The sequence below is a fragment of the Roseivivax halotolerans genome (genome assembly GCF_900115815.1).
Taxonomy (GTDB): Bacteria; Pseudomonadota; Alphaproteobacteria; order Rhodobacterales; family Rhodobacteraceae; genus Roseivivax; species Roseivivax halotolerans.
Genome location: NZ_FOXV01000001.1, coordinates 333,109 through 388,498, shown reverse-complemented (window position 1 = coordinate 388,498; position 55,390 = coordinate 333,109). Strand labels below are relative to the sequence as shown.

General features: G+C 63.9%; 57 protein-coding genes (2 of these 57 running past the window's edge). 29 read left to right on the top strand and 28 right to left on the bottom strand.

Translation table 11 applies throughout. From position 1 onward, the window contains the following. From BM171_RS01930 to BM171_RS01915, 4 genes are all read left to right on the top strand, one after another. A protein-coding gene (locus tag BM171_RS01930; protein ID WP_093009093.1) for an ABC transporter ATP-binding protein crosses the window boundary here: on the top strand, positions 1-24 show its 3' portion. 1,839 nt of this gene lie to the left of the window's left edge; only the last 24 of its 1,863 coding nucleotides appear in the window; its start codon lies off the left edge, out of view; its stop codon occupies positions 22-24. Positions 25-63: 39 nt separating this feature from the next. Then, complete coding sequence (locus BM171_RS01925) at positions 64-1,290, top strand: class I SAM-dependent RNA methyltransferase (protein ID WP_093009092.1); 1,227 nt, start codon at positions 64-66, stop codon at positions 1,288-1,290. Next, entirely contained in the window at positions 1,287-2,081 is a 795-nt protein-coding gene (locus BM171_RS01920; protein WP_093009091.1) for an ion transporter, read from the top strand. Before BM171_RS01925 ends, BM171_RS01920 begins: the two co-directional genes overlap by 4 nt. A gap of 82 nt (positions 2,082-2,163) precedes the next feature. Further along, positions 2,164-2,643, top strand: coding sequence for a L,D-transpeptidase family protein (locus BM171_RS01915; protein ID WP_093009090.1), 480 nt, complete (start codon positions 2,164-2,166; stop codon positions 2,641-2,643). A 71-nt stretch (positions 2,644-2,714) separates the two neighbouring features. Here BM171_RS01915 and dalA read toward each other — a convergent pair whose 3' ends face one another. Next, on the bottom strand, positions 2,715-3,299 hold the full coding sequence (gene dalA / locus BM171_RS01910) for a divisome-associated lipoprotein DalA (protein WP_093009089.1): 585 nt from the start codon (positions 3,297-3,299) through the stop codon (positions 2,715-2,717). Between the two features lie 168 nt (positions 3,300-3,467). Here dalA and BM171_RS01905 point away from each other — a divergent pair, with 168 nt between their 5' ends. Next, on the top strand, positions 3,468-4,073 hold the full coding sequence (locus BM171_RS01905) for a L,D-transpeptidase (protein ID WP_093009088.1): 606 nt from the start codon (positions 3,468-3,470) through the stop codon (positions 4,071-4,073). A 142-nt stretch (positions 4,074-4,215) separates the two neighbouring features. Continuing rightward, positions 4,216-4,410, top strand: coding sequence for a ferrochelatase (locus tag BM171_RS01900; RefSeq protein WP_093009280.1), 195 nt, complete (start codon positions 4,216-4,218; stop codon positions 4,408-4,410). 75 nt (positions 4,411-4,485) lie between these two features. Here the strand turns inward: BM171_RS01900 and hemH are convergent, their stop codons facing one another. Next, a complete protein-coding gene (gene hemH / locus BM171_RS01895) occupies positions 4,486-5,571 on the bottom strand; it encodes a ferrochelatase (RefSeq protein WP_093009087.1) in 1,086 nt (361 codons plus the stop codon). Positions 5,572-5,636: 65 nt separating this feature from the next. Next, positions 5,637-6,458 (bottom strand): methyltransferase domain-containing protein, encoded by an 822-nt coding sequence (locus tag BM171_RS01890; protein ID WP_093009086.1) that lies wholly within the window; start codon positions 6,456-6,458, stop codon positions 5,637-5,639. Between the two features lie 14 nt (positions 6,459-6,472). Between BM171_RS01890 and BM171_RS01885 the strand changes: the two genes are divergently transcribed. The 4 genes from BM171_RS01885 to BM171_RS01870 are packed head-to-tail and all read left to right on the top strand — an operon-like array spanning position 6,473 to position 8,743. Further along, the gene (locus BM171_RS01885; protein WP_093009279.1) at positions 6,473-7,201 is read left to right on the top strand and encodes a ComF family protein; all 729 of its coding nucleotides are present in this window, start codon (positions 6,473-6,475) and stop codon (positions 7,199-7,201) included. Positions 7,202-7,230: 29 nt separating this feature from the next. Beyond that, positions 7,231-7,488 carry a glutaredoxin 3 gene (gene grxC, locus BM171_RS01880; RefSeq protein ID WP_093009085.1) on the top strand — a complete coding sequence of 86 codons (258 nt, stop codon included), beginning with the start codon at positions 7,231-7,233 and terminating at the stop codon, positions 7,486-7,488. Next, positions 7,485-8,315: a carbon-nitrogen hydrolase family protein gene (locus BM171_RS01875; protein ID WP_093009084.1), complete on the top strand. Its 831-nt coding sequence runs from the start codon at positions 7,485-7,487 to the stop codon at positions 8,313-8,315. The genes grxC and BM171_RS01875 overlap by 4 nt, the downstream gene beginning before the upstream one ends. Next, on the top strand, positions 8,312-8,743 hold the full coding sequence (locus BM171_RS01870; protein ID WP_093009083.1) for a MarR family winged helix-turn-helix transcriptional regulator: 432 nt from the start codon (positions 8,312-8,314) through the stop codon (positions 8,741-8,743). The genes BM171_RS01875 and BM171_RS01870 overlap by 4 nt, the downstream gene beginning before the upstream one ends. Here the strand turns inward: BM171_RS01870 and ubiG are convergent. Beyond that, positions 8,740-9,498: a bifunctional 2-polyprenyl-6-hydroxyphenol methylase/3-demethylubiquinol 3-O-methyltransferase UbiG gene (ubiG, locus tag BM171_RS01865; protein ID WP_093009082.1), complete on the bottom strand. Its 759-nt coding sequence runs from the start codon at positions 9,496-9,498 to the stop codon at positions 8,740-8,742. The genes BM171_RS01870 and ubiG overlap by 4 nt on opposite strands. A 49-nt stretch (positions 9,499-9,547) precedes the next feature. Between ubiG and pip the strand changes: the two genes are divergently transcribed. Further along, positions 9,548-10,516, top strand: a complete 969-nt coding sequence (gene pip / locus BM171_RS01860) for a prolyl aminopeptidase (protein ID WP_093009081.1) — start codon at positions 9,548-9,550, stop codon at positions 10,514-10,516. Between the two features lie 43 nt (positions 10,517-10,559). Further along, complete coding sequence (locus BM171_RS01855; protein ID WP_093009080.1) at positions 10,560-11,954, top strand: ABC transporter substrate-binding protein; 1,395 nt, start codon at positions 10,560-10,562, stop codon at positions 11,952-11,954. Between the two features lie 88 nt (positions 11,955-12,042). On the opposite strand, the gene hslU is transcribed toward BM171_RS01855, so the two are convergent. Next, positions 12,043-13,356: an ATP-dependent protease ATPase subunit HslU gene (gene hslU / locus BM171_RS01850; protein ID WP_093009079.1), complete on the bottom strand. Its 1,314-nt coding sequence runs from the start codon at positions 13,354-13,356 to the stop codon at positions 12,043-12,045. A 21-nt stretch (positions 13,357-13,377) separates the two neighbouring features. After that, complete coding sequence (gene hslV / locus BM171_RS01845; protein ID WP_093009078.1) at positions 13,378-13,935, bottom strand: ATP-dependent protease subunit HslV; 558 nt, start codon at positions 13,933-13,935, stop codon at positions 13,378-13,380. A 182-nt stretch (positions 13,936-14,117) separates the two neighbouring features. On the opposite strand from hslV, the gene BM171_RS01840 reads away from it, so the two are divergent. Continuing rightward, the gene (locus BM171_RS01840) at positions 14,118-15,005 is read left to right on the top strand and encodes a phosphotransferase (RefSeq protein ID WP_245760153.1); all 888 of its coding nucleotides are present in this window, start codon (positions 14,118-14,120) and stop codon (positions 15,003-15,005) included. Positions 15,006-15,065: 60 nt separating this feature from the next. Here the strand turns inward: BM171_RS01840 and trxA are convergent, their stop codons facing one another. The 8 genes from trxA to regB all read right to left on the bottom strand — a co-directional run bounded on the left by trxA (position 15,066) and on the right by regB (position 26,580). Then, positions 15,066-15,386 carry a thioredoxin gene (gene trxA / locus BM171_RS01835; RefSeq protein WP_093009077.1) on the bottom strand — a complete coding sequence of 107 codons (321 nt, stop codon included), beginning with the start codon at positions 15,384-15,386 and terminating at the stop codon, positions 15,066-15,068. Positions 15,387-15,428: 42 nt separating this feature from the next. Next, positions 15,429-18,812, bottom strand: coding sequence for a double-strand break repair helicase AddA (gene addA / locus BM171_RS01830; RefSeq protein WP_245760152.1), 3,384 nt, complete (start codon positions 18,810-18,812; stop codon positions 15,429-15,431). Further along, on the bottom strand, positions 18,812-21,772 hold the full coding sequence (addB, locus tag BM171_RS01825) for a double-strand break repair protein AddB (protein WP_093009076.1): 2,961 nt from the start codon (positions 21,770-21,772) through the stop codon (positions 18,812-18,814). Before addB ends, addA begins: the two co-directional genes overlap by 1 nt. Then, positions 21,769-22,437 (bottom strand): nucleotidyltransferase family protein, encoded by a 669-nt coding sequence (locus BM171_RS01820; protein WP_093009075.1) that lies wholly within the window; start codon positions 22,435-22,437, stop codon positions 21,769-21,771. The genes addB and BM171_RS01820 overlap by 4 nt, the downstream gene beginning before the upstream one ends. Beyond that, positions 22,419-23,390 (bottom strand): aminoglycoside phosphotransferase family protein, encoded by a 972-nt coding sequence (locus BM171_RS01815; RefSeq protein ID WP_175497475.1) that lies wholly within the window; start codon positions 23,388-23,390, stop codon positions 22,419-22,421. Before BM171_RS01815 ends, BM171_RS01820 begins: the two co-directional genes overlap by 19 nt. Before the next feature lie 2 nt (positions 23,391-23,392). Next, entirely contained in the window at positions 23,393-23,866 is a 474-nt protein-coding gene (gene tsaE / locus BM171_RS01810) for a tRNA (adenosine(37)-N6)-threonylcarbamoyltransferase complex ATPase subunit type 1 TsaE (protein ID WP_093009073.1), read from the bottom strand. Between the two features lie 58 nt (positions 23,867-23,924). Beyond that, entirely contained in the window at positions 23,925-25,028 is a 1,104-nt protein-coding gene (locus BM171_RS01805; RefSeq protein ID WP_175497470.1) for a PAS-domain containing protein, read from the bottom strand. Positions 25,029-25,197: 169 nt separating this feature from the next. Next, entirely contained in the window at positions 25,198-26,580 is a 1,383-nt protein-coding gene (regB, locus tag BM171_RS01800) for a sensor histidine kinase RegB (RefSeq protein ID WP_093009071.1), read from the bottom strand. An 80-nt stretch (positions 26,581-26,660) separates the two neighbouring features. Between regB and BM171_RS01795 the strand changes: the two genes are divergently transcribed. Beyond that, positions 26,661-27,281: an SCO family protein gene (locus tag BM171_RS01795; protein WP_093009070.1), complete on the top strand. Its 621-nt coding sequence runs from the start codon at positions 26,661-26,663 to the stop codon at positions 27,279-27,281. 84 nt (positions 27,282-27,365) lie between these two features. Next, positions 27,366-27,905: an ActR/PrrA/RegA family redox response regulator transcription factor gene (locus BM171_RS01790; RefSeq protein WP_093009069.1), complete on the top strand. Its 540-nt coding sequence runs from the start codon at positions 27,366-27,368 to the stop codon at positions 27,903-27,905. Here the strand turns inward: BM171_RS01790 and trhO are convergent. Further along, positions 27,902-28,813 (bottom strand): oxygen-dependent tRNA uridine(34) hydroxylase TrhO, encoded by a 912-nt coding sequence (trhO, locus tag BM171_RS01785; protein WP_093009068.1) that lies wholly within the window; start codon positions 28,811-28,813, stop codon positions 27,902-27,904. The genes BM171_RS01790 and trhO overlap by 4 nt on opposite strands. A gap of 104 nt (positions 28,814-28,917) precedes the next feature. Here trhO and pncA point away from each other — a divergent pair, with 104 nt between their 5' ends. From pncA to BM171_RS01760, 5 genes are all read left to right on the top strand, one after another. After that, positions 28,918-29,514: a bifunctional nicotinamidase/pyrazinamidase gene (gene pncA / locus BM171_RS01780; RefSeq protein WP_093009067.1), complete on the top strand. Its 597-nt coding sequence runs from the start codon at positions 28,918-28,920 to the stop codon at positions 29,512-29,514. A gap of 60 nt (positions 29,515-29,574) precedes the next feature. Further along, a complete protein-coding gene (gene pncB, locus BM171_RS01775; protein ID WP_093009066.1) occupies positions 29,575-30,867 on the top strand; it encodes a nicotinate phosphoribosyltransferase in 1,293 nt (430 codons plus the stop codon). 79 nt (positions 30,868-30,946) lie between these two features. Beyond that, on the top strand, positions 30,947-32,032 hold the full coding sequence (gene hisC, locus BM171_RS01770) for a histidinol-phosphate transaminase (protein ID WP_093009065.1): 1,086 nt from the start codon (positions 30,947-30,949) through the stop codon (positions 32,030-32,032). Further along, entirely contained in the window at positions 32,029-32,961 is a 933-nt protein-coding gene (locus BM171_RS01765; RefSeq protein ID WP_093009064.1) for a prephenate/arogenate dehydrogenase family protein, read from the top strand. Before hisC ends, BM171_RS01765 begins: the two co-directional genes overlap by 4 nt. Beyond that, entirely contained in the window at positions 32,958-33,851 is an 894-nt protein-coding gene (locus BM171_RS01760) for an extensin-like domain-containing protein (protein ID WP_093009063.1), read from the top strand. The genes BM171_RS01765 and BM171_RS01760 overlap by 4 nt, the downstream gene beginning before the upstream one ends. A gap of 57 nt (positions 33,852-33,908) precedes the next feature. Here the strand turns inward: BM171_RS01760 and BM171_RS01755 are convergent, their stop codons facing one another. The 4 genes from BM171_RS01755 to BM171_RS01740 form a co-directional block, all read right to left on the bottom strand. Then, positions 33,909-34,838 carry a sterol desaturase family protein gene (locus BM171_RS01755; protein ID WP_093009062.1) on the bottom strand — a complete coding sequence of 310 codons (930 nt, stop codon included), beginning with the start codon at positions 34,836-34,838 and terminating at the stop codon, positions 33,909-33,911. Further along, positions 34,835-35,227, bottom strand: a complete 393-nt coding sequence (locus tag BM171_RS01750) for a hypothetical protein (protein WP_093009061.1) — start codon at positions 35,225-35,227, stop codon at positions 34,835-34,837. The genes BM171_RS01755 and BM171_RS01750 overlap by 4 nt, the downstream gene beginning before the upstream one ends. Positions 35,228-35,290: 63 nt before the next feature. After that, positions 35,291-35,659 carry a hypothetical protein gene (locus tag BM171_RS01745; protein WP_093009060.1) on the bottom strand — a complete coding sequence of 123 codons (369 nt, stop codon included), beginning with the start codon at positions 35,657-35,659 and terminating at the stop codon, positions 35,291-35,293. Positions 35,660-35,768: 109 nt separating this feature from the next. Next, a complete protein-coding gene (locus BM171_RS01740; RefSeq protein ID WP_093009059.1) occupies positions 35,769-36,323 on the bottom strand; it encodes a TlpA family protein disulfide reductase in 555 nt (184 codons plus the stop codon). Positions 36,324-36,348: 25 nt separating this feature from the next. Here BM171_RS01740 and argH point away from each other — a divergent pair, with 25 nt between their 5' ends. From argH to BM171_RS01715, 6 genes are all read left to right on the top strand, one after another. Beyond that, positions 36,349-37,740 carry an argininosuccinate lyase gene (gene argH, locus BM171_RS01735; protein ID WP_093009058.1) on the top strand — a complete coding sequence of 464 codons (1,392 nt, stop codon included), beginning with the start codon at positions 36,349-36,351 and terminating at the stop codon, positions 37,738-37,740. Next, positions 37,737-37,877, top strand: coding sequence for an argininosuccinate lyase (locus tag BM171_RS18665; RefSeq protein ID WP_139218656.1), 141 nt, complete (start codon positions 37,737-37,739; stop codon positions 37,875-37,877). Before argH ends, BM171_RS18665 begins: the two co-directional genes overlap by 4 nt. Further along, positions 37,874-38,080, top strand: a complete 207-nt coding sequence (locus BM171_RS01730) for a hypothetical protein (RefSeq protein WP_093009057.1) — start codon at positions 37,874-37,876, stop codon at positions 38,078-38,080. Before BM171_RS18665 ends, BM171_RS01730 begins: the two co-directional genes overlap by 4 nt. Beyond that, complete coding sequence (locus BM171_RS01725) at positions 38,080-38,397, top strand: DUF2834 domain-containing protein (RefSeq protein WP_093009056.1); 318 nt, start codon at positions 38,080-38,082, stop codon at positions 38,395-38,397. The genes BM171_RS01730 and BM171_RS01725 overlap by 1 nt, the downstream gene beginning before the upstream one ends. A gap of 124 nt (positions 38,398-38,521) precedes the next feature. Continuing rightward, positions 38,522-39,787 carry a diaminopimelate decarboxylase gene (gene lysA / locus BM171_RS01720; RefSeq protein ID WP_093009276.1) on the top strand — a complete coding sequence of 422 codons (1,266 nt, stop codon included), beginning with the start codon at positions 38,522-38,524 and terminating at the stop codon, positions 39,785-39,787. A gap of 42 nt (positions 39,788-39,829) precedes the next feature. After that, the gene (locus tag BM171_RS01715; RefSeq protein WP_093009055.1) at positions 39,830-42,469 is read left to right on the top strand and encodes a TIGR02302 family protein; all 2,640 of its coding nucleotides are present in this window, start codon (positions 39,830-39,832) and stop codon (positions 42,467-42,469) included. Positions 42,470-42,472: 3 nt separating this feature from the next. Here the strand turns inward: BM171_RS01715 and arfB are convergent, their stop codons facing one another. From arfB to BM171_RS01685, 6 genes are all read right to left on the bottom strand, one after another. After that, positions 42,473-42,892, bottom strand: a complete 420-nt coding sequence (gene arfB, locus BM171_RS01710; protein ID WP_093009054.1) for an alternative ribosome rescue aminoacyl-tRNA hydrolase ArfB — start codon at positions 42,890-42,892, stop codon at positions 42,473-42,475. 261 nt (positions 42,893-43,153) lie between these two features. Further along, entirely contained in the window at positions 43,154-43,783 is a 630-nt protein-coding gene (locus BM171_RS01705; RefSeq protein ID WP_093009053.1) for a queuosine precursor transporter, read from the bottom strand. 94 nt (positions 43,784-43,877) lie between these two features. After that, positions 43,878-44,756, bottom strand: a complete 879-nt coding sequence (locus tag BM171_RS01700) for an esterase-like activity of phytase family protein (RefSeq protein WP_093009052.1) — start codon at positions 44,754-44,756, stop codon at positions 43,878-43,880. Beyond that, positions 44,729-45,661: a penicillin-insensitive murein endopeptidase gene (gene mepA / locus BM171_RS01695; RefSeq protein WP_093009051.1), complete on the bottom strand. Its 933-nt coding sequence runs from the start codon at positions 45,659-45,661 to the stop codon at positions 44,729-44,731. The genes BM171_RS01700 and mepA overlap by 28 nt, the downstream gene beginning before the upstream one ends. Then, positions 45,658-47,022, bottom strand: coding sequence for an MFS transporter (locus BM171_RS01690; RefSeq protein WP_093009050.1), 1,365 nt, complete (start codon positions 47,020-47,022; stop codon positions 45,658-45,660). The genes mepA and BM171_RS01690 overlap by 4 nt, the downstream gene beginning before the upstream one ends. A 75-nt stretch (positions 47,023-47,097) precedes the next feature. Then, entirely contained in the window at positions 47,098-47,634 is a 537-nt protein-coding gene (locus BM171_RS01685; RefSeq protein ID WP_093009049.1) for an acyl-CoA thioesterase, read from the bottom strand. Positions 47,635-47,763: 129 nt separating this feature from the next. On the opposite strand from BM171_RS01685, the gene BM171_RS01680 reads away from it, so the two are divergent. From BM171_RS01680 to yaaA, 3 genes are all read left to right on the top strand, one after another. Beyond that, positions 47,764-48,057, top strand: coding sequence for a YggT family protein (locus BM171_RS01680; RefSeq protein WP_093009048.1), 294 nt, complete (start codon positions 47,764-47,766; stop codon positions 48,055-48,057). A 115-nt stretch (positions 48,058-48,172) separates the two neighbouring features. Beyond that, a complete protein-coding gene (gene recQ / locus BM171_RS01675; protein ID WP_093009047.1) occupies positions 48,173-50,227 on the top strand; it encodes a DNA helicase RecQ in 2,055 nt (684 codons plus the stop codon). Between the two features lie 64 nt (positions 50,228-50,291). Next, positions 50,292-51,077 carry a peroxide stress protein YaaA gene (gene yaaA / locus BM171_RS01670; RefSeq protein WP_093009046.1) on the top strand — a complete coding sequence of 262 codons (786 nt, stop codon included), beginning with the start codon at positions 50,292-50,294 and terminating at the stop codon, positions 51,075-51,077. On the opposite strand, the gene BM171_RS01665 is transcribed toward yaaA, so the two are convergent. From BM171_RS01665 to BM171_RS01655, 3 genes are all read right to left on the bottom strand, one after another. Next, the gene (locus tag BM171_RS01665; RefSeq protein ID WP_093009045.1) at positions 51,002-53,596 is read right to left on the bottom strand and encodes a PAS-domain containing protein; all 2,595 of its coding nucleotides are present in this window, start codon (positions 53,594-53,596) and stop codon (positions 51,002-51,004) included. The two genes, yaaA and BM171_RS01665, sit on opposite strands and share 76 nt — an antisense overlap. 91 nt (positions 53,597-53,687) lie before the next feature. Beyond that, the gene (locus BM171_RS01660; RefSeq protein WP_093009044.1) at positions 53,688-54,866 is read right to left on the bottom strand and encodes an acetyl-CoA C-acyltransferase family protein; all 1,179 of its coding nucleotides are present in this window, start codon (positions 54,864-54,866) and stop codon (positions 53,688-53,690) included. 69 nt (positions 54,867-54,935) lie between these two features. Further along, a protein-coding gene (locus BM171_RS01655) for a cupin (RefSeq protein ID WP_139218655.1) crosses the window boundary here: on the bottom strand, positions 54,936-55,390 show its 3' portion. 97 nt of this gene lie beyond the right edge of the window; 455 of the gene's 552 nt are visible here — the last part of the coding sequence; its start codon lies beyond the right edge, outside the window — the gene reads right to left on this strand; its stop codon occupies positions 54,936-54,938.

Below are 55,390 nucleotides of genomic sequence, written 5' to 3'. Positions count from 1 at the left end.
GAAGCGCGCGAGGCCGCCGAGTAGGTCTCGACCTCGGCGCGATTTCCCGGCATGAGGCCGGGCATGGAAACTCTTGTGATCGAACGCCTCGGCCATCTCGGTGACGGCATCGCGCCGGGCCCCGTCTTCGTGCCCGGTGCGCTTCCCGGAGAAGAGATCGCCGGTGAGATCCAAGACGGCGTCGTCGCTGCTCCGAAGATCGTCACGCCATCGCCTTTGCGCGTCGCACCGCCCTGTCCGCATGCCAAGCGCTGCGGCGGGTGCCAGCTGCAACATGCCGGGGAAAATTTCGTCGAGGAGTGGAAAGTGGACGTTGTGCGGCAGGCTCTCACCGCACAAGGGATTGATGCGCCGTTCCGTCCTATCCTGACGTCGCCCCCGCAAAGCCGCCGGCGCGCGACGTTCTCTGCGCGGCGCACGAAAAAGGGCGCGCTCGCCGGATTTCACGTGAAACGGTCGGACGTGATCGTGCCAGTGCCGGAATGCCTGGTCGTGCATCCCGATCTCGCCGCCGCGCTCCCGCTGGTCGAAGAGCTCGCGATCTTCGGTGGTAGCCGCAAGGGCGAGCTCTCCGTGCTTGTCACGCGCACCGAAAGCGGGCTCGACGTGACGGTGAGGGACGGCAAACCCATCGATGCCGTATCGCGGGCAGAGCTTGCGGACATCGCCCGCGCGCATGACCTCGCGCGGCTGAGCTGGGGTGCGGACGAAACGCTGGAGCGTCGTCCACCGATCGTTATCTTCGGCAAGGCGCGCGTCACACCGCCGCCGGGCGCGTTCCTTCAGGCGACGCCCGAGGGGCAGGCAGCGCTGACGGATGCCGTTCTGGAGATCGCCGCAGGAGCCAAGAAAGGCGTCGACCTGTTCGCTGGATGTGGCACCTTCGCTCTCCCACTTGCAAAGGACACCGCGATGCATGCCGTCGAAGGCGATCCTGCAATGAGCGCTGCGGCCGATCGCGCCTGGCGGCATACTCAGGGATTGCGGTCGCTCACCACGGAAACACGCGATCTTTTCCGCAACCCGCTTCTGGCACAAGACCTCGCCGCCTACGATTTCGCCGTGATAGACCCGCCGCGCGCCGGGGCCGAAGCGCAAATCCGCGAGATCGCGGAGGCCCGTGTGCCCGTCATCGCCCATGTCTCCTGCAACCCGGTGACCTTCGCGCGGGATGCTGCCAAATTGATCGAGGCGGGGTATCATCTCGACTGGGTGCAGGTGGTGGATCAATTCCGCTGGTCCACCCATATCGAGCTCGTCGCCGCCTTCAGACTGGACAAGAAAAAATGACCTTGCGCGCCCGCCTCGCTGACATTCTCGACCGGGACATCACGCGGAACACGATCACCGCTGTCATCATCTTCAACGCGATCCTTCTGGGGCTCGAGACGTCGGATCGCGCGATGGCCGTCGCGGGCACGCTGATCTTCGCGCTCGATCAGGCATGCCTTGCGATCTTCGTGGCCGAGCTGTCCGCCAAGATCTTCGTGCAGCGCAAAGCCTTCTTCCGCGATGGCTGGAACATCTTCGATTTCGTCATCGTCGGCGCGGCACTGGTTCCGGGCTCCCAGACGGTCTCGGTGCTGCGTGCGCTTCGGATATTGCGGGTTCTGCGGGTCGTGTCGGTCATGCCGCGTCTGCGCCGCGTGGTGGAGGGGTTCCTGACCGCACTGCCGGGCATGGCCTCGGTGTTCCTCCTGATGGCGCTCATTTTCTATATCGGCGCGGTCATGGCGACGAAGCTGTTCGGCGATGCGTTTCCCGAATGGTTTGGTTCACTTGGGCACTCTGCCTATTCGCTCTTCCAGATCATGACGCTCGAGAGCTGGTCGATGGGGATCGTGCGCCCGGTGATGGAAGTGTATCCCTATGCATGGGTCTTCTTCGTGCCCTTCATCCTCGTGACGACCTTTGCCGTGGTGAACCTCGTGGTCGGCCTCATCGTGAATTCGATGCAGGACGCCCATGCCGAAGAGGCGAACGCCGCCACGGACAGCTATCGCGATCAGGTCCTTGCCCGGCTCGAAGCGATCGAAAAGAGGCTGGAGGCCAAGGACTCACCTCCGCGTGACCGCATGTGAAAGCCATCTAGGCCGAAAGCTCGAAACAGGGTATCTTTCGCGAAAAAGCGAGAGCAGGACAGTGAACATCATCAGGATAACCATGCTGTGCCTTTTGGCCCTCGGGCTTTCGGCATGTGGCAGCAAGTTCAGAACCTATAACGGACCGGAGGTCACGCAGGTCATCGTCGACAAGAGCGATCGGCGCATGTACCTGCTGCACCACAGCGAGGTCCTGAAAAGCTACGATATCGGGCTCGGTTTCGCGCCCGAGGGGCACAAGCAGTTCGAAGGCGACGGCAAGACGCCGGAAGGCCTCTACTTCATCGACAGGCGCAATCCGAACTCCAAGTTCCACCTGTCGATCGGGATAGACTACCCCAACGAGCGCGATATCGCGGAGGCGCTCGCGATGGGCAAAAGCCCGGGCGGAGACATCTTCATTCATGGCGGCCCGCCCAAGGGCTCGAAAGCAGATCCGCGTTCCGATTGGACCTGGGGCTGCATCGCGGTCACGAACCGCGAGATGGAGCATATCTACGCGATGGTCGATGACGGCACGCCAATCTTGATCCAGCCGTGAGCGAATGACGTACCGCACGTGAAAAAGGGCCCCGCGGGGCCCTTTGTCGTTGAGAGCTGCAGCGCAGCGGCTCAGTCCAGAGCGGTGTAGGCCATGCCCTTCGAGCTCAGGACCGGCTGCTGACCGCCCGATGACGGTGCGCCAGTGTTCAGGGTCCACCAGATCTTCCCGTTGTTCTCCTGGAACCATGCAAACCCCATTTCGCGTGCGTCGGGCGCCATAATCACGCCGCGCGTCGCAGGGTCTTCCATCCAGGCGGCAAGGGTTTGCAGCTCGGTTTCGTAAGTTTCCGAGATGACCTCGCCCTTCAACTCGCCCGTGTAGCCGACGCGGCGGACGCGATCGACCGGCGAGGACCCATCGGACCCGAAATGCCACGGCCGGTTCTGGACCGACATGTCGCGCGCGTGGGTCGCGGCGGCCGCGGTCAGCTGAGAGTTGTATTGCAGCGCGGGATGTCCCGCTTCCGCACGCAGCGCATTGACCGAGTCCAGCATGCGGATTTCGATACGGCTCTCATCGCCGAAACCGATTCGGTAAACCGACGGCAAAGGCAGGCCATCGGGCCCCAATTGCGGCTCGGACGGTGGTGGTGTGGTCGCACAACCCGCCAGAACGACGGCCAGAGCGGCGAAAATTAGCGAAACCCGGAACATGGCGTCTGTCCTGTTCTATTCATTTTATCTGAATTGCCTTATCTTTTCGTGCGTTGCTGTTCAAACCCACATCGGCGTGACTGTGCCGACCCACGCGGGTTTGATTTGCGACTGAGGCATCCACGCCATATCCGCTACTTGGATGTCGCTCGTGACGGAGATGAGACGATGACGAAAAAGAACATGCCCAAAATCAACCGCCGTGCCTTCCTGGCCGGCACCGCAGCGACCGCATTCGCAGCCCCCGCTTTTGCACAAAGCGTCACGGGGTCCGGAACAACTGAAGTCGAGCGTGACCTTTCGAGTGCCGTGCGCCGCAACACGTCGAGCTTCCGCACCCTCGACTGGCAGCCCTATTTCTCGAACCTGAACAACGGCGCGATCCTCGTGGATATCCAGAGCCGCGCACTGCATTACTGGTCCGAGGATCGGTCGATCTACAAGCTCTACCCGACTTCGGTGCCGCTGACCGAGGATCTGACGCGCCGCGGCCGCACCAGCGTTACGCTGAAAGATCCCGAGCCCGATTGGCGTCCGACGCCGTCGATGAAGGAGCGTAATCCCGAATGGCCGGACTACGTGCCGCCGGGCCCCGACAACCCGCTGGGAACCCGCGCACTGCACCTCAGCTGGACGTATTACCGGATCCACGGAACGCACGATACGCGCAAGATCGGGCGCCGATCGTCGAATGGCTGCATCGGTCTGTACAACGAGCATATCGAGGAACTTTACCAGCTGGCGAATGTAGGCACGCAGGTGTTGCTTATTTGACGACATATCGGCGAGAGGCCTGTTCTGGTGGCTAACTTGCATTTGCAAATGCAAAAGGAAGCTGCTTAGAACAGGTTACGAGGTTAAGTCTTGGGCGCCTGTGCGGGTTCTTTCCGTTCAGGCAATTATCTGGAGGATAATGATGAAAAAACTCGCTCTCGCCGCCGCTATCGCCGCTGCCGGTACGTCCGCAATGGCTGGCTCCTATGCAAAAGACGACGTCATGATGGAACCCGTCGTTGTCGTCGAAGAAACCGAACAGCAGTCGTCCTCGGCAGCGATCATCGTTCCGCTGATCCTGCTCGCGCTCGTCGCAGCTGCAGTTTCCGCAGACTGATTTCGGTTCATCCGAACCAGCGAAAAAGGCGGTGCCGAGGCACCGCCTTTTTTGTGTCGTGCCTGTCCGCGCCGGTTAGGCTGAGACGGTGTGCGGCTCAGTCATCCATCCAGCCAGATTTTCTTCGATCACTGAGCACAGCGCCTTGATATGCGCGTCGTCGTCGTTGAGGCAGGGAATATAGGTGAAATGTTCGCCGCCAGCCTCTTCGAAGCTCTCCTTGATCTCTTCGTTGATCTCTTCGAGCGTCTCGATGCAATCCGCTGAAAAGGCGGGGGCGCAGACAGCGATGTTTTTCTTGCCGTCCTCTTCCGCAAGGCGCGCAACTTCCTCCACGGTATAGGGCTTCAGCCATTCCTCCGGGCCGAACCGCGACTGGAAGGTCGTGGTGATCTCGGTGTCATCCCAGCCAAGCCGCTCTTTCAGAAGGCGCGTCGTCTTCTGGCACTGGCAATGATAGGGATCGCCTTCCAGCAGATAGCGCTTGGGCACTCCGTGATACGAGCAGACAAGGATGTCGGGCCGCGTCTCCATTTTGGCATAGGCCCGTTCGATCGATTGCGCGAGCGCCTCGATATAGAGGGGATGCTCGAAATAGGGGTCCACCGTACGCACGGTCGGCTGCCATTTCTCATCCATCAATGCGCGGAAGAACTGGTCGTTCGCGGTTGCAGACGTCGCACCCGCGTAGTGCGGGTAGAGCGGGAAGAACAGGATCTTCCGGCAGCCGGCGTCGACCATCTCGCGAACCTTGGACTTCGTCGAGGGGTTGCCATAGCGCATGCAGAAATCGACCATGACCCGGTCGCCATGCGCTGCCTGCATCTCGGCCGCGACCTTGGCGGTCTGATCCTTGGTGATCGTCATCAGCGGGCTCTCGCCCTTGTCCTCGTTCCAGATCGACTTGTAAGCCTCACCGCTCGAGAACGGGCGCTTCGTCAGGATGACGAGTTGCAGAAGCGGCTGCCAAAGCCATGGCGAGTAGTCGATCACCCGACGATCCGAGAGAAACTCGTTCAGGTAGCGGCGCATCGACCAGTAATCGTAATTGTCCGGCGTGCCGAGATTGGCGAGCAGGATACCCACCTTTTCGGCAGGGATTTTGGGGTGATCGGTCGGTGCGTGGGGGGGTCGTACCGCGGACTTCGTGGCATCCAGCATGGAGTGAGGGCCCCTGTCTCTATTCCCGTTGAATTTCGTCGTAACTAACCTCTGAGCCGCGCGCGTCAATCTCTGAGCTTGGTCTCATCGGTGCCGAGTGCGTCGGCAAGCCGCGCTGTCGCCGAACCCGGACGCAGCGGTTTCGGCTGACTCGCATCCGGCGCCCAGCCTGTCAGCGTCACCAACTCGAACGTGGAGAGGATGCGGCCATCGGCGCCACCATGCGCCTCGGCATAGATCTCCGCAGCGCGCATGAGGACTTGTCGGCGTGTAAAGCGGCGGAGGCGGTCGTGAAGCGCGTTGGTCTCGCCCATCTTCCGCAGATCTTGCATCAGGTGCAGAGGCGATCCGTAGCTGACTTGCAGCGGCACCGCGTCCGCCACGGGCATCGCCAAGCCTGCGCGTTGCAAGAGCGCACCGAGGTCACGGATATCGGCCATCGGAGCGACGCGCGGCGACAATCCTCCGGTTTCCTCGATCTCCGCCTGTCCTAGCGCCTGACGCAACTCGGCGAGGGTTCGGCCGCCGAACGCCACGCCGAGGAACAGACCGTCGGGCTTCAGCGCGCGGCGGCACTGGATGATCTGGCCAACAGGATCATCCGCCCAATGCAGCGCAAGCCCGTGGATCACGAGATCATGGGCGTCTTCCTCGAGGTCGAGAATGTCTCCATCTGCGACAATTCGCGCGTCCGGCCAGCGCGCCGCCCAGACCTCGGGATAGGGCGTGACGATGGCAGTCGACGTAAAGCTCCTGTTAACCGCCATCAGGCGATCCTGCACATCGTCCGCCGCCGCCTCATGCAGGAAAAGCGCAGGCTCGGGCGCGGCGCGGGCGCGGTGCAGGTTGAGTGCGGTGCGATCTGTGAGCGTCGGAGTCTCGGCCATGTGAAGGAGATATGATGCCTGTCGCCGCCGTGCAAACCGTGCTCGATCTCGTCTTTCCGCCGCGCTGCCTGAGTTGCGGCGGCTTCACCGGCGAGGATGGGGGGCTCTGCGGCCCGTGCTGGCGCGACACGCCGTTCATCACCGGCCTGGTATGCAAGATGTGCGGCGTGCCTTTGCCCGGACGAGACGCCGAGGAAGCGATCTGCGACGATTGTCTGCGGATCGCCCGGCCTTGGACCATGGGCCGGGCCGCTCTGCTCTATACCGGCGTTGCTCGCGACATGGTGTTGAAGCTCAAGCACGGGGATCGCCACGACATCATCGCGCCTGCTGCGCGCTGGATGCTGCGTAGCGCTGCGCCTCTGATCTCGCCGGACACCTGCGTTGTGCCGGTTCCTTTGCACACCTGGCGGCTCATTCGCAGGCGGTTCAATCAATCGGCTCTTTTGGCGCAGGAGTTGGGGCGCCAGGGCGGGATGGCCGTCGTTCCGGATGCGCTGCGCCGGATACGCGCCACGCCGAGCCTCGATGGCCGGACGCGGGAAGAGCGGTTCGCAGCGCTCGATGGCGCGATCGTCGGAGCGCGCAATCGCGCGTCGCGAATCGCCGGCCGGGACGTGCTTCTGGTCGACGACGTCATGACCTCCGGCGCAACCTTCGCCGCCGCCACAGAGGCACTACATGCCGTGGGCGCACAGCGGGTCTGCGTGCTCGCGCTGGCACGCGTTGCAAAAAATGCCTAAATCTTCGACAAACGCCGAAGGAGGCACCTATGGCCAATGTCGAGATCTACACATCGCCCCTGTGCGGGTTCTGCCACGCTGCAAAGCGTCTTCTTGCTCAGAAGAACGTCACCTTTTCCGAGATTGACGTTATGGCGCACCCGGACCGCAAGCCGGAGATGATCCAGCGCGCCAATGGCGGCCGTACCGTGCCGCAGATCTTCGTAGGCGACACTCATGTCGGCGGGTGCGATGAGCTGTATGCGCTCGACAGGGCGGGGAAGCTCGATCCGCTTCTGGCGAAGTGAAAGCTGCGCTGCTCCAGCTCACCTCGTCGGATGATCCGGCGGAGAACCTCGAAACCGTGCAGGAGCTTGTATCCCGCGCCGCAAGCAGCGGCGCGGATTTCGTTCTGACACCCGAAGTCACGAACTGCGTTTCGGCAAGCCGCACGCGTCAGAATGAAGTCCTGCGCAGAGAAGCCGAGGATATCACGCTGCCAGCCCTGTGCGAGACCGCGGCACATCACGGAATCTGGCTCTTGATCGGCTCGCTCGCGCTAAAATCCGAGCCGCCCGAAGAGCGTTTCGTCAACCGTTCCTTCCTGATCGATCCCAACGGGGCGATCGTCGCGCGATACGACAAGATGCATATGTTCGATGTGCAGGTCAGCGACGAAGAGACGTATCGCGAAAGTGCCGGCTACGCGCCCGGAGATCGCGCCGTGCTGGCTGAGACGCCGTTCGGCAAGATCGGCCTGACGATCTGCTACGATCTGCGCTTCGCATATCTCTACCGCCGTCTCGCGCAAGCCGGGGCGCGCCTCCTGACCGTTCCCTCCGCCTTCTCCACCGCGACGGGGCCTCTCCACTGGGAGCCGCTTCTGCGCGCGCGTGCGATCGAGACGGGGTCTTACGTTCTGGCTCCTGCCCAAGTCGGCACTCACAGTGCGTCTCGCGGCAAGACAAGAAAGACCTACGGACATTCCATGGTCGTCAGCCCGTGGGGTGAAGTTTTGATCGATGCCGACGATACGCCCGGCGTCCACATGGTCGAAATCGACCCTGATACGGCAGAGGATGCGCGTAAGAAGGTCCCGTCGCTGACCCATGATCGGGCGTTCGTCGGCCCATGAGCGACGATGACGGCCTCTCGCTCGCGCTATTCTCGGAGCTTTTGACCGCCGATCAACTGCTGCGCGCGCGGATCGCCAAGGTTCTGCCCGACCGCATGGAGCTGTCGCACTTCCTCGTGCTCAATCACCTTGCGCGCGGGGTCGAGAAAACGCCGGTCCAGCTCTCGCGCATGTTTCACGTCACACGCGGCGCGATGACCAATACGCTCGGCCGTCTCGAAGCGCACGGATATGTGCATATCCGCCCCGACTGGGACGATGCGCGGCGAAAGCTCGTATCGATCAGCCCGTCGGGCGTCGCGGCCCGCGACAAGGCCCTTGAGGCCATAATGCCCCTCGTCGGCGAAATCGTCGGCGATATGGGCTCCGATCGTATTCGCGCGGCGCTGCCCGTCTTGCGCGAGCTCAGGATTCGGCTCGAGACCTAGCGCTCCTCGGGTACCAGCGCGGTCATCGCGTAATTCACCGCGAGGTCGGTCGGCGACAGCGACCAGGACCAGCGGATCGGATCGAAGACCATGCCCTTTCGATCCACGACGTCGAGCCCGGCGCCCGTCATCATACGCTCAAGCTCTTCGGGCGTGACGAAGCGCGCCCAATCGTGCGTTCCGCGCGGAAGCCACCGCATGACCCATTCCGCGCCGATGATCGCCGCTCCGAAAGCCTTCGTCGTGCGATTCAGCGTCGACATCATCACGAGACCGCCGGGCCGCGCCAGCTTGGCCGCGGTGGCGACGAACCCGGCGGGGTCCGCGACATGTTCGATGACCTCGAAGGCGATCACGGCGTCGAAGATCTCATTGTTCTCGACAAGGGCTTCGGCGCTGGTGTGCCGGTAGTCGATCCTGAGGCCCTGCGCGGCAGCGTGAGCTTCGGCCACCGGAATGTTGCCGCCCGCCGCGTCGATTCCCGTCACCTCCGCTCCGAGGCGCGCGAAAGGCTCTGCCAGCAATCCGCCGCCGCAGCCTATATCGAGGAGCCGCAGGCCCTCGAATGGCCGGCTCCGAGACAGATCGCGCCCGAACTCCACGGCGATCTGCGCGCACAGGTAATCGAGCCGGCACGGGTTCATCTCGTGCAAGGGGCGGAACTTGCCGTTCGGATCCCACCATTCGGCGGCCATCGCCTCGAACTTGGCCACTTCCCCGGCATCTACATTTCTGGTTGTGGCTGGCTCGGTCATCGGCAGATTCTCATGGTCATCCCGGCACTGTCTCTCATATAGGAAGGACATGGACAAAGACCTGGGTCAAAAGCGCGCCGTTCAGTTCCTCTACCCGCCGACCGATCCGTTCGATCAACGGATGCTGCAGGTCTCCGGGGGTCATTCGATCTACATGGAGCAATGTGGACGCCCGGACGGCGTTCCTGTCATCGTGTTGCATGGCGGTCCGGGCGGCGGCTGCTCGCCCGCGATGCGGCGGTACTTCGACCCCTCGGTCTACCGGATCATTCTCTTCGATCAGCGCGGCTGCGGGCGCTCGCGGCCCCATGCCAGCGTCAAGGACAACACGACTTGGGATCTCGTCTCAGATATCGAGACGATCCGCGCCGAGCTCGGCATCGATCGCTTCGTCGTCTTCGGCGGCTCCTGGGGCGCGACCCTGGCGCTGATCTACGCGATCAGCCATCCACAGGCGGTGAGCCATCTTGTCCTGCGCGGCGTTTTCATGATGACCGAGGCGGAGCTCGACTGGTTCTATGGGGGCGGTGCCGCGCAGTTCTGGCCGGAAACCTGGGCCCGTTTCGCCGAGCTTATCCCCGAGGATGAACGCAGCGACATGATCGCGGCATATCATCGGCGTCTCTTCTGCGGTGATCTCAGGATCGAGACGCAATATGCCCGCGCCTGGTCATCCTGGGAGAATGCGCTCGCCTCGATCCATTCCAACGGCAATGGCGGAGAAGCGCCCGGCGATTACGCACGTGCCTTTGCGCGGCTCGAGAACCATTATTTCACCAATCGCGGCTTCCTCTCCGAGGATGGCTGGATCCTGAAGAACGTGGACCGGATTCAGCACATTCCCGGCATCATCGTGCAGGGACGCTATGACATGATCTGTCCGCCCGCCCGCGCCTTCGAATTGTCGCGCGCCTGGCGGGGCGCGGATCTGCGGATGATCCGCAATGCTGGCCACGCCTTGTCCGAACCGGGTGTCAGCGCCGAACTCGTTAAGGCGATGGATGAATTGACCCGCTAGGGTCTTCCGGCGCATGCTGCCTGCCTGACCGCGCGGGGAAGCGATGAGACGCTACAATCGACGCAGACTTCTGACCTCCGGTGCCGCTGCAGGTGTGCTCGCCGCGGCGGGCCTGCCCCTTGGCGCGAGCTCGGCCCAGGCCGGCGGGCGCTTCGTGGCTGGCCTTTCGGGCGCAAGCGCGACCGACACGTGGGACAGCCGCTCTTACAAGGGTCATTTCATGATGGCGGCGGGTCACGGTGCGGTCTTCGATTGCCTGACCGAGATCGCGGCGGATGGCAGTCTCACCGGCGAGCTTGCGACCGATTGGGAAGCGTCCCCCGACGCGACGACCTGGGTCTTCAATCTTCGCCGCGGCGTTGCCTTCCACGATGGCGGCGCATTCACCGCGGCGGATGTTCTGGCCTCCTTCGCTCTGCACAGTGGTGGATCGGGCTCGCCCGCCGAGCCACTCCTCGCGTCTGTGATCGCGATGACAGCGACCGGGCCGCACCAGGTCCGTTTCGAGCTCGCAGAAGGCAACGCGGATTTCCCCTATCTTCTCTCCGATCCCCGGCTGGTGATCTATCCGTCGGACCGCATGCACCGCGCCATGACCGGGGGGATCGGAACGGGGCTCTATCGTGTTGCACATTTCAAACCGGGGGTCCGTTTCGTGGGGCGGCGGGTGTCCGACCACTACAAGGACGGTCGCGCAGGATGGTTCGAGGAAATCGTCTTTGTCGCGATGCATGACGCGCAGGCGCGTGTACAAGCGCTGCAGAGCGGTGGCGTGGACGCGATAGATGAGATTGGGCCGGATGCCGGGCGCGCTCTCGATCCGGCGCTTCTTGTTCAGGAGGTAATGGGAAACCGTCACCTCTGGGTCGCGCCGCACCCGGACATGGAGGTGCGCTCCGCCACGCATCTTCGCAGCGCGCTGAAATTCGGCCTTGATCGCTTCAGCCTACTGAGGGATCTCGCAGGGGGCCACGGCCAGCCAGCGTCGGACAGCCCGATCGGCCCCGCCAACCAGTATCGAGTTGGCTTGCCTCCGGTCCTGCACGATCCAGATCGCGCCGCGTATCATCTGCGAAAAGCCGGACTCGATCCGTCCGCGCTCGATCTCTGGCAGCCGCATCTGAAGTCCCGATATTCCTCGGGCCGCGTGACGGAAGATTGGATGCTCACGAGCCTTCTGGGCACCTTGCCGGAGACGCAGACGAAAACGCATCTGCTGCGCCTGACCGCCGCTGCGCGGTCAGCCCTCGATCCCGCACGCCGCCGCGACCTCTATGCCGAGATCCAGCATTCTCTGAGAGAGAAAGATAGCACCACCATTCCGTTTTTCGCGAACTGGATACAGGCCCACGGTCCGCGCGTCGCGACCCCGCACCAGATCGGGAACGTCTGGACGATGGATAATGCCCGCATGGCAGAACGCTGGTGGAGCGCCTGAGAGCGCTCAAGCGGCGCATCCTTTTTCTCTTTGGATTGGTGAAAATACCGGCGGGGGGTCCGGGGGGCAGCCAGCCCCCCGGCGGCTGTCACAACACGTAACGGCTGAGGTCGGTCGAACGGCTCAGGTCGCCCAGATGCGCCTCGACAAAGTCGGCATCCACGATTACAGCCTCGCCCGATTTGTCGGGCGCCGTGAAGGACAGCTCTTCGAAGACCCGCTCCATGATCGTGTAGAGACGCCGCGCGCCGATATTCTCGATCGACTGGTTCACCTCGGCGGCGATCCGGGCAAGGGCCGCAATCCCCTCTTCGGTGAAGGTGACAGTCACTTCTTCGGTCGCCATGAGACCGGTATATTGCCGGGTGAGCGCGTTGTCCGTCTCGGTCAGGATCCGCACGAAATCCTCTTCGGTGAGCGGCCGCAGGTTCACGCGGATCGGCAAGCGGCCTTGCAGTTCAGGCAGAAGGTCCGAGGGTTTCGCGATGTGAAACGCGCCCGATGCGATGAACAGAATGTGGTCCGTCTTCACCGGTCCGTGCTTGGTCGAGACGGTCGTGCCCTCGATCAGTGGCAGCAGATCCCGCTGCACGCCCTCGCGGCTGACATCGCCACCCTTGGCATCGGACTTGGCGCAGACCTTGTCGATCTCGTCGAGAAAAACGATGCCGTTCTGCTCTACGGCGCGGATCGCTTCGCGCTTGACCTGTTCGTCATCGAGAAGCTTGTCCGCCTCCTCCCCGATCAGGATCGTATAGCTTTCCGCCACCGACAGCCGCTTGCGCGTCGTGCGCCCGCCAAACGCCTTGCCGAAGATATCGCCAAGGTTCATGCCGCCGCCGCCCATGCCCATACCGGGCTGGCCGGGGATCTCCATCATCGGGAAGGGCGAGGACGTATCCGCGACGTCAAGCTCGATCATCGTGTCGTCGAGCTCGCCGGCGCGCAGTTTCTCGCGGAACCGTTCACGGGTGCCCTCCCGCGCATCCTCGCCGGCGATTGCGGCGATCACGCGGTCTTCGGCGGCCTCATGCGCTGCGGCTTTAACGTCTTCGCGCATGTAGTCGCGCGTCATCGCGATCGAGGCATCGACGAGATCGCGCACGATCTGTTCCACGTCGCGGCCGACATATCCGACCTCGGTGAACTTCGTCGCCTCCACCTTCACGAAGGGCGCGCGGGCCAGCTTGGCGAGGCGGCGCGAGATCTCGGTCTTGCCGACGCCGGTCGGCCCGATCATCAGGATGTTCTTGGGATAGACCTCTTCACGCAGATCTTCGGGCAGCTGCTTGCGACGCCAGCGGTTTCGCAGGGCCACGGCCACGGCACGTTTGGCGTCTTTCTGCCCGATGATGAAGCGATCGAGCTCCGAGACGATTTCGCGGGGGGTCAGGTCGGTCATGATGTCCTTTCCGGGGGCGGCTCAGCCGCCGATTTTCTCAACGGTCAGGTTGCCGTTGGTATAGACGCAGATGTCGCTCGCGATCTCCATCGCGCGGCGGGCGATCTCTTCGGCGGAGCGTTCGGTTTCCATGAGCCCGCGTGCCGCGGCGAGCGCGAAATTCCCGCCCGAGCCGATCGCCGCGATATCGTGTTCCGGCTCCAGCACGTCGCCCGCGCCGGTGATGACGTAAAGATCCTTGCCGTCGGTGACGATCAGCATCGCTTCGAGTTTTTGCAGGTACTTGTCGGTCCGCCAATCCTTGGCGAGTTCGACACTCGCCCGCTGCAACTGCCCCGGCGTCGCTTCGAGCTTGGCTTCGAGCCGCTCGAGAAGCGTGAAGGCATCCGCGGTCGAGCCGGCAAATCCCGCGACCACGTCGTATCCGCCGGGCGACAGCCGCCGCACTTTGCGCGCCGAACCTTTGATGACGGTCTGTCCCAGGCTGACTTGCCCGTCGCCCGCGACGACGACTTCGCCGCCCTTGCGGACCCCGATGATCGTCGTGCCGTGCCAACCGGGAAATGTCTCGTCGGCCATGTCTCACTCCTTTGTCGGTCTGCCGCCATATGGGGGCTGGACAGAACCGGCGCAAGCGGCGCGTATGGAGCCGCACGGAAGCAAGTGCAGGGGGAAAGGTGCGGCAGGACGCTCTGAAGATCTTTGGGTCGGTCTGGTCGCGACTGGCCGAAGAGGCCGGTTTAGAGACGGAGGGATGGTCCGTGCGTCGACTTTCCGCCCGGGAGGATGCGCGCGTGTCGCGCGATCTCTTCCGGCTCTCGCGGGGCGGTCATGATATCGTGCTGAAGCAGCAGATGCGCCCGCGGGACCCCGAAGGCTTCATGGCGGCGATGGCGGCCCATCTCGATGTGAACGCACATTTCCCGGACGATCCGATGGCCGCTGTGCCGACCTTGCTGGCGGCCGATACCGAGACACAAACCTGCCTCATGAGCTTTGCCGAAGGGCGAACGCTGTCAGATTGCCTCGAACGCGCAAATCCCGCCGATCAGGGCACGCATCTTGAGCGCGCAGGGCTCTGGCTCGATCGGTTTCATCGCGCGCGGCTTGGCACGGTGAGGATCTTCCAGCCGAAGTTCACCTATCGATACCTCGACACTATTCTGGCCGAAGAAGCCGCTGGACAGCGTCCCATCGCAGAGGCGCAGAGGTTTCGGAAGGCGGCATCTCGGTTCAAGGACATGCGCCCGCGTTTCGAAGGTCAGGAAACGGTGGCCGCCAAGCTTCACGGCGATCTGCACATGCGTAATCTCCTTTTAGGAGATCGCGTCTGGGGGCTGGATTTTCACGAAGCCGGCGCGTCTCCCGTCGGGCATGACATCGCGCGCCTGCTCGTCGATGTCGCCACGCTGCGAGCCGATCATTCGGCCATCGTGCCAAGGGAAGTGCTGCCTCTCTCACTCCTATCGGCGTTCTTCCGCGGGTACACGCTGGTGCAAGAGACAGATCCCTCGGTGCAGATGCTTCTGAGGCATCGGGTGTTGGCAGAGTGGTGGGGCCTTCCAGCCGAGCAGCGTCTTCGCAGCGCCGCGCAATCCCGGCGGTTCGATCGGCTGATGTCGCTCGTCAGCCGCGTTTTCGAGGTTTGATACGAAAAGCCCCGCGCCGTTCCGGGCGCGGGGCGATCATTCGCTCGGCATTTCAACCGATCAGATCGACTCGTCGATCCAGCCTTTGAGGGCGGCTTTCGGAGCGGCGCCCGCGCGGTTGGACACAACCTGGCCGTCCTTGAAGATGAAGAGCGCCGGAATGCCGCGCACGCCCATCGCCGCCGCGGTATTCGGGTTCGAATCCACATCGACCTTCGCGACCTTGATCTTGCCGTCATATTCGGCGCTCAGCTCCTCGAGAGCCGGACCGATCTGTTTGCAGGGACCGCACCATTCGGCCCAGAAGTCGACGACTACGGGCACGTCGGAATTCTTCACTTCCTGGTCGAAAGTATCGTCTGTAACGGCAACTGTGGCCATGGCATCTACTCCATCGAAATTACGGGATGTCTTGGAGCAAACCTATGGAGCAGCCTCGGCAGAATCAAGCGGGGCCGCGCGTGCGAGTGCCGCGTCCGTGAGCGCGGCGGGCAAGCTCATGATCTGCGCCGTTGCGGTCCAGAGGATCGCGGTCTCGACGTTCCGTCCGGGATAGATCGCGCTCAGCATGGCGCGGTAGGCGCCCATCTGTCTCAGAAGGCCTTCGGGAACTGCGTCTGCCGTGGCAGGCACCTGCCTGTTCGTCTTGAAATCGACCGCAAGAACGCGTTCCGGCGTAATGATCAGCCGGTCGATGATGCCGTGCATCGGGCCCAGACGAGGTAGATCGGCGGTCAGCGGTACTTCGGCCAGCGCGCCGTACGAAAAGATGTCGGACAGTTCCGGTGCCGTGAGGACGGACAGTGCCTCACCTGCGAGCTCGGCTCGGTCATTTTCCGGCACCCGCATCCCGGCCAGCGTTCGGTTCGCCGCCAACGGCCGGTCGGTCTCGGGCAGGTCGGGCAAAACCTCGAGCAGTGCGTGAATCCGCGTGCCGCGTGCTTTCGCGATCTCCGTCTCATCCCCGTCGCCGGGAAGCGCCTTGGCCCCTCCGAGATACGAAGGGGAAAGAAGCGCGCGCTGGACCAGCGGCACGGCGGCGTCGCGGCGGAAGTGATCGGGCAGAGATAGAGCCTGTTCTTCGGAGACTGAAGCCTCTTCAGCCGGAACGTCAGGCAGCGCTCCGAGGCGCAACCCTTCGCCATCACGCGACGCGAAGGGGAGGGCTCCGGCCCGCTCCAGACCCCTTTGCATCTGCCCGTACCACGACTCGTCTGGCGTCTTGCCGATATCGCTTGCCGCTGCAACGACGAGCCATGCCTCAGCCCGCGTCATCGCGACGTAGAGGAGCCGGTCGCGCTCTGCCTTGTCGCGCGCCTTGGCGATCTCCAGCGCCTCGCTTTGAGCCTCGGGCATCTCCTCGCTTTTGGCCTTCCAGACGACGCTGTCGGGACCAAGGTCCAGCAAGGCGCCCTTGTGTTCGGCCTTCGCCTTGGCGCAATCGGGCAGGATCACGACCGGCGCCTCCAGGCCCTTAGCTCCGTGGACCGTCATGACACGGATCGCGCGCCCCGCGGCTTCGGGGCTGCGTTTGATCTCCAGATCGTCTGTTTGCATCCAGCCGAGAAACCCGGTGAGCGAGGGCACCGCGCCGCTCTCATAGGCGAGGGCCTGTGCCAGCAGCGCGTCGATCCCGTCCTCAGCCTCTATGCCAAGCCGGCCGATCAGCTTCGCCCGGCCGTTATGGCGCGTCAGGATCCGTTCGATCATGTCGTAGGGGCGCAGGAAATCGGCCTGACGACGCAAGTCGTTCAGGATCGCGAGCGTCTGGGAGTAATCGGGCTCGCGCTTTCGCAGTTGTTCCCAAAGGCTTTCGCCCTTCCGCTTGTGGGCGAGCGAGAACAGATCCTGTTCGCCCAACCCAAATAATGGAGAGCGCAGGGCGACCGCGAGGGACAGGTTGTCTTCTTGCGTGGCGAGGAAAGACAAGAGCGCGCCGATATCCTTCACAGCCCGCTCCGCCATGACCTTGAGCCGGTCTGCGCCCGCAACCGGCAGTCCCTCGGCCTTACAGGCGCGGATGATCTCGGCGAAAAGCGTGCCCCGCCGCCGCACGAGGATCAGAACATCGCCCGCATGCATGGCGCGGGGTGCGGACTGGCCGAGTTGCAGGGGCTGCTTGCGCTCGATCGCTTCGCGAATGAACCGCGCGATCCGCTTGGCAAGCACAACGGTCGCATCGGTGGGTGCGGGCCGGTCGACCGGCTCGTACCAAACGTCGTCTTCGTCTTTCTCGGGCTTGGGGACAACGGGCCAGAGATCGACCTGTCCGGGCATTTCGGCATGAAACGGCAGATGCCGTCCGCCGGGGGCAAAGCCGGACCCGTCCGCATCGTCGAATGTCGCATCGACCGCCTGCAGGATCGGACCCGCCGAGCGGAAGGAATAGGCGAGCGACCGAATTTCGAGAGGTGTGCCCGCATCATTCAGCCGCGCGTCGAAGGCGGCGCGCATCCGCTCGAATTCATCGGGATCAGCGCCCTGGAACGAATAGATCGACTGCTTGGTGTCCCCGACCACGAAGATCGTTCGCAAGAGATCCGCGCGCGCGCCTTGCCCGGCCGTGAATTCGCGGGCCAGCTTCTCGATGACGCGCCATTGCAGCGGGTTCGTGTCCTGGGCCTCGTCAACGAGGATGTGGTCGATCCCGCCGTCCAGTCGGTATAGCACCCATTCGGCTACGTCCGAGTTGGACAAAAGCTCATGCGCCTTCTCGATCAGATCGTCGAAATCGAGCCAGCCGCGAGCCTGTTTTTCGGCCTCGTAGGCGGGCAGAAAGACTTCGGCGAAGCGATGCAGGGCGAGATCGCGCTCGGTGGCGGCGAGGGCTGTCCGCTTTGGCCTTGCTTCTTCGATCCGAGCGGCCAGATTATCGATATCGGGCATGAGGTCGGCAAGCCCGGCCTGCTTCTGGCATGCCTTCGTCGGCACGGATCCGGCTTTCGCACTGAATGGCAGCTTTGCCGCCTTACCGGTTAGAAAGACCTCTTCGAGGACTGCGAGATCGGAAACGGTGTCGAGTGTGATTCCGGCCAGACGCGCTGCGTTATTTTGATCGGTGGGGCCGCCATACTCCTCCATCGCGGCGCGTACTCTCGCCAGTAGCTGTGCCTCGCTGCCGAGGAATGTCTCTGCTAGCAGCGATTGCGCGTCATATTCCGGCGGGACGCCGTAGAGTGCCTTGAGGTCTCCGTGAGTTATTCCTCCAAAAAAGGCACTCTTTCGGCTCAAAACCTCCTTCAGAAGCCCATCGAGGCTGTCGTCCTGCCCGGTGAAATGCAGCGCGAGATCGGAGACGCGCGCGGCCTCCGGACCGGCGGACATGCGCTCGAGGATCTCGGCGCGCAGAAGTTCGGCCGAACGGTCCTCCATCTCGCGGAAATCCGGGCTGACCTGTGCCTCGAGCGGGAACCGCCGCAGAAGCGCAGCGCAGAAAGAGTGGATGGTCTGGATCCGCAAACCGCCCGGCGTCTCAATGGCGCGGGCAAAGAGTGTGCGTGCCTTCTGCAGAAAAACCGGCTCGAAAGGACCGTCGACGCCGAGCGTGCCGAGCTCCGAGCGCAGGTCCGCATCCGGCAGCATTGCCCAGGCACCGAGCCGCTTGAAGAGACGGTTCTGCATCTCGCTCGCGGCGGCTTTTGTGTAGGTCAGGCAGAGGATGTTCTCGGGCGCGACATTCTCGAGAAGAAGCCGCGCCACGCGGTCGGTCAAAACGCGTGTCTTGCCGGAACCGGCATTGGCCGAAAGCCAGGTCGAGCTTCCGGGACGTGCGGCAATCACCTGCGCTTCGCTGGCATCGTCCCGCATCAGGACACCTCCTCGGAGTTTGCCTTGTCGGAGACCGACCATTCGCCGAGCCGGGACAGATCGTCGTAATCGCTCGATCCGCTGTCGAGCAGCATCGCACGCCGCGCGGTGAAGCCCTGTCCGGCGTCGAGGTATCGCGCGATCAGCGCTTCGAGATCCGACCAGACCTTCGCCGGGGGCTCTTCGTCCAGAGGCGCCGGCACCTCGCCGGCATTCGAGCCGAGACCGATATACCGCGCATCCGCGATAAAGCGCGGGCGAAGCCCGTCGAATGCCTGACGCTCGATCATGGCGGCGGTCAGAAGAAGCTGCTTGTCGAAGAATTTCTGCTCTTTGGGCTGCGGCGGATTGCCCGTCTTGTAGTCGTAAAGATACGCGCCACCCCGGTCGTCGATATCGATCCGGTCGGCACGGGTAGTCAGAGTGAAGTCCAGCAGTTCCAGCCGCGCTTCGCCTTCAGCCTCGATATGGGCGAGGCCCGCGCGGGCCTGCCGCGCCGCCTCGTCCTGCGCGAAGCTTCCCGCCACCCGCCGCATGCGCGCGTGCCAAAGCTGCCGCGCGAGGGGGAAGGGCACCTTCTCGGCCAGCGCGCGGGTGACATGCAGAAGAAACGTCTCCGCCGTCGGCTGAAGACCTTCGTCCCGCATAGCTTTTCCGAACGCTTCAAGCGCGTCATGCGTCACTATTCCACGCAAAAGCGCATCCGGCGCCTGCATCAGCGGATTGAGCGGCATGAGGCGCAGAACATTCCGGGCATAGATCGCGTAAGGGTCGCGGATCAGGGTTTTCACTTGCGTCAGGCGCAGGGATCGCGGCCGCGCTTCGGATGGCGGCCGGGGCGACGGGCGCTTTGCCGTGGGTGCCGCGATCGGCGTTTCGAGGGCATGGACCTTTCTCAGCCAGTCGCGCCCCCGCGCTCTCATCGCCTTGAGCGCGACATCGCCTCCGCGTTCTGGCAAGCCTGCCATGAGGTTGGTGATCCGGTTCAGCCAGCGCGACGGCACGGTGTCCGCGTCATCGGATTTCGTGGCACGGGTGAGCCAGACTTCACGTGCGCCAATCGCCTGCTGGAAATCATGCGCTGCAAGCCCGATACGCCTTTCAGGCAGTGTTAGACCCGCATCTGCTCGCATACGCCGGTTGAGCCACGGGTCTGGCTTGGGCATTTCCGGCCAGGAGCCTTCGTTCAGACCGCCGAGGATCATCAGGTCAGCGCCCATGACCCGTGCTTCGATCGCGCCCCAGATACGGATGCCGGTATGGACGCTGTCCGGGTTTCGCACCTCTTCGCGGGACAGGACCGCTCGGAAAAGGTCGGCGTAATCGCGGGCCGAAAGGTCGGCCCCGGCATCGGCTTCGCGGGTCAGCGCCTCCATGACCGAATGCAAGGTGCGCCCGGCTTCCTTGTCCCACAAGGCACGCGGTCCAGCGCCTTGGCTGCCTGCGGACACGGCTTCAGCAAGGGCCTGATGCGCGGCGATCCACTCGCCGAGCTGCTGGTGTCCGGTGATTTTTCGGTCGCACACGGTGCGCGCAAGCCAATCGGCCCAGGCAGCGTGACCGCATCGCTCGCCCCATGCGCGCAGAGATTCCGCATCCGGGTAAGGCAGCCCCTTCCGACGGATATGCGCTTCGAGCGCCGGCACTGCGCGTGTATGCGCGCTGCGGTCCTCCTTGGGCGTGTCGCCGGCATGGCAGAGCGGGTGCTTCAGCAGGGCCAGAAGCGTCTCGGCGGTCAGATCCTCGTGGAACAGGGCCGCCACCTGACGCAAAAGCCGACCCGGAGGCGACAGTTGCGCCGGCTGACCTGCGGAATCGTCCGGCACGATGCCCCACCTGTCGAGCGCTGCCGTCACTTGCCGTGTCAGGACGCGATCCGGCGTGATCAGAGCCGCATTTTGCCCCCGCTCCGCCGCTTCGCGCAGGCGCATAGCGATGGCGACGGCCTCTTCGCGGGGATGCGCGGCCTCCAGCAAAGTCACCTGCTCTGTCGCCGCGCCCAGAGGTGGCAGCTCGGGCCCCTCGGTCAGCCATTGATCCGTGACCGGGGCCGGGCGCAGCGCGAGCGAGACGAGCCTGTTCCGGCCCGGCGCGGGAGCCGGGCCGCCCCAGGGTTTCACATCAGCTGGGCTTGCGCCGAGGTCGCGCAGCAAACGCGCAAAGCGGAACTGCGGATGATCCTCGCCCGGCTGGCTTTTATCGGCGCGTGGAAGATCGTCGATCAACTGGTCCCAGACATGGCGGGGCATGTCGAAATCGAAGCCCGGCAGGATCACGGCGCCCTGCGGCAAACGCGCGACTTCGACCATCATCTCGTGCGTGGTTCCGCGCGACCCCGTCGAGCCCGCCACGACCACCGGGTGTTCCGGCGGGAAGGTTTGCCATCGCGCGATCCGTGCCGCCACCGCCCGGCGCTGGAGCGCGGCGGCATCGGGCTCAGGATGGGTCGCGTCGAAATAGTCCTGCACGATCCGCAGAAAACCGAGCGCGCGCTCCCAGTGCCCGGACTGATCCTCGACATCGAGCGTCGCGATTGCTTCGGGCGGAACACCCTCGATCTGCATTTCCTCCATGAGACCGGCGAGTGAGTCCGACAAGTCGAACAGGGCCGAACGAGGCGCAAGATCGGGGTCCTGATCGAGAAGCCGGGACACGAGGCTGGTCAGCTCCAGGCGCCGTCTGAGGGGCGAGACAGGCTCTGGTAGCAGCGCGCGGAGGCCCGGTTCGGCGGTGTCGGTCAGAAGACGAATACGAGGGAGGAAGCTTGGCGGGCCGTCGGCGAAACACGCCTCGATCCGGCGAGCCATGCGCCCGCTATTGGCGTAAAGCTCGGTTCGCGCCATCGTCTCGGGTGACATATGCGCGACGCGTCGGCGCAGGCCGCTCACGAGCTCGGCGGCAAAATCCGCGCCGGGCGGCATGCCGAACAGGCGCGGTTTGGCTTCGTTCTCGAAAATCATGTGCCCAGCATCTCTTCGGCAAGCGCGATCCCGCCGGGATGACCTACATCCGCCCAGCGGCCGGGATAGTCGAGACCGAACAGACGGCCCCTGGATGCCATTTCCGTCCAGAGACGATTAAGCGAGAAGACGTGGTCGGGAAAACCGGCAAGCTGATCTGTCTTGAGGATCTGCACGCCGGTATAGACCCTATTCCCGCCGCGCTGCAGGCGCCCGTCTTCGGCAAGTGTGAAGTCCCCATCACCCTTGCGCCCGATAGCCCGCTCGAGCGGCACGCAAAGCAGAAGCGCGTCCATGCGGTCAAAATCCCATGCGTCTCCGAGGAGCGTCAAAGGGTTCGGCCCGGCGAAGACCGCGTCGGAATTCATCGTGTAGACCGGGTTCGGACCCAGAACGGGCAGCGCGTTCCTGAGCCCTCCGCCGGTATCGAGGATCTCCGGCGATTCCTCGATCACCGTGACGTCCTGGTCTGTCAGGTGATCGCGGATCATCTCGGCGAGGTAATGGGTGTTGACCACCCGGCGCGGAACCTCTGCACAGAGCTCCAGTGTGCGGTCGAGGAGCGTCTGCCCGCCAACCTCGATCAGCGGTTTCGGGCGGTCTTTGGTCAAGTCACCCATGCGCGTGCCGAACCCGGCCGCGAAGATCATGACGGCGTCTGGCATTGGCTCCTGAGGCTTTGCAGATGAGCTTCGGTTGGTCGTGGTAAAACGATCTCGATCACTTCGGCGAGATCCGCCAAGGCAGGATGCGTCAGATCATGGCTGAGATGACCCCATACACGCGGAACAAGGTCGATGTAGCCCGGCTTGCCCCGGATCGCTGCGAGCCGGGCGAAAATACCGAGGATACGCAGGTTGCGCGCTGCGCCTTGCACCGCCATCGCGGTCTCGAACTCTGCCGCCGTCACGCCTGTTGCGTCGAGGTAGAACCGAACAACAGCCTGTCGGGTCGTCTCGGAGACATCGCGACGGGCGTCTTCGATCAGCGAGACCATATCATAGGCCCGGTTGCCCTGCAGGGCATCCTGGAAATCGAGAAGACCGGCCCGCGCGGGCCCCTGCCTGTCCGGGAGCCAGATAAGGTTCTCGGCATGGAAGTCGCGGAGGATGGTGACGTCCGTTTGAGGCGCATGCTTGGCGAGTGCTTCGCCAAGTTCGGCAATGACAGGGTCGGTTTTCGAGGTCTCAGCTCCGAGTCCTCTGAGATACCACTTCAGTGCGTCGCTCGCCTGGTCAGTGAAATAGCGAGGATCGGCAGGCGGCACGTCCGGTGGGTCCGCGGCGTGCAGCGTGACGAGCGCTTCGACCGCGGCGAGGTAGAGCGTGTCTTCCTGTTCTGGTCTCTCGCGGGCCAGTTTGGCGAAGACGCCGTCACCCAGATCTTCAAGCAGGAGGAGGCCCGGTGCCTCGGCAAAGGGTTCGGGCGCGCTGAGGCCAAGGCCCAAAAGGTAGCGGGCGAGCCTCGCGAAATGCTCCGGCGCGCCGTCCGGGTCTTCCATGAGGATGGCGCGTTCGCTGCCACGTTGCAGCCTGGTATATCGGCGCGTCGAGGCATCGCCCGCAAGCGGCGCACGGGCGGCACCGGCCCATCCCGCCTCTTCTAGAAAGGTCTCCACAGTCACGACATGATGCCTTCGATGCGCGAGGTCCAGCGCGGATCGGTCCAGGTGAACTCTAGACTGCGCGCTTCATCTACCGGCCCTGACTCGAACGCCACAAACAGAGCCTGTTCCGGCGCCAGATCGCCAAGCCGATCTGGCCATTCGACAAGGCAAATCGCTGTATCGAAAGCCTCAGTCAAGCCGAGTTCATCGATGCTGTGCGGTCCATCGAGCCGATAAAGGTCGGCATGCCAGATCTCGCCAGTGCCGGTTTCGTAGGTCTGCACCAGGGTGAATGTCGGCGATGGCACGTCCTCTGGGACCGCGAGGCGTTTCTGGATCAAGGCTCGCGCGAAATGGGTCTTGCCCGCGCCGATCCCGCCGGAAAGCAGGATCGTGTCACCGGGCCGCAGAACAGGGGCGATCCGCTGGGCCAGCGACGCGGTCTCGTCGGGGGATTGGAGGGTGAGGTGGCGGCGCTCGGGAGACATGGCGCGAGACTATCGCGCCGGGCATGACCCGCAAGAGCGGATCGATGGCTGGCGCTTTTCAAGCTTCGGCGATATGCGCCAGTTGTGCCCTTTGGGGTGCTGCAACGGCCTGCGCGTCGCCCGAGAAGCTGACGAGCGTCGCGCCGTGAGGCAGCGGTGTCCAAGACACGGAGATGTCGAGAGACTGCTTCCCGCCCGCATCAATTTGCGCCTCACCGGCTGCCGACGTTCGTGCCACGCTAATTCGGATCATCTGCCACGCCTCTGAGTCGCCGGCGAGCTTGCGCCATCCAGCGATTTCGTCCGCAAGCGACGCGCCGGTTCTGCTCAGTCTGCCCGAGGCTTGCCAGTGACGGCGGTACCCGGCATTTGTCAGAAGAAGCTCGCCCTGGCCGGAGAAGACCGCCAGAGCCTTGTCCGACGCATCGAGCACAGCTGACATGCAATCCAGTTCGGCTCTGTATCGGCGCGATAGCGAGATTTCAGAGCTGATATCCTCGATCAGGAACGCGATAGCCCCATCGGGATGCGGCCTACCGCTTATACGGTACGTGCGGTCGTTCGGCAGGCTCCATGTTTCAGTATAGCGATCATCTCTCGCCGCATTGATGAGATCGGCCAGACGCTGCCGCCATTCGGCGTAGGATTTTGGCTCCGGCATGATGCGATTTTCTCGCAGCTGATCGAAGAAACTCATCGTATCGGGGCGCGCAGACAGGAAGGCGGGTGCGAGGCCGGTCAAATCCAGCAGGGCCGGATTGAACAGGGCGAGCCGCCGCTCCTTGTCGAACACGGCAAGAGCTATCGGTAGATCGGCAAAGGTCTTGGACAGGGTCTGAACGAAGGTCCGCCGCGCCGCCTCGGCCTTGAGGATGGCGCTGATTTCCGTGGCAATATGGGCCGTGCCACCGGTGACGGGCATGGTGGATATCTCGAAGTCGACCCCGATATCCCCGACAGTCCTGGGAAGTGTCACGCGGGTCTTTCCGTCTTTGGAGGGGCGGCGGCTTGCAAAGGGCAAGTCCGTGTCCGAAACGTCGGCGATCTGCCGGTAGACGCGGTTCGCCCAGATCAGCTTTCCATCGGGTCCGGTATGCCACATGGGCAGCGGAGAAACCTCTGACGCCTGTCTGAGACGCTGGGCTTCCAGGTCGAGTGCCATGCGCGCAGCGTCATGAGGCGCACGGCCCGGCCAAGGACCCATCCTCAATATCAAAAGACCCAACCCTGCCCCGACAAGGATGGCGGATATCGTTTCGTAGTCCATGTCGCGCCTCATCTGTTCCTTGGACCAGCTTGGACAGCGAGGGTTAAGGCGGCATTAACCGCGCTTAGTTCTCGACGAGAGTATTTCGCCCGAGCGGAGCCCGTGCGGTGCGCGTATCGACCGCAATCGCCTCGCGCGGCCAAATCACTTCGACGATGGCCCCCTGATGTTCGTCCTCGGAGCGCGGGGCTGCGAACGGGTCGTGCCCATTGGCGAAGCTCAGCTCGGCGCCGGTTCGCTCAAGCAGCGTCTTCGCAATGAAAAGGCCAAGGCCCATACCCTCGTAGGCAGGCCGTGCCTGACGCTGGCTTTCGGTTCGGCGCGAGCGCATGAAGGGATCGCCGATCCGGCCGAGAAGATGTGGCGGGAAACCGCGACCGTCATCGACGATCCGAACGGAGATCTGGCTTTCGGTCCACGTGGCCTCGACCTCGACCGTGGTGCGCGCGAAATCGACGGCGTTCTGGATGAGGTTTCGAATGCCGTGAATGATCTCTGGGCGACGCAGGATGAGAGGCTCCCCCTCGCAGTCGCCGTCGATCAGAATGGTCTTGCCGCGATCCTCGTGCGGTTCCGCCGCCTCGCGAATGACCTCCATCAGAGGGGCATGGCGCACTTGCGGATCGTCTTTGCCCGCACGTCCCATCGAGCGCAGGATGTCGCGGCAACGGTCGGCCTGTTCGCGGATCAGGGTCGCATCGGATTGCAGCTCGGGGCGGTCGGCCAACTCCTCGATGAGCTCGCCCGAAGTGAGCTTGATCGTGGCGAGCGGCGTGCCGAGCTCGTGGGCAGCCGCGGCGATCACTCCGCCAAGGTCGTTGAGTTTCTGCGCTCGGGCCAAGGCCATCTGGGTTGCGGCCAGCGCATCGCCCATCGCGCTCATTTCCTGCGTGATCCGGCGTGCATAGAGCGAGATGAACACGAGCGCGATGGTCATCGCCGTCCATTGTCCGAAGACGAACAAGTCGGGAATTCGCAGGACCTGGCCGGACTCGGTCTTGAGCGGCAGGTGGTAGAAGACAAGCCCCGTGACGAGCGCCAGGGCGACCGCGTTGAGCAGCACCGTGCGTCCCAGCGGAAGCACCGCTGCAGAGACGGTCACCGGCGCGAGCAGCAGAAGCGAAAACGGGTTATGCAGCCCCCCGGTCAGGAAGAGCAGGAAGGCCAGCTGAAGCACGTCGAAGATGACCATCAAGAGGTTCTCGGTCTCCGACAGACGCTTGCTTTGAGGGAAGATAAAGGTCGCGACGAGATTGCCGATGATCGAGATGCCGACCGCCATGATGCACAGGCCGGTCTCCATATCGAGATTGTAGACGTATTCGGCGACCGCGATCGCCGTCAGCTGGCCCACAATGGCGAACCAGCGCAGTACGATCATCGTCCTGAGCCGGATCCAGTTGGCGCGGCGACGCTCGCCGAAAATTCCGATTTCCGCGTCTGTCATCTGCGCCAACCTGTCTCTTGCGGGTGCGGGGGCAAGTGATACGACCCTTACCAGACCCTGGCAATCTGGGAGCAAGAGTGATGCGGTGGATCTATGTGGTGACAGCCGGTGTGGCCCTGGCGGCGGTGATCGCGGTGACGGCGTTCTGGTCGCTCTTGCGAGGCGATCCGCAGACATTCGCGGAATGCCGCTCGGGCGCGGTGGCGGGCGATATAGGCGGCCCGTTCGAGTTGGTGGGTGCGGACGGCGAGACCGTGACGCAGGACAGTCTCGTGACCGAACCGACGCTCCTCTACTTCGGCTATACGTTCTGCCCCGACGTGTGCCCTTTCGATACGGTTCGGAACGCCGCCGTGATCGATATCCTCGAAGAGGAGGGGATCGAGGCGCAAACAGCCTTTGTCAGTGTCGATCCTGAACGGGACACACCCGACGTCGTGGGCGAATTCGCCGAGGCCATCCACCCCGAGATGGTCGGGCTCACGGGAAGCACCGAACAGGTGAAAGCCGCGGCCGATGCCTTCCGCGTGTTCTACCGCGTGCCTCAGGATCCCGAGGACGAGTATTACCTCGTAGATCACACCACCTTCACCTACCTTCTGATGCCCGGCGAAGGCTTCGTCGACTATTACCGCCGTGAGCTTCCGGCCGAGGAGATCGCCGCGGGCGTAAGCTGTTTTGCCGAGGCCGCCCAAAGCTGAGCGTTTCGTCGCATTTGACCGGATGGCCCTGCGTCACTAAATCTTTGATACACCGACACCTTCGGAGGCGGACAGGGAACCGGCATGCGCGAACTCGGCGACGACAAATCGCTTCTTCTTGTCGATGACGACGAGGCGTTTCTGCGGCGGCTTGCCAAGGCCATGGAGAAGCGTGGCTTCGATGTGGAGATGGCAGAGTCGGTGGCGGCCGGGTCCGCAATCGCGACGGCACGTCCGCCGGCCTATGCGGTGGTCGATCTCAGGCTCGAGGATGGCAACGGTCTCGATGTGGTCGAGGTCCTGCGCGAGAAGCGGCCAGATGCCCGTATCGTGGTCCTGACAGGCTACGGCGCGATCGCGACCGCGGTCGCTGCGGTCAAGATCGGCGCGACGGATTATCTGTCAAAACCTGCCGATGCGACGGACATCATCAACGCGCTGCTCGCCGAAGGCGAGGAATTGCCGCCGCCGCCGGAGAACCCGATGTCCGCCGACCGTGTGCGGTGGGAGCATATCCAGCGCGTCTACGAGCTCTGCGACCGGAACGTGTCGGAGACGGCGCGCCGGCTCAGCATGCACCGCCGGACGCTGCAACGGATCCTGGCCAAGCGCTCGCCGCGCTAATCGTCGAGACCTGCCAGATGCCGCTCGCCGCGTGCTTTGGCGAGCGAGATCTGTCTCTGACGTTCCCTGAAACGCGCTTTGTCCTCTTCGCTCGTTTCATCTGCACAGAGATGGCACGAGACCCCTTCTTCATACTCGGGACGTGCGCGATCCTCCGGCAGGATCGGCCTTCGGCAAGCGTGGCACAGCGCGTGCGGCCCTTCCTTGAGGCCGTGGCCGACAGAGACGCGCCCGTCGAAGACAAAGCAATCGCCCTGCCAGGTGCTGTCCGCCTCGGGCATCTCCTCAAGATATTTCAGAATGCCGCCCTTGAGGTGATAGACCTCGTCCATGCCCTGGCTCAGCAGCCAGTTCGTGGATTTCTCGCAGCGGATGCCGCCTGTGCAGAACATCGCGATGCGCTTGTTGTGAAAGCGGTGCTTGTTCTCTTCCCACCAGGCGGGAAAGTCACGGAAGCTTTCGGTTCCGGGATCGATGGCACCTTCGAAGGTGCCGATGGCGACCTCGTAATCGTTGCGTGTGTCGATCACCGCGACGTCGGGCGAGCGGATCAGCTCATTCCATTCAGCCGGCTCCACGTAATGCCCGACCCGTGCGCGCGGATCGACATCTGGCTGGCCCATCGTGACGATCTCTTTCTTCAGCCGCACTTTGAGGCGCGCGAAGGGGCGCTCTGTTGCGGTGGAGTATTTGACCTCCAGATCCTCGCAGCCCGGAAGGGCGCGGATATGCGCGATGAGAGACGCAACTCCGCCTTCGGGGCCCGCGACCGTTCCGTTGATCCCTTCGCGCGCCAGAAGAAGCGTGCCGGTCACACGCCCAGCCTCCGCACAGGCCAAAAGAGCCCCGCGCAAGGCGGACGGGTCTTCGAACGGCGTGAAATGATAGAGCGCTGCAACCGTGATCATGGCTCGCGAGATAGGGCAGGCGGCCCCTTGCGCGCAAGAGGCGCGGGCCTTGCCACGACGCCGCATGCAGTTAGTGTCATTCGGCACGGCCATCGGAGATCCTTATGCACGCCCTTCTCGTCATCGACGTTCAGAACGATTTCTGCCCCGGCGGCGCGCTTGCCGTGGACGGGGGCGACGAGATCGTCGCGCCGATCAATGCCGCCATGTCGAGTTTCGACGCTGTTATCCTCACGCAGGACTGGCACCCCGCGGGGCATTCCTCCTTTGCGTCGAGCCACGACGGCAAGACCCCGTTTGAGACGATCGAGATGGAGTATGGCACGCAGGTTCTCTGGCCCGATCATTGCGTGATCGGATCGCAGGGCGCGGCCTTCCATCCAGAGCTCGATACGGACCGGGCCGAAACTGTCATCCGCAAGGGATTTCGACCCGGTATCGACAGCTATTCAGCCTTTTTCGAGAATGATCAGGAAACTGTGACGGGCCTCGAAGGCTATCTCAGAACCCGAGGGATCACCGACCTGACGCTCGTCGGCCTTGCCACCGATTTCTGCGTCGCCTGGTCCGCCCGCGACGCCGCGCGGCTGGGCTTCGGCGTCACGGTCCGAACCGATCTCTGTCGCGCCATCGACCTCGACGGCTCTCTCACCGCCGCGCTTGACGATATGGCCCATGCAGGGGTGCGGATCTCGGGGTGAGGTTGCGCCTCTCCGCCGCAGCCCGCTAAACCGGAACGGCGCCGCAAGGAGGACCGGAATTTGGTCGACATCGCCACACGCGTCTGGAACCACAAGTGGAAGATCGATCCGATTGTCCGCTCGCTGATCGACACGGACTTCTACAAGCTCTTGATGTGTCAGTCGGTCTTTCGCAACAATTCCGACACTCAGGTCACATTCAGCCTGATCAACCGCTCCGATCACGTGCCTCTGGCCCGGCTGATCGACGAGGGCGAATTGCGCGAGCAGCTCGACCATATCCGCTCCCTGTCCCTTCGGCGCGGGGAATCGACCTGGATGCGAGGCAACACCTTCTACGGCAAGCGGCAGATGTTCCGGCCCGATTTCATGGACTGGTTCGAAAAACTGCGCCTTCCGCCCTACCACCTAGAGCGGGTCGGCGATCAGTACGAGCTGACGTTCGAAGGCTCATGGCCCGAGGTGATGCTTTGGGAAATCCCGGCGCTCGCGGTTCTGATGGAGCTGCGCGGCCGCGCCGTCCTCAATGATCTGGGGCGCTTCGAGCTGCAGGTGCTCTATGCTCGCGCGATGACCCAGCTTTGGGAGAAGATCGAGCGGCTTCGTGCAATCGACGGTCTCCGGATCGCAGATTTCGGCACACGCCGGCGGCATTCCTTCCTCTGGCAGGATTGGTGCGTGCAGGCGATGTATGAAGGGCTCGGCGACAATTTCACCGGCACGTCCAACTGCCTGATCGCGAAGAACCGCGATCTTGAGGCGATCGGCACGAACGCGCATGAATTGCCGATGGTTTATGCCGCGCTCGCCGATGACGACGCGGCGCTGGCACAGGCCCCTTACGACGTTCTCGCCGATTGGCACGAGGAGCATGATGGCAACCTGCGGATCATCCTGCCCGATACCTACGGGACCGAAGGGTTCCTGAAACATGCGCCGGATTGGCTCGCCGGGTGGACCGGCATCCGCATCGATTCCGGCGATCCGGCGGCGGGCGCCGAGACAGCGATCGCATGGTGGAAGTCGCGCGGGGAGGATCCGAAGGACAAGCTCATCATCTTCTCGGACGGACTCGACGTTCAAAAGATCGAAGAACTCTATGCCCAGTTCGCGGGCCGGGTGCGCGTATCGTTTGGCTGGGGCACGCTTCTGACCAACGACTTCCGCGGGCTGACGCAGGACGATCGGCTGGCGCCGTTCAGCCTCGTCTGCAAGGCTGTTGCGGCGGATGGGCGCCCCACGGTGAAGCTGTCCGACAACCCCAACAAGGCGATGGGCCCCGAAGACCAGATCGCCCGATATAAGCGCGTCTTCGATGTCGGCGCTCAGGAGCGCTTCGAGGTTATCGTGTGACTTGGGGCGCGGGCGCGTCCTTCGTGCTTTTCACGTCCATATCGGACCGCTATAGCCGGGGCCGAGGAGTGCCCAGTCGATGAACAAGATCGTACCGAAGCCCGGGATCATGGATATCGCTCTCTACGAGGGCGGCAAGTCCAAGGTCGATGGCGTATCGAACGTGATTAAGCTCAGTTCGAACGAGAACCCGTTCGGTCCGCCGGAAGGCGCGAAAGAGTCGGTTCGGCGGGCGTTGCACGAAATGCACCGCTATCCTTCGGGCGATCACCTCGCATTGCGTACCGCCATCGGTGAGGTGCACGGGCTCGACCCGGCGCGGATCATCTGCGGGAACGGCTCGGACGAGATCATCCACTTCCTGTGCCAGGCCTACACAGCCAAGGGTGACGAGGTGATCCATACAGAGCACGGCTTCGCCATGTACAAGATCAGCGCGCGCGTTTCCGGCGCGACGCCGGTCGAGGTGCCTGAGAAAGAGCGCGTCACAGATGTCGACGCGATCCTCGCGGCGTGCACGAAGAAGACCAAGCTCGTCTTCCTCGCCAATCCGAACAATCCCACGGGAACCATGGTCGGTCTCGCCGAGATCGAGCGGCTGGCCGAGGGGCTTCCGCCACAGACCTTGCTGGTGCTGGACGGTGCGTATGCGGAATACGTGGAAGGCTACGATGGCGGCGCGAAGCTTGTGGAAACCCGCGAGAACGTCGTGATGACGCGCACCTTCTCGAAGATCTACGGGCTCGGCGGGATGCGGATCGGTTGGGGCTATGCGCCGAAGGCTGTTATCGACGTGATGAACCGCGTGCGCGGCCCCTTCAACCTCTCGAACGTGGCGCTCGCGGCCGCGGAGGCCGCCGTCCGCGACACCGATTACGTCGAGAAATCCCGTAACGAGAACCTGCGCCTTCGCACCTGGCTCGCCGAGGCGCTCATGGAGCATGGGGTGCCGTCCGACACCTCCACCGCGAATTTCGTACTCGCGCGGCTCTCCTCCCCCGAGGAGGCAGAAGCCTGCGACGCCTATCTGCAGAGACAGGGTCTGATCGTGCGGCGCGTGACCGGCTACGGCCTCCCGTCCGCCCTGAGGATCTCCGTGGGCGACGAGCCCGCCTGCCGCCGCGTGGCGCATTGCATCGGGTTGTTCAAAGCGGGGGAGAGATGAGCGGGGGCGGTGCGCCGATCTATAATCGCGTCGCGCTGATCGGCCTGGGGCTCATTGCGTCCTCGATGTACTGGGCGATGAAACGCGGTGGTGTCGCGGGTCACGTCACGGGCTACGCGCGCTCCGAGGAGACGCGGGAGACCGCGCGCCGGATCGGGCTTTGTGATACGGTTTGCGACAGTGCCGAAGACGCCGTCGCGGGCGCGGATCTTGTCGTGCTGGCGGTTCCAGTCGGCGCGATGGGCACAGTCGCGGAGGCCATCGCACCGCATCTCGCCCCGGGCGCGACAGTTACCGATGTCGGTTCGGTCAAGAAAGAGGTGATCGCCGCCGTCGGGCCGCACATCCCCGAGGGCGTGCATTTCGTTCCCGGGCATCCTCTGGCCGGAACCGAGCATTCCGGGCCGGAATCAGGCTTCTCCACGCTCTTCGACAATCGCTGGTGCCTGATCGTCCCGGTCGCAGGCAGCGATCCGGATGCGGTCGCACGGCTCACCGGGTTCTGGCAGGCGCTGGGCGCGCTGACCGACGAGATGGATGCCGAACATCACGACCTTGTCCTGGCCGTCACGAGCCATACACCGCACCTCATCGCCTACACGATGGTCGGCGTCGCGGACGATCTTCGGCGCGTCACGGACAGTGAAGTCATCAAGTATTCCGCCGCGGGCTTTCGGGATTTCACGCGCATCGCGGCTTCCGATCCCACGATGTGGCGGGATGTGTTCCTGACCAACAAGGAAGCGACGCTCGAGATCCTCGGACGCTTCACCGAGGAGCTTTTCGCGCTCCAGCGGGCGATCCGAAAAGGTGACGGGGAGCACCTTCACGCATATTTCACTCGCACTCGCGCCATCCGGCGCGGCATCATCGAAGCAGGACAGGACACGGACGCTCCGGATTTCGGGCGCGTGAAAATGGACAGATGATACGACGCTTTTGCCTTGTTGCCGCGCTGACGTTCAGCGCAACCGCCCACGCCGCTGCACCGGACAGCTCCCTCAGACCGATCGCGCGCGGCGTATCGTCGGAGACGGTCTTGCAGGCCGTGACCCCGATCCCGCGTCCCGAAAGTTTCGAGGAGCTCCTGGCCTCGCGCCTTCTTCAGCGCTTCTCACGGTTCGAGCCTATTCCGCGCAACGAGCCCCTCGATCATTTTCCAGGCTACGAGGACACCGATATCCGTGCTTTCGCGGCGGCGACACCGCTGGCCGTGAGGCAGACGCTGCGACCGGAGCGACGCTCGCAATCTCTAGTGCAGAAAGCCATGGCCCGGCAGCGCGAACGCGATCGAGGCGCCCTTTGCGGCGATCCCGACATTCAGGGCGAATACGTGGGCTATGTGCCGGGACGGATCAATGGCTGCGGGGTCGAGGATGCCGTGGAAGTACGCGCAGTGTCCGGCGTGGCGCTAAGCCAACGGGCGGTGCTGCATTGCTCGACGGCGCGGGCGCTGAAGTCCTGGGTGAACCGGGCGGCTAAGCCCGCGGTCGGCTCTGTCGGTGGCGGTATCTCCGAACTCCGCGTGGCGGCGCATTATAATTGCCGCACCCGGAACCATCAGCCGGGCGCGCCGATCTCGGAGCATGGCAAGGGCCGGGCCATCGATATCTCCGCGATCACCCTTCGCGACGGATCGCAACTGTCCGTTCTGGGCGGGTATCGCACCGCGAACCAGGGACCGATCCTGAAGCGCATGTACAAGGGTGCCTGCGGTATATTCGGCACGACGCTCGGTCCCGATTCGGACCGGTATCACCAGGATCATTTCCACTTCGACACGGCTCGCCATCGCAGCGGATCCTATTGCGGTCCCTGATCTGAGATTGAGGCCTCCCGAAGTTCATCCGGAGCAATCCACGGGAGACGTCCGCGCTCAGGAAAAGCCTGGCGTGCCCCGATCCTGCGGGTGCCGCGCGAGGTGCTTTTCCTTGATCGCCTCGGAGGTGTCGCGGGAGCCGTCATGGCTCCATCCCGGCGGCGCAACCGCGTAGGCGAGACGTTCGCGCAAGGTCAGACCCGGCTGCGTCACATCGCGAAAGATCGCGATCCATTCATGGAACGCGACCCGGATCGGATTGAACGTTCCAAGATTGTGCACCAGCCCGTAATCGACCTTCTCGTCCTCGCGCTCGGGCACGAAGGTGCCGAACATCTTGTCCCAGATGATGAAGACGCCCGCGTAATTGGCGTCGAGATAGCGTGGGTTGCGGCCATGATGGACGCGGTGATGCGAGGGCGTGTTCATCACCGCCTCGAACCAGCGAGGCATCCGGCCGATCGCCTCGGTATGAATCCAGAACTGGTAGATCAGGTTCAGACCGCCACAAAACAGCACCATCGCCGGGTGAAAACCCAGAAGGATCAGCGGCGCGCGCACGATCATCATGAAGGTGAAGGTGCCCGTCCAGGTCTGCCTGAGCGCCGTCGTCAGATTGTAGTGCTGCGAGGAGTGGTGATTGACATGGCTCGCCCAGACCCAGCGGATGCGATGCCCGAAGCGATGCACCCAGTAATATCGCAGATCGTCGAGAACGAAGCAGAGCGCGACGACCCAGATAGACGTGCCGAGGTCCAGCGGCGTGATCGCCCAGAGCGCCATGAAGAAGCCCCAGGCGATGAAGCCGAGCGCTATTCCGGAGGCGACATTGCCAGCTCCCATGACAAGCGAGGTCACCGCATCGCGGGTCTCGTATCGCCCGCCACGCCGCATCATCGCGATCCAGAGAAGCTCGATAAGAATCAGCGCGATGAAGAGGGGCACCGCCATCTGCACAACGTCGGGATAGGAAAGATCGGATGTCATCGCGGGACTTTCATGGAGGTCAGCCAGGCCCGGCGCTCATCTGGCGCAAGGCGAATGCGGATATTCGGGGCAGTGAGATCGGCGAGACGGATGCTGAGACCGGTTTTCGTGTCTTGCGCGTCGGCATCTGCCAGAAAGCGCACCGAGCTGTCCGCGCCCATGGCCCAGACGAGAGCAGGGCCCTTATTCGTCTCTATCAAGGCGGAATGGCGGTCAGCTGACAGTGTGATTGTTCCGGTCGCGACATCGGGCCATTCGCGCAGGAAGGCCATGCGGGCCGCCTCGGCATCGTCGAAGCGGTGCAATTTCGAGAAGCCGAAGAGATGCGTCAGGATCGCGACGCCCGCGATCCCGCCGACGACGAGTGCGATGAGCACCGAAAGCGGCATGCGATCTCCCCCTGCATGCCAAGATGCGGGAGGAGATCGCGGGCTGTCAAAGCGGTCGTTGCGTCACTTGAACCGGTAGCGGTGTGCGCGTTCGGCGCCGCCGGATTGGGGCAGGATACGGACCCAGTCGCCGGCGACTTCCCATTTCTGGCAGCCCGAGCCGACATCGCCCGGGGCTTCGCGGCAGAGCGTGTCTCCAGACCAGCGCCATTCGCCGGAGGCTTCGCGGCCCTTGGTGATCGCGACATAGGTGCCGTCCGTACGGACGCGCAGCTTGTTGCCGCGCCGGTCCTCGAGCTCCTTGCCCGCGACCGCGCGCATGAATTCGCTTTCCGAGGTGATCGGAAGCCAGTTGGGATCAGCAAGGGCGGTTTGTGCCATGCCGAACGTAAGAACGGCCGCAATGGCCGCGGAACGGATCTTGAATGTCATGCCTGTCTCCAGTGACTGCTCTTGGTTTTGGCTGAAGCCTTTTTGTTATAGCCACGGAGAATGACGCTTGGATGACGCAACGTCAATATAGAGCGCTTTGAGCTGGTTTTCAGTCGGCGATCATCGCCTCGATCAGGGTCTTGGCATCGTCTGAGGCCCAGTCGGCATCGCCGGTCAGGCGCGCCACTTCCTGGCCCTCGGGGTTGAGGATAACGGTGATCGGCAAGCCGAGAACCGCCATTTCCCGCGCGAGGGTCGACCGCGGGTCACGGTTCAGCGGCAAGTTGTCGACGCCGATCTCTTCGAAGAAAGTCTCCATCGCCGGCGGCGGATTGCGGCCGGTGGCGATGGTGACGACCTCGAAGTCGTCTCCGCCAAGCTCGGATTGCAGTTCGGACAACGCGGGCATCTCCTCGCGGCAGGGCGCACACCAGGTGGCCCAGAAATTCACGAGCGTCCATTTGCCTTCGTAATCCGCAAGGCTGAGCGTCTCACCTTCGAAGGTTTCGAACGCTGAGGTGCCCGCGGGCTTCGGATCGGAGTGAATGTTGAGCTTCTTCATGTCGCCGTCCCGCATCTCGGACAGGTCGGAGACATCCGCTCCCGCCGGAATTGCAAGCGTCAGAGCCGCAGTATAGACGAGCACGCCAAGAGCTTTCTTCATATTCCCTCCGCCAGGAGTATTCTTCATGTCCGACACGACCTCGAACCAGATGTGGGGCGGGCGCTTCGCCGCGGGCCCGGACGCGATCATGGAGGCGATCAATGCCTCGATCGGGTTCGACAAGCGGCTCGCGGCGCAGGACATCGCCGGATCGAGGGCCCATGCCGCCATGCTGGCTGCCACAGGCATCGTGAAAGCTAGCGATGCAGAGGCGATGAGGGAAGGCTTGCTCACCGTGTTGTCAGAGATCGAGGCGGGGGAGTTCGAATTCTCCGCCGCGCTCGAGGACATCCACATGAACGTGGAGGCGCGACTGAAGACGCTGATCGGCGATGCGGCAGGGCGTCTGCATACCGGGCGGTCTCGGAACGACCAGGTGGCGACGGATTTCAGGCTCTGGGTGCGCGATCAGCTCGATGCGGGGGAAGAGCAACTCCTCGCGCTCTTGCGCGCGCTCCTTGTCCAGGCGGAGGCCGGCGCGGATTGGGTCATGCCGGGCTTCACCCATCTGCAAACCGCGCAGCCGGTGACATGGGGCCATCACATGATGGCCTATGTCGAGATGTTCGGCCGCGACCTGTCGCGTTTACGGGACGCACGCGCCCGGATGAACGAATCGCCCCTCGGCGCGGCGGCGCTCGCGGGCACAGGTTTTCCGATAGACCGGGAGATGACCGCCGAGGCCTTGGGCTTCGACCGTCCGATGGCCAATTCGCTCGACGCCGTGTCGGACCGCGATTTTGCGCTCGAGTTTCTGTCGGTCGCCTCGATCAGCGCGATGCACCTGTCGCGCTTCGCCGAAGAACTGGTGATCTGGTCGTCCGCACAATTCCGTTTCGTGACCCTGTCGGACCGGTTCTCGACCGGCTCGTCGATCATGCCGCAGAAGAAGAATCCCGACGCGGCCGAACTCATCCGCGCCAAGATCGGACGGATCTTCGGGGCCAATGTGGCGCTGATGACAGTGATGAAGGGACTGCCCTTGGCGTATTCCAAGGACATGCAGGAGGACAAGGAACAGGTCTTCGATGCCGCGGACAACTGGCTTTTGTCGCTCGCCGCGATGACCGGCATGGTCGGCGACATGAGTGCCAACCGCGCGTCATTGGAGGCGGCCGCTTCGAGTGGTTTCTCGACCGCGACGGACCTTGCCGACTGGCTCGTGCGCGAGGCGGGCCTGCCCTTCCGCGACGCGCATCACGTGACTGGAACGCTGGTCGCGCTCGCCGAGAAGAAGGGCTGCGATCTGCCGGACTTGAGCCTTTCCGACATGCAAGGCGTTCACGAAAGCATCACCGAGGGTGTCTTCGACGTCCTGGGCGTGCATAATTCCGTGGCAAGCCGCACGAGCTACGGCGGCACGGCGCCTGCACAGGTTCGCGCGCAGATCGCCCGTTGGAAGGAGAGACTTGGATGAGAGCTTTTCTGATATTTGCCTTTTTCGGCCTCGCCGCCTGCGGTGCGGACGGAGAGCCCGAGCGCCCGGATCCGAACCAGCGCGAGCCGGGCATTACCGTCACCGGCAGCGCGGAATTCGGCGTGGTGTCGCGATGAGAGCGCTCTGGGCCCTGCCGTTCCTGGCGCTCGCCGCCTGCGCGTCCGAGCCGGAGAACCCGTTCGAGCGCGAGCTTGGCCCGCCGCCGCAGGAAACTGTCACGAACCGGAACGTTTTTGTCGAGGTCGGCACGAACGGCGTCGATGTCGGCGGTTCCATCAGCCGAACGCGCGGTAATCTTACCTACGGGATCGGTTTTTGATGCGCGGCCTGCGTCCATTGTGGCTCGCGCTGGCGATTTGGGGCGCGGTGCACCCGATGTACTGGTTCGTGACCTATCTCAGTCAGAATGACTGGTCCTTCGGCGCGTTGATCGACGCGTGGTATGTCAACGCCTCCACCACCGGCTTGACCTGGGATCTCACGATCGCGGCCGTCACGCTGACCCTGTGGGTGCTGGCGGAGGTCGCGATGCGGCGCAACTGGACAGGCCTTCTGGCGATCCCGGCGACCTTCTGCATCGGTGTGAGCTGTGGCCTTCCGCTTTACCTCTACCTTCGCGCCAAGCCCGTCGGCTGAAGCGAGGGCGCTGCCCTCGCGCTCCCGCGGATATTTTTGCCAACCCAAAGAATGAAAGCCGGCTCTCGCGCCTTGCGCGTCAGTGCTGTACGGGCGGCTCGACTATCAGCGGAAGGTGCGCGCTTTGGATCATTTTCTTTACCGTGACGGCATTCTGCACGCCGAGGACGTGCCGCTGAGCGAGATCGCCGCTTCGGTGGGCACCCCGGCCTATGTCTACTCGACCGCAACGCTCGAACGGCATTTCCGGCTCTTCGACGAGGCGCTCGAGGGTATGCCGCACCTTGTCTGCTACGCGATGAAGGCGGCGTCGAACCAGGCGATCCTGAAGACTTTGGCGGCGCTCGGTGCGGGGATGGACGTCGTCTCCGGCGGAGAATACGCGCGGGCCAAGGCTGCGGGCGTGCCGGGCGACAAGATCGTCTTTGCCGGCGTGGGCAAGACCGAGGCCGAGATCGCGCAGGCGCTCGCGGGCGGGCTTCGTCAATTTAACGTCGAAAGCGAGTCCGAGCTTCAAGCCATCTCGCGGGTGGCCTCGGAGATGGGCGTCACCGCCCCTGTCACGATCCGGGTGAACCCGGATGTGGATGCGAAGACCCATGCAAAGATCGCGACGGGCAAATCCGAGAACAAGTTCGGCGTGCCGATCGCGCGGGCGCGGGGCGTCTATGCCGAGGCCGCCGCGCTGCCTGGCATCGAGGTTATCGGCATCGACGTGCATATCGGATCACAGCTGACCGATCTGGCGCCGTTCGAGGCGGCGTATCTCAAGGTTGCCGAACTGACCGAGACGTTGCGCGCGGACGGGCACAAGATCGAACGGCTGGATCTCGGGGGCGGGCTTGGCATTCCCTATGAGCGCTCGAACACCGCGCCGCCGCTGCCGACGGAATACGGCGCGCTCATCAAGCGGACGGTCGGGCATCTCGGTTGCGAGATCGAGATCGAGCCCGGACGGCTCATCGCGGGCAATGCGGGCATTCTTCTCAGCCGGGTGGTCTATGTAAAGGAAGGGGAGGGGCGGCGCTTTCTCATTCTCGATGCGGCGATGAACGATCTCATCCGCCCGGCCATGTATGACGCCTGGCACGACATCGTGCCGGTCATCGAGCCTGAACCTGGTCAGGAACGGGCAAGCTATGACGTGGTGGGGCCGGTCTGCGAATCGGGTGACACCTTCGCCAGAGCGCGGGAGATGCCACAGCTGCGGGAGGGCGATCTCGTCGCGTTCCGGTCCGCGGGAGCTTACGGCGCGGTCATGGCCAGCGAGTACAATTCGCGACCACTTGTCCCGGAAGTTCTGGTGAAGGACGATCACCATGCCGTCATTCGGGCCCGGCCAAGCTTTGACGAAATGATTTCGCGCGATAGCATCCCAGAGTGGCTATAGGACAAAACTGACCTACGGCCCTTCGACATCGCGGGAGCCGCAATGGCCGATCAAACCATCGATCCGAACGACATCATTGGTCGCGTGAAGCGTCCTCTGGCGCTGACGCGCGCCGGGCTGGTCGCGGAGCGCGCGGTAAGGGCGTTCTGGCCGCTTTGGTCCGTGGTCTTTGCCGTCGTCGCGATGCTGATGCTGGGCCTTCAGGATTTCGTGTCGGCGACGGTCGTGCTGATCGTGGCGGTGCTTGCGCTCGGTCTTGCGGGCTGGACTCTCTGGCGCGGGGTCAGCCGGTTCACCTGGCCCTCCCGCGAGGATGCGCTCATTCGGCTCGACGCGACCATGCCGGGCCATCCGATCACGACCTCGCTCGACCGGCAGGCCATTGGCGCGGGCGATGGGGCAAGTGCCGCCGTCTGGAATGCCCACCAGGCCCGCATGCGCGCGCGGCTTGCCGAGGCGAAAGCGGTTGAGCCCGACCTGCGGGTCTCGGACGCCGACCCTTATGCATTGCGCTATGCGGCGCTTCTGGCGCTGGCGGTGGCGCTCCTCTTCGGATCGGTGATGCGGGTCTCGTCGGTCGCCGGGATCGGACCGGGCGGGGCGTCCGATCTTGCCACCGGGCCGAGTTGGGAGGGCTGGGTCGAACCGCCTGCCTATACGCGGCTGCCGACGATCTATCTCAACGATATCACCGATCCCGAACTATCGGTCCCGGAGGGCTCCTCCGTAACGCTGCGGCTGTACGGCGAGGTGGGCGCTCTCTCCGTCTCCGAGACCGTTTCGGGCAACCCGCTGGCTCAGGAAGATGGCGTTGATGAGACGGCGCGCGATTTCTCGGTCGAAACGGACGGTCGAATTGCGATCGATGGGCCGAACGGCCGGGCCTGGGACATCGCAGTGACCGAGGATGCCGCGCCGGAAGTGGACCAGGTGGGTCGCTTTGACGTGAAGTATGACGGGGAGGCATCGCTCTCCTACGAGGCATCGGACGATTACGAGGTGACGGGCGGAACCGCGACAGTGACGCTGGCACTCGATGAAGTCGACCGTCGTTACGGGCGCGAGATCGAACCCGAGCAGCGCGACGCCATCGAAGTGCCGCTTCCCCTGCCGGTTGCGGGCGACCGGTCCGATTTCGAAGAGACGTTGATCGATAATTTCTCGCAGCATCCCTGGGCCAATCTTCCGGTCAATATCAGTTTCGAAGTGACCGACGCGGCAGGCCAGGTCGGGGCATCCGAAGCGAATGTGCAGACACTGCCGGGGCGCCGCTTCTTCGAGCCAATGGCCGCGGCCCTTATCGAAGAGCGGCAGGCTCTTCTTTGGAACCGGGAGAACGCGGATGACATCGCGCTGATCATGCGCGCGATCAGCCATGAGCCTGACGGACTTTTCCGGCAAAGCTCCCACTATCTGCGCTTCCGCACGATCCTGCGCCGGCTCGAGGCCAGCGCCGAGGACGGCATGAGCGATGAGGAAGTGGCAGAGACCGCCGCGGCGATGTGGGATCTCGCCATCGTCCTCGAGGAAGGCGATCTCGACGATGCCCGCGAGCGGCTTCAGCGCGCGCAGGAGCGTCTGACCGAAGCCATGCGTAACGGCGCGTCCGAGGATGAGATCGCGGAACTCATGCAGGAGCTGCGCCGCGCAACCGACGATTACATGCGCCAGCTCGCACAGGAGCAGCGCCGCACCGCCGAAGAAAATGGTGAGAGCCCGTCGCAGGACATGCAGAACGGGATGCAGATGACGCAAAACGATCTGCAGGAGATGATGGACCGCATCCAGGAGCTGATGGAGGAAGGCCGCATGGCCGAGGCCATGCAGGCGATGGAAGAGCTGCAGCGTCTCATGGAGAACATGCGCGTCACCGAAGGCCAGGGCCAAGGCCAGCAGAGCCCCGGTCAGCAGGCGATGGAAGGTCTCGGCGAGACACTGCGCGAACAGCAGGAGCTGTCGGATCAGGCCTTCGAGGATCTGCAGGAGCAGTTCAATCCAGGCCAGAACCGGCAAGGACAGCAGGGCCAGCAGGGTCAGGACGGCCAGCAGCAAGGTCAGGGCCAACAGCCCGGTCAGCAGAACCAGGGCCGCGGCGAAGGCCAGCAACAGGGTCAGGGGCAAGGCCAAGGTCAGGGTGAGCAACAAGGCCAGCAAGGCCAGGGCGGCGGCCAGAGCCTCGAGGAAAGTCTTGCCGACCGGCAACGATCGCTTCGGGGCGAGCTCAATCGCCAGCGGCAGAACATGCCGGGCGACGGGTCAGAGGCGGGTCGCCGCGCGGGTGAAGCCCTCGATCGTGCGGAAGGCGCGATGGAAGGCGCAGAGGATGCGCTGCGCGAGGACGATCTTGCCGGTGCCATCGATCGCCAATCCGAAGCCATGGAAGCTCTGCGCGAGGGTATGCGGAACCTCGGCGAAGCGATGGCCGAACAGCAAGGTCAACAGCCTGGAGAGCAGGGCCAGCAGGGCATGGCCGACGGCACTGATCCGGGGCAGCAGCGCGATCCGCTCGGGCGCTCCGCCGGATCGAACGGGCAGATCGGCTCGGACGAGCAGATGCTTCAGGGCGAGGATGTCTATCGCCGGGCGCGGGAGCTTCTCGACGAGATCCGCCGGCGTTCGGGTGAGGGCGAGCGGCCAGAGGAAGAGCTGGAATATCTCGAGCGGCTTCTGGAGCGGTTCTGACGCTTACTCGGGATCGACCTTGCCGCGCAGGGCTTTCTTCTCTCCGTGAACCTTCTTTGCCTTGAGGCGACGTTTCTTTGCGCCGAGCGTCGGTCGCGTCGGAATGCGCTTCTTCGGTTTCTCGAATGCCTTTCCGATCAGCTCCGCGAGTCGGTCGCGAGCGATCTCGCGGTTGCGCGATTGGCTGCGCGTCTCGTCGACCTGAAGGATGAGTGCGCCCTCTTTCGTCCAGCGCCGGCCCGCGAGCCGTTTCAGGCGGGCCTTGACCGGACCGGGCAGGTTCGGCGACCGCTCGGCCTCGAAGCGAAGTTCGACCGCGCTCGAGACCTTGTTGACGTTTTGCCCGCCGGGGCCCGAGGCACGAATGAATTGCTCGGTGATCTCCCAATCCTCGATGGTCGCGCGATTTCCGATCTTGAGCATGTCGGCCTCCTACCCGCGGACAATATAAAAGGGCCGCCCCTAAGGGCGACCCCCGAGAATGTGGAGGTGGGGCCGGTTAGGCTCTTCCACCAATTCGGACGATCATCCGCCTGTAGGGGCTGCCCTAGGGGCGGGTCCTCCGAATTGTCCCGACACCTCTCTCCAATGCTTCTCTCGACACTGGATCACCTCCTTTCTCTGAGTTGCTCAATGAGGTCAGCCTGACACAGCTTTTCTCGGGTGCAAAACAAAATCTTGTGGTCAGGTGGCGGGCTGTGCCCCAACTGCGCGGGAAACGATCATACGGAACGGAACGAGCGCAACGAGCGCCAGGCTCAGCTTCACCATCCAGTCGGCAACAGCGAGCGATACCCAGAGCGGAACGACCGGACCGACGCCCAGAAGTGGCAGCGCCTCACCGGCCCAGCTTACGTCGTTGGAGGGCTCGAGGAAGGTCAGCGCACCAGAGAATGCGACCGTGAAGAAGATCGCCGTATCGACCGAGGAGCCGACCAGCGTCGAGGCAAGCGGAGCACGCCACCAGCGGCCCTCGCGCAACCGGTCGAATATCGACACGTCGAGCAGTTGCGCGGTCAGGAAGGCGAGGCCCGATGCGATGGCGATGCGGAGCGTCACCAGCGGTCCGAATTCCCCCTGGATCTGCGTGCCGATGAAGGAGCACAGAACGCCGACGGCGAAGCCTGCCAGTACGACCTTGCGCGCGGGTCCGGGCCCATAGAGGCGGTTCATCAGGTCGGTGACGAGGAAGGCGATGGGATAGGTGAAAGCGCCCCAAGTCAGCCATTGGCCGAGCAGGAACTGCACCAGGATGTTGGAGGCGACGACAACAGCCGCCATGGCAAGAATGCCGGGAATATGCGCGCGGGTCATGGAATTCTCCCGTTTTGACAAGGTCGCGGGGACTTGGCTCCGGACCATTCCGGAACAGTCGCGCGCAGTAGACCAGCCGCGCGGGCCGCGCAAGTCATTCCTCGACGCGGATCTCCACGAATTCGGTGCGCTGCAGAATGTTGAAGTTGTCGTCCGAGATCATCGTGAGGCGTATCGTTCCGGCCTCATCACGCCAGGCGGCGATGCCTTCGAGGTTGTCGAAGCTGCCGTAATCCGACGTGAAGATCGTGCGTTCGGCGGCAATGGCATCGCCGTCGATTTCAAACCGGCGCACGCGGCTCTGGAACGCGAAACCGCTGAAGCTGCGCTCGAGAATGTACAGCGCCCCATCCGGCCCGAAATCGGCACCGACCGGAAGGAAGCCGCCGCTCCGCGAGATCTCGAAGGGCTGCGACCAGCGCCCGTCCTTGAGCCGCCAGACCGGGAAGGGTTGGGTGAGCCCGCCCGAGCGCTCCGGCATGGTATAAAGCGCGCCCGTCTCGTCGATTGCGAGTGCTTCGAGCCCCGAATTTGTCTGAAGACTGCCGAAAGCCGGAGGCAGCGGCAGCTCGGTTGCGCCCTTGTCGCCATAAGCCCAGATCCGCGGCGTGCCCTCGAAGCTGATGACCCTGGTTCCTGTCGGGCTGATGGCGAGTCCTTCGGCATCTTGTTCGGACTGACCAAGCTCGCCGCCCGAGGGCGTCGTGAGGCGCTCGATCTCGCCGGAGGTGATACCGGAAATCTTGCCGTCCGTGCGCTCGATCCGGCCCGCGACGATGGAGCCGCGGTCGCTGATCGCAACGAAGCTTCGGCCGTCATCGGACAGCTCCAGGCCGGAGAAGCCGCCGAAGGTCTCTCCGGTGCTTTGCCAGGTGAAGCGCGACAGGAACACATCCGAGATCGGCTCCGCCGCGCAGGCCGGAAGCGTGAGGAGGGCGAGCGCGCTTAGCGCGCCGAGAGAACGGAGACGCATTGAGCCGGAAGATCCGCCATTGTGATTTCGCGTTTCGGCTTCGGGGCGGGCGCGTTCGGATCCGGCGGCGGCGGGTTCAGGATGTTGTTGACCCAGGCCTCCGCATCGGCGCAGCCGTCACCCGGCGGCGGTGGAGCCTGGTCAACGCATCCTGTCGCGCCGCGCGGGCAGGCGAGACGCACGTGGAAGTGGTAATGATGCCCGTACCACGGGCGGATCTTGCTCAGCCAGGACCGATCGCCGGTCTCCTCATTGCACATCCGAACCTTCGCGCCGGGGAAAATGAAGATGCGTGCCACGCGCGGATCCGATGCAGCGGCCTTCAGAATCTCATGATGCGCGCGCGTCCAGTTGTCGTTCGTGTAGGCGCCGTTCGCGCGGCGCAGCGAGATCGAGGAGATGTTCTCGCGCTCGGTGGTCGACAGGTTGAGCCGGTCCGCGGGCCGAAGCCAGAAATCCGCGTCGAGCCCGATCTGATGGCTCGCATGGCCTGTCAGCATAGGTCCGCCGCGCGGCTGGCTGATATCGCCCACGTAAAGACCGTTCCATCCCGGCTGCTGCGCGGCCTTGCGCGAGAGATCCTGGATGTAGTCGATCATGATCGGCTGGCCCCAGTTGCGGTTGCGCGAAAGGCGCATCGCCTGCCAGGTTGGACCGGTCTCGGGCAACGCCACGTTCCCTGCGGCGCAGCCCTTCGAATAGGAGCCGTAGGGCGCGGCCGATTGGGGCGAGCTTGCCTGTTCGGCCCCGAAGAGCTGCTTGGCGCTGCGCGTGGACATCACGGCGGGTATGGTCGCGGGTGCCGACGCCTCTGGCGCGTTGGTGCCGTTGTAGTTGGACGACCCGCCGCCGCAGCCGGTCAGAAGCGCGGCTGCGAGCGTGAGTGTAAGAATGGGCCTGATCATGCTGCTCGATCTCCGTCGGGGTTAACGAAGCGTAGCAGAAAGAGACCCAGCAGAAAAAGGAGAATGACCGGAATAAAGCCCAGCTGGTTGCTTTGCGTCAGGATCGTGAAGAGGGTGATCAGGGCGGGAGCAAGGAACGCGGTCGCGCGGCCGGCCAATGCGAAGAGCCCGAAGGCCTCGGCCGCATGATCGGGCCGGCAATGGCGCACCATCATCGTGCGGGACGCGGCATAGAGCGAGCCGCCCGCACCACCGATGATGGCGCCGCAGATGTAGAAGATGATGTCGGGCAGGCGCGACCCCTCCGGGAAGGGAATCCCGAAGAGACCTTCGCGCGACATCCCGACGATGACGCATCCGACGATGATCAGGCACCAGATATTCGCGCGGATCACCGGTTTCGGACCGAAGCGTTCATCGGCCAGCCCTCCGACCCAGGACAGGATCGCCGCGGCAATGGCGGCGATGATGCCGAAGACGCCGATCTGGATGATCTCCCAACCCAGGACGAGATTGGCGTAGACCCCGCCATAGGAATACAGCGCCGTCATCGCATCCCGGTAGAACATCGAGGAGAGAAGAAACGAGCGGTAACTCGGTCGTTTCACGACGCCCGCCAGCGTCGCCTTGAGCTGACCGAACACGGTCCCGAGGCTAGGCCGAACCGCGCGTTCGGCTGGCAGATCCTGCGTCCAGATGAAGAAGGGGATGGCGAAGATCGCGAACCAGAGCGCGATGAATGGCCCCACGAAGCGAGTGCCCTCGCGCGCCTCTGCATCGAGGCCGAATGGTGGCGACAGACCGATCAGCGTCGTGCCGCCCTCGTTCTCGGCGAAGAACAGGAGCATCACGAACAGCGACAGCACACCGCCCCAATATCCAAAGGCGATCGCACCGCCCGAAAGCCGGCCCACCGCGTCACCTTGGTTGAGCGAAGGCAGGATCGCGTTGTTGAGGTTGAAGGCGGACTCCGAAGCGACGAAACCCAGCCAGAAGAGGATGAGCGCGAGATAGAGCCCTGTCCCGTCCGGCTGCAGGAACCACAAACCTGCCGCGCATAGAACCGCAGTCGAGATGAAGGTCACGAACCAGGGCATCTTGCGGCCCGAAGCATCCGCGTAAGCCCCGAGGATCGGCGCAGAGAAGGCAATCGCGAGACCTGCGATGGTCTGCGCGCTCGACCAGAGGCTCTGCGCGGTGGCGGAGGCCGCGCGCTCCGTCGATCCGCCCGCCATGAAATAATCGGCGGCGACAGAGGCGAAATAGGGACCGAAGATGAAGGTCAGGCCGAGCGTCGCATAGGGCTGCTGCGCCCAGTCGAACATCATCCATGCCCAGATGCGTTTGCGTATCGTCGTCATGCTGCGCCGAACTCTCATGCCCCGCGCGGATGAACGCAGAGTGACCGGCGCGAGGCAAGCCTCAACTGGCCGGGCTCAATGTTTCTCGGGCGGCCAGGGGCGCTCTGCTTCCGCATCGATCCAGGCGGCGATCCAGCCCGGCATCTCGGGTGCCGGATCGGTATGGCCGACGGCGGCCGCGACCCGGTCTGGCGGCACGATGCCGCTCTTGTCGGTGACCGCCGTGCGAAAAAGCGCGTGGCTCGTGCACTCGCCATCACCGCGCCACATGGATTGCTCGATATAGATGAAGCGCTTGTCCCAGGTCACGATACGCGAGCGCATCTCGATCTTCGCGAAGGCCCGGACGCGGCGGCGATAGCGCACCGAGGAGCCCGCGACGGTCAGCCCCCAGCCGTTCTTCTTCATCGCGCCGATAAGCCCGCCGCGAATGGCGAGCGGGATGCGGCCAAGATCGTAAATGGTCAGGGTGCGGCCGTTGTTGAGCTCCCACCACATGTCGAGATCCCAGGGCCAGCAGATGTGATAAGACACGTGATCCTGACCGATCTCGAGCGCGGACGCGTTGCGGAAGATCAGGCCCTCTTTGAAGAGGCGGACGAAGGGATACATGGGCGGGCTCCTTTCGGCTGCCTGTCGCGCCGGAACCCCGGAAGGTCAAGGGCAACGCCGCGACACTTGCTCTCCGGCAGGCTTACGCTTACCTCAGGGCGGATCGACAGACAGAAGGGCCCGACCGACATGCAATCGCTTTTCCAGATCCTGATGCTGCTCCTGGACGTTGTCTGGTTCTTCATCATCGCGCACGTCATCATGAGCTGGCTGATCAATTTCCAGGTGCTGAACCTGCGTCAGCCGATCGTCGCGCAGATCTGGGACGGTCTGAACCGCCTGCTCGAGCCGCTCTATCGCCCGATCCGTCAGATCCTGCCGAACATGGGCGGGCTCGACCTCGCGCCTCTGGTCGTGCTGATCGGCATTTACGCCCTCCGCATCATCCTCGCCAACAATGCGGGCCTGTTCTACGGGTATTGATCCCGGCCTCGGACGCCCAAGACGCTGCGGATGTCTGCTAGGGGCTTGTTCACCGAGTCCTGGTATGAGACCTTTGCTCAAAGAGCAGATATAGACAATCAGGCAGGTCTCACCCATGCCCCGCGATCTGGCCAGCGCCGAGGCGCTGTTGCGTGACGTTTTCGGATTCGAGAGCTTTCGCCCCGGCCAGGGCGAGATCGTGGATGCGGTCACACAAGGTCGTGACGTGCTTGCCATCATGCCGACGGGCGGGGGCAAATCGCTCTGCTTTCAGCTGCCGGCGCTCGTTCGGCCCGGCCTCACTGTCGTCATCTCGCCGCTCATCGCGCTGATGCGCGACCAGGTGCGCGCGTTGCGCGAGGCCGGGGTCGCGGCGGGCGCGCTGACATCCGGCAATACGCAGGACGAGACCGACGCAGTGTTCGATGCCCTGCATTCCGGCGATCTGAAACTGCTCTATCTCGCGCCGGAACGCCTTGCCTCGGGTGGAACGGCCCGCCTTCTCGCGGAAGCAGGCGTCAGCCTGATCGCAGTCGACGAGGCGCATTGCGTCAGCCAGTGGGGCCACGATTTCCGGCCCGATTACCTGCGGATCGGTGCCTTGCGGCGCGATCTCGACGTGCCGGTCGCTGCCTTCACCGCCACCGCGGACGAAGAGACCCGCGAGGAGATCGTCGCGCGGCTGTTCGGCGGCGGCACGCCGGATGTGTTCCTGCGCGGCTTCGACCGACCGAACATCCACCTCGCATTTTCGCCCAAGGACAATCCCCGCAAACAGATCCTCGGCTTTGCCGATGCGCGGCGCGGGCAACCCGGCATCGTTTATTGCGGCACGCGCGCCAAGACCGAGACGCTGGCACAGGCGCTGAGCCAGGACGGCCATGTCGCGCTCGCCTATCACGGCGGTATGGATCCTGAACGCCGCCGGGACGTCGAGGCGCGTTTCGCTGTCGAGGACGGGCTGATCGTCGTGGCGACCGTGGCCTTCGGCATGGGCGTCGACAAGCCGGATATACGCTGGGTGGCCCATGCGGATCTGCCGAAGTCCATCGAGGCCTATTATCAGGAAATCGGCCGCTCAGGGCGCGATGGCGGACCGGCCGAGACGCTCACGCTTTACGGCCCCGACGATATCCGTCTGCGTCGCAGCCAGATCGACGAGGGCCTCGCGCCGCCCGAACGCCGCATCGCGGATCACGGCCGGCTCAATGCGCTTCTCGGGCTTGCCGAGGCGCAGGGCTGCCGGCGGCGCGTGCTTCTGGGCTATTTCGGCGAAAGCCCGGCAGCCGATTGCGGGCATTGCGACCTGTGCGACGCCCCGCCTGAGACGTTCGACGGCACCGAGGCGGTGCGGAAGGCGCTCTCGGCGGCGCTGCGGACCGGCGAGAATTTCGGCGCGGGCCATCTCATCGATATCCTGCGCGGGCAGGCCACCGAGAAGGTGAAGGCGCGGGGACATGACGGTCTGCCGACCTTTGGTGTTGGTCAGGATCTCAGCCAGTCCCAATGGCAGGCGGTGTTCCGGCAGATGATGGGCTTCGACCTCATGCGACCCGATCCGGAACGGCATGGCGCGCTCGTCATGACCGATCGCGCACTGCCGATCTTGAAAGGCGAGGAAAGCGTGAGGCTGCGCCGCGATGTCATGGCGCCGCGCGCGAACCGAGCGACGCCCAAAGCGCTTGTCAGCGACGAGGACGCGCCGCTGCTGTCTGCGCTCAAGGCCAAACGCCGCGCCTTGGCGGAGGCCGCATCCGTCCCGGCCTATATCATTTTCAACGACCGTACCTTGATCGAGATGGCCGAGCGCCGCCCGCAAAGCCTCGACGAGATGGCAGGTATCTCAGGGATCGGGGCCAAGAAGCTGGACCGCTACGGCGATGCCTTTCTCGAGGTGATCGCCGGGGAAGCGGCAGGGCTGCATCCCGCGCGGCGCAGGCTCGCGGGACGGGGCGCAGGCAGTCTCTACGACAGGCTTCTCGCCACGCAGGCGGACCTCACGCGGGGCCCGGACGGCACGGAAAAGCCGCTCTCCTGTTCGGCCTCGCAGCTTGCGAAGATCGCCGAGGCGCGGCCTTCGGGCGAAAGTGCGTTGTCCCGCTTTCTCGACGCGCGCCGGATGGAGCGGTTTGGCCCGGCCTTCCTGTCGGTGCTGAGCGCGACAGAGTGACGATTGCGCGCTGCGCCGCTTGCCCTAAATCGGACGTAACCCGAGACAGGAAGGAGCCCGTCCCATGCTGATCGTGATCTCTCCGGCCAAGCGCCTCGATTGGAGCGCGCGCGACGTCGAGACGACCGAGCCTTATTTCGAGGAGGACGCCCAGCGCCTCGCCAAGACGATGCGAAACCTGACGCTCAAGGATCTCAAGGGGCTGATGGATCTCTCTGACGATCTGGCAAAGCTCAATCGCGACCGATATCGCGACTTCTCGGATGCACCCGCTGGCGATCAGCTGCGCCCTGCCGCGCTCGCGTTCGCAGGCGACACGTATCAGGGCCTCGAAGCGTCATCGCTCGATCCCAAGGAGCTTGACTGGGCGCAGGATCACTTGCGGATATTGTCGGGCCTTTACGGCGCATTGCGTCCCAAGGACGCGATCCAGGCGTATCGGCTGGAGATGGGCTCGAAGCTCAAGACGCGGCGCGGTGGCTCGCTTTACGAATATTGGGGCGACCGGATCGCCAAGGCGCTGCATACGCAAGCCGAAGAGATCGGCACGCAAACCCTCGTGAATTGCGCCAGTCAGGAATATTTCGGCGCGGTCCCGGAAAAGGCGCTCGGCCTCGACGTGGTGACGCCGCAATTCATGGAGGACAAGAACGGCACACCCAAGATCGTGAGTTTCTATGCGAAGAAAGCGCGCGGGGCGATGGCGCGCTTCATCGTGCAAAACAGGCTGACTGATCCGGCAGCATTGAAGGACTTCGATACCGGCGGCTATGCCTACCGCGAAGATCTCTCCGAACCTGGAAAGCCGGTCTTCGTGCGGGATGCCGAAGCCGCGTCCAAGGCAGCCTGATCGGCCCCATCCCGCAGGACGCCGGGGAGCGCCCGCTCGATCGCGTTCCGGATTGCCGCCTTGCGGACAGGCTTGACGATGTAATCGTCGAGCCCTTCGGCAAGAATCGCCTCGCGGTCGCCATCCATGGCATGTGCGGTGACGGCGATGACTGGCAGTCGTGGCGCGCCGGTGTCCGCCTCGCTTTGCCGCAGCCTGCGGGTCGCTTCCTTTCCATCCATTCCGGGCATGGAGATGTCCATGAAAACGAGATCGGGCCGTCGTGCTGCGATCTCGTCGAGAGCGTCCTGACCATTGGACGCAACCCGCAGCCGGATGGGCAGATCGGCCACCATCTTCGAAAAGACAAGCTGGTTCGTCGCGTTGTCCTCGGCCAGTAGGACGTCGATGCGCGTTTCGGTCTCGTGTCCTGCAACGTGAAAGACGCATGGCGACTCGGAGACGGAAGCCATTTCGATCCGCGCGAGCGCGGCGAATAGTGCGGCGCGCGGCGTTGGGCGCTGGACCACGGCATCGAAGCACCCGTCGCCGATGGCCTTGCGCTCCCGGTCCGGTAGGGCGGCGGAGAGGATCAGTGGGCGTGTCTCCCCTGCGGTGCGCCAGCGCCGGGCAAGTTCCGCCGCGGTCGCGCCGGGTATGTCGTCGGCAATGATGGCGACGTCCCAGGGGGCCTGCCGCATCGTGTCAAACTCCGCTTCCATCGCGGAGGTCAGCGCGGCGATGCCCGCCTGGCCAAGCTGCCGCGACAGGATCGCGCGGCTGCCCGCATGAGCGTCGAGAACCAGCGCGCGCCGGATGTGACGGAGATCCGGCAAGCCGCTGCCCTCGTCGTCGGTGGCGTTTGGCAGGACCAGCCGGATGCCGAAACACGACCCACGACCGGGCTCGGACTTGAGCCAGATCTCGCCCCCCATCAGCTCGATCAGGCGCTTCGTGATGGCAAGGCCGAGTCCAGTTCCCTCGAAACTTCTATCACGGCCGTCCTCGACCTGATTGAACACGCCGAAGACATGCGCCTGCTGCGACTTCGGGATGCCGATCCCGGTATCCTCCACGGTGATATGCAGCGTCGTCCGTCCTCGCTCCTCTCCGAGACCCACGATGCGAACGAGGACATGGCCTTCATGGGTGAACTTGATCGCGTTGCCGATCAGGTTCGTGAGCACCTGCCTCACGCGCGCGGCGTCGCCCCGAAAACGGCTCGGAAGGAAGATGTCATAGTCGACCAGAAGCGCGAGACCTTTTTTGCGCGCCGAGGTTTGAACCAGCGTCACAAGGTCATGGATCAGACGTTCGAGATCGAATGGTTCAACGGCGATCTCGATCCGGTCGGCCTCGATCTTGGAGAAGTCGAGTACGTCGTTGATGATCTCGAGAAGCGCCTCGCCGGAATTGCGTATCGTCTCTGCATAGAGGCGTTGCTCGTCATCGAGCGTGGTCGAGACCAAAAGCTCCGACATGCTCACCACGCCGTTCATTGGTGTACGGATCTCGTGACTCATATTGGCGAGGAAAGCAGACTTGGCGCGGTTCGCCGCCTCCGCCCGTTCCATCGCCTTCTCGAGATCGGCCTGGGTCTGCTTGAGATGACTGATATCGACCCTGAGACCGACGCGCGCGCCATCGCTGGTGCGTCGCTCGAAGATACGCAGCCAGCGCCCGTCGTCGAGCGGTTGCTCAAGTACGATCTCGGGCCGCCGATGTGAGGCGAGACGTTCTGCCAGCCACTCTTCCTCGCGGCCCACGGCGTCAAGGTACTGACCGTGCTTGAGCCCGTAGCGAAGGATATCCTCGAACGTCGCACCCGGCACGATCGCAGGCGCGGATTTGGAGTACAGCTGGCGGTACTTCTCGTTGCACATGACCAGCCGGTCATCAGCATCGAAAAGCACGAACCCGTCCGGTAGCTCCTGCACCGCCGACCACATCCGCATGAGTTCGGTCATGTCGACCGCAAGACTGACCGTACCGCCATCCGCGGTGGGGCGGTTCTCGACCTTCACGAAGCGACCGTCCCAAAGACGCAGGATCGGAGGTTTCGAGCGTGTATTCGTCCAGCCGGCCGCGATCCGGTCTATCCAGTCGGCCGGATTTTCCGCGCCGATATCGACAAGCCCCTCTTCGGCGGCGAGGCGGAGCAATTCGCTGAAATGGGTGCCGGTCCAGACTTCTTCGATGCCGTCATACATCGACAGGTAGGCCCGGTTCGCCAGTTCAAGCCGCCCCTCAGCGTCAAAGAGTGCAAATCCGTCACGGATCGCCTCGAGCGCCTGCCAGAGCTGGCTTTCGACCACCTCGATCTTCTGGACGGCATTGCCGAGCTCGGAGATGACGCGCGCATTCTCTGTCTGCATGCTGGCGACGCGGGCGCGTGTTTCGCTTACCTCCTGCGCCAGCTCGCGCGTATGCAGTCCGAGCCGGCGATTGGCGGAAGTCAGCTCCGCGTGCTTCTGGGCAAGCAACTTCTCGGCCGCGAGGCGCGCGCGCCGCTCCTCCGCCAGAACCTTGCTCAGCGTCATGCACGCCCCCGGGGAAAACCATTGTTTCCGTCTTGGGGCAAAGCGTTGAAAGTTTGCTTAACGCCCGCGCATCACACGCGGGCGCCAGATTTCAGAGACGCTCGATGGCCAATGCGATGCCCTGGCCGCCGCCGATGCACATCGTGATAAGCGCGCGTTTGCCGCCGATGCGCTCAAGCTCATAGAGGGCTTTCACCGTGATGATCGCGCCGGTTGCGCCGACCGGATGGCCGAGCGCGATTGCGCCGCCATTGGGATTCACCTTGGCAGGATCGAGACCGAGTTCCTTGTTCACCGCAAGAGCCTGCGCCGCGAAAGCCTCGTTGGACTCGATCACGTCGAAGTCGTCGGGTCCGAGCCCGGTCTTTTCAAAGAGTGAGCGCACGGCGGGCACGGGGCCGATGCCCATCACTTCCGGGCGTACACCGGCATGAGCATAGCCCAGAACGCGGGCGCGTGGTGTTGCGCCCTTCTTCTCGGCAGCCTCGGCAGTCGACAGCACCAGCGCCGCGGCACCGTCATTGATGCCAGAGGCATTGCCGGCTGTGACGGTCCCGTCCTTTTTGAATACAGGCTTGAGGCCGGCGAGCTTTTCAAGGCTCGTCTGCTTGGGATGCTCGTCGGTTTCGAAGGCGACCATGTCGCGCTTCACGCGCACCTCCACCGGAGTGATCTGTTCGGCGAACCGGCCTTCGGCGATGGCACGGGCGGTGCGTTCCTGGCTTTCCATCGCGAAGGCGTCCTGCGCCTCGCGGCTGATGTCATGCTCGCCCGAGACGTTCTCGGCGGTCAAGCCCATGTGGCCGGTTCCGAACGGGCAGTTCAGAGCGCCGAGCATCATGTCCAGCGTGCGGATATCGCCCATCTTCGCGCCCCAGCGCTGGTCAGGAACGATATACGGAGAGCGCGACATGCATTCCGCGCCGCCCAGCAGCGCGATGTCGCAATCACCCATCGCCAGTGCCTGCACGCCCGAGACGATGGCTTGTGCGCCCGAACCGCAAAGCCGGTTCACGTTCATCGCCGGGACCGAGTCGGGCACGCCGGCCTGCATGGCGGCGACGCGGCTCAGATACATGTCCCTCGGCTCGGTGTTGATGACATGGCCGAAGACGACCGTGCCGATATCGCCGCCTTCAAGCCCGGCGCGTTCGATGGCGGCCTTGGAGGCGGCGGTCGCGATGTCGATAGGGGGTGTGCCGGCGAGGCTGCCGCCGAAGGTGCCGATCGCGGTGCGAGCACCGGACAGTATGACGATATCGTCGCGCATGAGGATCTCCTTCCGGGTTTATGCGCGACTATGCAGACCGAACCACGGTTTGTCAGGCGGAACGGCGCGTCATTCGCGAGCGCCGCCCCAGAGCACGACAAGAGGACCGTCCTCGCCGAAAACCGGGTCGTTCTCGGGTCGCGACAGCGCCGCGATCTGCGCGATGTGATCTTCGTTCCGCTCGTCCGGCGCGCGGATGATCGTGCCATGCGGCTGGTCGGGCGGGTAGCCGCCGCAGACCGCGAAATCGTCGGTCTGGTCGAGGCGCATATGGCCGATGCCGCCTGGCAGCATCAGGACGTCCCCGGCATTCACCGCCATCACCTTGCCCGACCGGCCGCCGATCCGCAGGCTGGCCGAGCCCGACGCGACCGTCAGAACCTCGTGTGCATCGGGATGATAATGCTCGTAATCGAAGACCGTCGCGGTCCAGGTTCCGTGCCAGCCATTCGAGCGGTAGAGCGCTTCGATCTGATCCGAGCTCGCGCCGTCCGCGATCGCATCGGGAAAGAATAGGACCGGGA

Excerpts from the sequence above, each read along its gene's own strand:
- BM171_RS01925 (WP_093009092.1), top strand. The coding sequence starts at position 64 with ATGGAAACTCTTGTGATCGAACGCCTCGGCCATCTCGGTGACGGCATC.
- BM171_RS01920 (WP_093009091.1), top strand. The coding sequence starts at position 1,287 with ATGACCTTGCGCGCCCGCCTCGCTGACATTCTCGACCGGGACATCACG.
- BM171_RS01915 (WP_093009090.1), top strand. The coding sequence starts at position 2,164 with ATGCTGTGCCTTTTGGCCCTCGGGCTTTCGGCATGTGGCAGCAAGTTC.
- dalA (WP_093009089.1), bottom strand. The coding sequence starts at position 3,299 with ATGTTCCGGGTTTCGCTAATTTTCGCCGCTCTGGCCGTCGTTCTGGCG.
- BM171_RS01905 (WP_093009088.1), top strand. The coding sequence starts at position 3,468 with ATGACGAAAAAGAACATGCCCAAAATCAACCGCCGTGCCTTCCTGGCC.
- BM171_RS01900 (WP_093009280.1), top strand. The coding sequence starts at position 4,216 with ATGAAAAAACTCGCTCTCGCCGCCGCTATCGCCGCTGCCGGTACGTCC.
- hemH (WP_093009087.1), bottom strand. The coding sequence starts at position 5,571 with ATGCTGGATGCCACGAAGTCCGCGGTACGACCCCCCCACGCACCGACC.
- BM171_RS01890 (WP_093009086.1), bottom strand. The coding sequence starts at position 6,458 with ATGGCCGAGACTCCGACGCTCACAGATCGCACCGCACTCAACCTGCAC.
- BM171_RS01885 (WP_093009279.1), top strand. The coding sequence starts at position 6,473 with ATGCCTGTCGCCGCCGTGCAAACCGTGCTCGATCTCGTCTTTCCGCCG.
- grxC (WP_093009085.1), top strand. The coding sequence starts at position 7,231 with ATGGCCAATGTCGAGATCTACACATCGCCCCTGTGCGGGTTCTGCCAC.
- BM171_RS01870 (WP_093009083.1), top strand. The coding sequence starts at position 8,312 with ATGAGCGACGATGACGGCCTCTCGCTCGCGCTATTCTCGGAGCTTTTG.
- ubiG (WP_093009082.1), bottom strand. The coding sequence starts at position 9,498 with ATGACCGAGCCAGCCACAACCAGAAATGTAGATGCCGGGGAAGTGGCC.
- pip (WP_093009081.1), top strand. The coding sequence starts at position 9,548 with ATGGACAAAGACCTGGGTCAAAAGCGCGCCGTTCAGTTCCTCTACCCG.
- BM171_RS01855 (WP_093009080.1), top strand. The coding sequence starts at position 10,560 with ATGAGACGCTACAATCGACGCAGACTTCTGACCTCCGGTGCCGCTGCA.
- hslU (WP_093009079.1), bottom strand. The coding sequence starts at position 13,356 with ATGACCGACCTGACCCCCCGCGAAATCGTCTCGGAGCTCGATCGCTTC.
- hslV (WP_093009078.1), bottom strand. The coding sequence starts at position 13,935 with ATGGCCGACGAGACATTTCCCGGTTGGCACGGCACGACGATCATCGGG.
- trxA (WP_093009077.1), bottom strand. The coding sequence starts at position 15,386 with ATGGCCACAGTTGCCGTTACAGACGATACTTTCGACCAGGAAGTGAAG.
- addA (WP_245760152.1), bottom strand. The coding sequence starts at position 18,812 with ATGCGGGACGATGCCAGCGAAGCGCAGGTGATTGCCGCACGTCCCGGA.
- addB (WP_093009076.1), bottom strand. The coding sequence starts at position 21,772 with ATGATTTTCGAGAACGAAGCCAAACCGCGCCTGTTCGGCATGCCGCCC.
- BM171_RS01820 (WP_093009075.1), bottom strand. The coding sequence starts at position 22,437 with ATGCCAGACGCCGTCATGATCTTCGCGGCCGGGTTCGGCACGCGCATG.
- tsaE (WP_093009073.1), bottom strand. The coding sequence starts at position 23,866 with ATGTCTCCCGAGCGCCGCCACCTCACCCTCCAATCCCCCGACGAGACC.
- BM171_RS01805 (WP_175497470.1), bottom strand. The coding sequence starts at position 25,028 with ATGGCACTCGACCTGGAAGCCCAGCGTCTCAGACAGGCGTCAGAGGTT.
- regB (WP_093009071.1), bottom strand. The coding sequence starts at position 26,580 with ATGACAGACGCGGAAATCGGAATTTTCGGCGAGCGTCGCCGCGCCAAC.
- BM171_RS01795 (WP_093009070.1), top strand. The coding sequence starts at position 26,661 with ATGCGGTGGATCTATGTGGTGACAGCCGGTGTGGCCCTGGCGGCGGTG.
- BM171_RS01790 (WP_093009069.1), top strand. The coding sequence starts at position 27,366 with ATGCGCGAACTCGGCGACGACAAATCGCTTCTTCTTGTCGATGACGAC.
- trhO (WP_093009068.1), bottom strand. The coding sequence starts at position 28,813 with ATGATCACGGTTGCAGCGCTCTATCATTTCACGCCGTTCGAAGACCCG.
- pncA (WP_093009067.1), top strand. The coding sequence starts at position 28,918 with ATGCACGCCCTTCTCGTCATCGACGTTCAGAACGATTTCTGCCCCGGC.
- hisC (WP_093009065.1), top strand. The coding sequence starts at position 30,947 with ATGAACAAGATCGTACCGAAGCCCGGGATCATGGATATCGCTCTCTAC.
- BM171_RS01765 (WP_093009064.1), top strand. The coding sequence starts at position 32,029 with ATGAGCGGGGGCGGTGCGCCGATCTATAATCGCGTCGCGCTGATCGGC.
- BM171_RS01760 (WP_093009063.1), top strand. The coding sequence starts at position 32,958 with ATGATACGACGCTTTTGCCTTGTTGCCGCGCTGACGTTCAGCGCAACC.
- BM171_RS01755 (WP_093009062.1), bottom strand. The coding sequence starts at position 34,838 with ATGACATCCGATCTTTCCTATCCCGACGTTGTGCAGATGGCGGTGCCC.
- BM171_RS01750 (WP_093009061.1), bottom strand. The coding sequence starts at position 35,227 with ATGCCGCTTTCGGTGCTCATCGCACTCGTCGTCGGCGGGATCGCGGGC.
- BM171_RS01745 (WP_093009060.1), bottom strand. The coding sequence starts at position 35,659 with ATGACATTCAAGATCCGTTCCGCGGCCATTGCGGCCGTTCTTACGTTC.
- BM171_RS01740 (WP_093009059.1), bottom strand. The coding sequence starts at position 36,323 with ATGAAGAAAGCTCTTGGCGTGCTCGTCTATACTGCGGCTCTGACGCTT.
- argH (WP_093009058.1), top strand. The coding sequence starts at position 36,349 with ATGTCCGACACGACCTCGAACCAGATGTGGGGCGGGCGCTTCGCCGCG.
- BM171_RS18665 (WP_139218656.1), top strand. The coding sequence starts at position 37,737 with ATGAGAGCTTTTCTGATATTTGCCTTTTTCGGCCTCGCCGCCTGCGGT.
- BM171_RS01730 (WP_093009057.1), top strand. The coding sequence starts at position 37,874 with ATGAGAGCGCTCTGGGCCCTGCCGTTCCTGGCGCTCGCCGCCTGCGCG.
- BM171_RS01725 (WP_093009056.1), top strand. The coding sequence starts at position 38,080 with ATGCGCGGCCTGCGTCCATTGTGGCTCGCGCTGGCGATTTGGGGCGCG.
- BM171_RS01715 (WP_093009055.1), top strand. The coding sequence starts at position 39,830 with ATGGCCGATCAAACCATCGATCCGAACGACATCATTGGTCGCGTGAAG.
- arfB (WP_093009054.1), bottom strand. The coding sequence starts at position 42,892 with ATGCTCAAGATCGGAAATCGCGCGACCATCGAGGATTGGGAGATCACC.
- BM171_RS01705 (WP_093009053.1), bottom strand. The coding sequence starts at position 43,783 with ATGACCCGCGCGCATATTCCCGGCATTCTTGCCATGGCGGCTGTTGTC.
- BM171_RS01700 (WP_093009052.1), bottom strand. The coding sequence starts at position 44,756 with ATGCGTCTCCGTTCTCTCGGCGCGCTAAGCGCGCTCGCCCTCCTCACG.
- mepA (WP_093009051.1), bottom strand. The coding sequence starts at position 45,661 with ATGATCAGGCCCATTCTTACACTCACGCTCGCAGCCGCGCTTCTGACC.
- BM171_RS01690 (WP_093009050.1), bottom strand. The coding sequence starts at position 47,022 with ATGACGACGATACGCAAACGCATCTGGGCATGGATGATGTTCGACTGG.
- BM171_RS01685 (WP_093009049.1), bottom strand. The coding sequence starts at position 47,634 with ATGTATCCCTTCGTCCGCCTCTTCAAAGAGGGCCTGATCTTCCGCAAC.
- BM171_RS01680 (WP_093009048.1), top strand. The coding sequence starts at position 47,764 with ATGCAATCGCTTTTCCAGATCCTGATGCTGCTCCTGGACGTTGTCTGG.
- recQ (WP_093009047.1), top strand. The coding sequence starts at position 48,173 with ATGCCCCGCGATCTGGCCAGCGCCGAGGCGCTGTTGCGTGACGTTTTC.
- yaaA (WP_093009046.1), top strand. The coding sequence starts at position 50,292 with ATGCTGATCGTGATCTCTCCGGCCAAGCGCCTCGATTGGAGCGCGCGC.
- BM171_RS01665 (WP_093009045.1), bottom strand. The coding sequence starts at position 53,596 with ATGACGCTGAGCAAGGTTCTGGCGGAGGAGCGGCGCGCGCGCCTCGCG.
- BM171_RS01660 (WP_093009044.1), bottom strand. The coding sequence starts at position 54,866 with ATGCGCGACGATATCGTCATACTGTCCGGTGCTCGCACCGCGATCGGC.